The following is a 41,077-nucleotide window of genomic DNA, read 5'->3' as shown; positions in this document are numbered from 1 at the left end:
CGCTGAGGGAGGGCGGCTACCCTCTCTCAGCGTTCCTTTCTGACCCATTCGGCAGCGAAAGTCATAAGACAAGCAATTCCAGGAAGTGTGAAACGGTTTTTCCGTCCGGAATTGCGTCAAAACAAAGAGATAGAGGGATGTCGCGCAAAGGGCTGCCCTCGGGCTTGACCTCAGGGGTGCGCAGCGGCGGGCTTACCTATTTGTAAAGTAGCGGCCATCCTGTCGCAAACTCCGCCGCCTAAGCTCGATCCATCTTCTCTCGAATGAGAGAAATGATCCGGCAAGCCCTACCGCTCCGGATCGTCACCGTTGCCGCTCAGGGCCTAACGGGCCCTTTCGGCATCGCAACGAAACCAAACGGGAAAAACGAACATGAAAAAATCAGTTATCGCAACCGCAATGGTACTGGCCCTTGCATCCTCGACCGGTGCCTTCGCCAAGGCAACCACCGGCACGATCGCAAGCGTCGACAAGAGTGGCGACTCGATCACGCTGTCCGACGGCAAGACGTTCATCTTGCCGGAAGGGATCGAGGCCGAGACGCTCAAGGTCGGTGAAAAGGTCGTTGTCACCTACTCGATCAAGGCCGGCAAGCTGGCGGTTTCGAGCATTCATCAGGCCAAATAAACCAGCAAAACGAGGACCGAGCGCGGGAGCGCGCCTGTGTGGATGCCATAAGAGGCAAGGTGTCCCCACAGCAGGCCCGGTGACGCGTTCGAGGAGCAGCAAAGGAGGAGGGCAGGCTCTTTCCCTGATTAGCAGGTCGGGGGCTCTTCGCGCGAGCCAGTTATCCGATCCCCGCTCAGAAATTCTGCCAAACGTTCCGCCCCTTTACTTCGTACGATCGGAACATTGATTTTTTTGTGGGACCTACAGAATAGCGGCTTGGGTTCTCGCTGAGGTGGGAGGCCTGGTATGAACATTTGGACGAACTGCCGACCCAGCAAAATGACTGCCCACGAGCTTGTTGAAGAGCTGATCTTACAAGCCCGTCGGGGCCAAATCGTCTCCGTCAATGACACTATTGCGGCGGTGCGCCGCGACGGGCCACATCTGGTGGCAAGTGACTGCGAGCTGGTCGCTCTTATTGTTGATGTTGCACCAGCCTTTGGCCTGTTCGTCGCGTTCGATCTTCGGGAATAGCCGCATGGCTCTCCCTGGTTGCCCCCACGTCAGAACCAATACTCCCGACCGGAAGCTGGCCGCATAGCAAGTCCGTCCCTAGGTTCCGCCTATGGCAATCCTTTGGTTCTCACCTCCGGTGTACGTCAAGACGGAGCATGACGGCTTCCGCTACGGGTCCACCACGTTCAGGCTGCGGCCGAGGAACTCGTCTTGTGGACCAAGCGTGGTAAGTGGCAAAAGGCGGAGCGCGCCTGTATGATGCCATCAGCGGCAAGGTGTCTCCACAGCAGGCCCGTGACGCGTTCGAGGAAGCTGCCAAGGAGGAGGGCATGATCTTTCCTGAATAGGAGTTCTCATGGCTCGCCACTGGTTCAACCCTCCGGTCCCCGTCAAGACCGGGCGTCCAGGGGAAATCCGCAACGTCAACAACGCCGAGACAGCCGGCGAGCCATGGAGGAGGGGACATTACTCTCCCAATGACAACTAGCTAACTTGAACTGCGGTAAACGTTCTCTGGCCAACACCGCCTTCGCGAAAGGAGTCCGCCGCCCGTGAGAAAGGCGACGGACCCGAACAGCGGCTGCACATCACGAAGAATCCCGCTGCAACCCCTAAACCCGCGAGGGGCCTACATCGTTCCCTTACAACCTGGGTTGATCGGCAGGCTGGTTCCGCTTTAAGTTTCCTCTATGTCTCGCCATTGGTTCTCCCCTCCGGTCTACGTCAGGACCGACCACCCAGGTGTCCGCGTCGCGATCAGCCGCGTCGAGGGTGCGGCCGAGGAACTCATGAGGTGGACTAACCGGGGACATCGGTGGAACGTTGCGGTACGTATCTGCACGGCCGCGCTGGCCGATAAGGTGTCACCTCAAGTGGCTGGTGAGGCATTCCCGGCTGCTGCAAAAGAGGAGGGGGCGTTACTCCCCCCAATGGCAACCAGCGGACTGTTCTAACCAAGAGGCCCGTCGCCCATGAGAAAGGCGACGGGCCCCAACAGCGGCTGCACATCCAAGAGAAGAACCGAGCGCTGCGAGTTCTAAACCCGCGAGGGCCCACATCGTTCCCTATAACCTGCGTTGGTCGGCAGGCCTGTGCCGCTCTAAGTTCCCCCCATGGCAACCCATTGGTTCTCCCCTCCGGTGTACGTCAGGACCGACGGACCTGGCATCCGGTACGGGGTTAGCCATGTCGAGGGTGCCGCCGAGGAACTCATGAAGTGGACCAAGAGGGGACCGAAGTGGACGCTGGCGGTGCAGTCCTGCAGGAGGCCGCCAAGGAGGAGGGCGTGCTCGTTCTGGAGTAGGAAGCCGCGTGGCACTGTTATCCTCTTCGTAAGGAGGTCGATTGTCCCCGCCGTTCTCGACACTTGCGCCTCTGCGCGTGACACCCCTCATGTGAACTTCATCGCCGAATACGAAAGAGCCTGGGCCGAGAATGTACTCGCTCCATTCATTTCAAATTGTTTCAGAATATTTTTCTAATCGTAAGTGACAATCTTAAAGATAGTTCCGGGTTAGCAATCCACTAACTCTCTGAGCTCGTTATCGCTGAAGTAGCGGGCATTGAAACTGCTACTATGAGGCAAGTATCAAAGGAGAGTGTCATGGCAAATTTCGTCAAGAGTTTCGCCACAGCTTTAGCCGGTGGTGCACTTGTTTTATCTCTATCATTTCCTTCCAGTGCGGCGGGAATTAACGTCGGTGCCGGCGCATCAATTGGCGGCCCAGGCGGCATCAACGCTGGTCTCGGCGCTTCGATCGGCGGTAGTGGCGGCATCAGAGCGGGAGCCGGCGCCTCGATCGGTGGGCGCGGCGGAGTGAATGCCGGCGCTGGTGCTAACATAGGCGGCAGCAGGGGCATTACCGCCGGTGCCGGCGCTAATATTGGCGGCAGGAGTGGTGTCACTGCCGGTGCTGGCGCCAACATAGGTGGCACGAACGGCGTGACCGCTGGGGCAGGCGCTAATATAGGCGGCAGGAGTGGTGTCACTGCCGGCGCAGGCGCAAATGTAGGTGGCGCGGGCGGCGTTACAGCGGGGGTCGGCGCCAACGTTGGTGGCACGGGTGGTGTCGGCGTTGGCGTTGGTGGCGGTGCCGTTCCCGGCACCCCTGGGACTCCCGGAACGCCGGGGACACCTGGAACGCCAGGGACGCCCGGCACCCCGCCGAGCGTTGTTGCTCAGCTGTCCAGCAGCCAGCTGATTCGCATGAAGAAGCGCTGCGCCGACGTGCTCAGCAGCGAAGGCACGTATGACAGCGATCTGCGTCAGCTTTGCATGCTGATCGCGCGCCGCTGAGGAGAGTGCGGCGTTAACGGGAGCGTCGAATCGGCCGTGAGGCTTTGACAACACTCTCCTGGCCTCGCGGCCGGCCCGTCACCCGCAAGGTGGCGGGCTTCTCTTGGTCAGGATCGCAGCGCTGCGGGGCTATCCACCACGCACACCCGTCCATAGATTCGGCACGTTGAGGCGCCGACAGGGTCGTCTTGGGTCATTTCGCAAGACATGGTACCGGGCATGTTCAGTAAGTGATCGTCACCACCACAGTGTGTCGCCTGCGGCGGCACCCGTCCATAGACGGTCAGGTTTTGGGTCGCACCGTCTCCGGTCCCCGGCACCGTGCTTCCCGGGGTCGATGCATCACCCCATGGCTGCAACCGCGCGACATCCTTAAATAGGCCATAGGTGACTGTTTCCGCGCCTTTCGACATTTTGCGCGCTGTTGGCGTGGAGCCGGTGGTGCCTCCATTCAAGGAGACAGTATAGGCGGTAGCCGGCGTGCACGTGACCGACACCTGCCCCGTCGCGTCGACATTTGCGCCTAGCGTTCCCACAGATCCAAAATCGATGTTCTGCATGGCGACCAGGCAGTTGGCCGGTACGATAGCCGTTACGCTAAAGCTTGGCCGCGAGATCGCGCCCGTTCCCGTGCTCACTGGAAGAAGTATACCGGTAGCGAAATTCGACATTGCTACCGGAGAAAGCCGAGAGATAGCTTCCAGGGGCGCCGTTGGTTGGCTGCCAAGGACTGCGCCGTATATGGTTGCGGCCCCTCCGCCGGTTCCAAATGCGTTCAACGTCAACTCAAATGCCGGCGCACCAGCCGGGAACCCCAGAAGTAAGAGCCCCAGACGACACTACGGGCTGAGTCCGAATAAAGCTGATAGTTGAGAACGTTCGAACCACTCAGCAGGCGCTCGAAACTGACCTTGTCGACGGGCGCGCTGGCTCTGAATAAATGACGCGAAAGCTCCTCCACAAGCTGTCTGATCCAACAGGGCTGCCGCGGAACGGCTCTCACCGCGAAGGCAAAAACCGCAAGCTGAAGGACCCGCTCCCCTGACGTTAGCGGCCGTCAGCGATCGAAGAAGGCGCGTCGAAATCTGCGGGCAAGAGTCTTGGGATTCGCTCTCCAGCCACCAGCGCGGTTCGTCTGGACAAGGTCCGATCTACGGAGCGGCGGCGGCGGACCGCCTGAACAGGATAGTTACCTTCGTGCCCTCATTCGGGCTGGAGCTCACATGGAATTGCGCATTGGCGTTTTCGATAAGCGAGCGCGCGATTAGCGCGCCGAGCTTGCCATGCCTGGGCCATGTCTCGCCTGCTGGCAGGCCGATGCCGTCATCGGCAACGACCACACGACACCCGTCACCTTCAACGGTGCTGTGCAGAGTGATCGTGCCGCCTTCGCGTCCTTGAAAAGCATGCTTCAGTGCATTGGTCAGCAGTTCATTCACAACCAGTCCCGCCGGCATGGCGACATTGATCGAAACCGGGTACGAGTCCACGCTCATATCAAGCCGGATACCTTCGGTAGCATGCGACGTCATGACTGCCGAGGCGATCTGACCGAGATAGACGCCGAGATCGACCTCGTCCTTTGGTTCGCCGCCGGAAAGTGCTTGGTAGAGCATCGCGAGGGCATTGACGCGGCCTGCCAGGCGGTCGAAACGCTTTTGGTCAGGCTCTACCGCATTTCGAGCTTCCATTCGGATCAGGGCGGTAATCATTTGCAAATTGTTCTTTACCCTGTGCTGTAGTTCGCGCAGCTGAACGTCTTTTTCACGGATACGCTCCTCGGTCTGGCGGGTGTCAGTCTCGCTGTGGGCCGAAACGTCGACAAGGGCAACGAGGCGAAAACAGACTTTGCCATTGTCTTCCTGAATGAGATTCGAATAGACGTCCACGATAGCGGGCTCATCCTCGCCGCGGTGAAGCCGAAACGTCCCGACGAAATCTGTCTCGTCCGCGAGCGCCTCGGTCAGCGACTGGTCCGCCGGCTCATTGAGACCGCTGGCGGAAAGGACCGCCCAATCCTCCCGAGCAAGCTCTTCCGCCTTTACACCCGACAGCTTCTCGAATTCGGGATTGGCGTAGGCCACACGTTCGTCGCCTCGCAAGTCCGACACTGCGATCGCAATCGGCACTTGATCGAGAAATTTTCTGAACTGTTCGTTTTCCAAAGCATTGGCGAGGTCCGGTACGTCGAGTAGTTGTTCAACGGACTCGGGATTCTCGGGGTCGCTATTCATCGTATGCTGCCGTCCTACAGTCTGGCGAGACAATATCAGCGATGCGGACGCCACGCCATCGCTGAGCGCCGCGTCTCCAAGTAGCGGATGAAATATCTGACGAACGATTGATTGCACGCCCCGCACGCTCGCCTGCGCCGCAGACTTCTGCGCCAGACGCGAGTGAAGCATACCCCGTCCCAAAATCATCCATGGCAATCGTGACACCAAACGACTTTAGCCGACGAAGAACAACGCAGTAGTCGGGTCGCGGATCAGAACCCCTTCAGTGATTTCGAGTTCCAACCGCCCTGGCGAGAGGCCCGTTTCGCCAAACCGGCATCGGCTTCACAATCCTATTTCTGGCCATTCCGGCGCTGACGCCGATCCCGGGGCCGTTCGGCGTGGTTTTCGGCAGCGGGCTCGCGCTGGCCTCGCTCCAGATCGTTGCGGGCAGCCGGAGGGTCGCGCTGCTCCATAGGAGCCGAGCTTGTCGGGGATCATGCGCTTCGGCATCTGGCCCTGCTTCTTCAGTGTCAGCAAGCGGGTCGGGTTGGATGAATTCGCCGGCCGCGCAGACGCTCGCCACGTCTTGCCGAAGTGGACGAGGTGAGGTCGACTGAAGCGCTTTGTCGGGCGCGGCAAATAGAGACGATCAGGGCAAATCGTGACGCATACTGGGTGGATGATACGGAGCCGAGCTGCCCTTGTGCCCGGCTCCTCCGGCTTTGACGGGAACCTACGCAGCGTCACGTGTTAGTTGCCGACGTCGCCGCTCCGGAGCCGCTTCACGCACAAAGCGCGAAGGACCAGAGCCGCATCGGCGTAAGTGATCGCCTTTTCGCCGCCGAAAACCGGTGTATTGCCGACAACCTCTAGGACATCGCCCTCGATGCGCCAAGGAAGAATATCGGTGCGCAGCCGGCCAAAGACTTCTCGTCCGAGCGAGTTCCACGGCCCTCCAAGATCCTGCGCGGTTGCTTGAACTTGATGGTGACCGCTTCGTCGTGCCTGCGGAAAGCCGGCCCTTTGTCAGGAGCATCGCGACAAAGTTCGACAAATATTTCGAAACCGGCAAGGCGGGCGTTCGGTAGCGGTCTGAGCATCGGCTGCAGTCGGATGGGAAGGCTACGTCCCGATCTGAACAGCGCAGATCTTCGACCGTGTCAGGAATCGCTTCTCCCGTCCGTTATCGAGGCAGAACATGCCGCCGCGGCCAGGCACTACGTCGATGATGAGGTCGGTGTGCTTCCAGACCTCGAATTGCGAAGCCCCGATATAGAAGGGCGCGTCGCCGATGTGGCCGAGCAACACATCCTGATCGCCGACGATGAAGCCAGCACGCGGATAGCACATCGGCGAAGACCCGTCGCAGCAGCCGCCGGATTGGTGGAACAGCACTGGTCCGTGCTCGGCAACAATTTCCGCGATCAGTTCAAGGGCTTCCGGCGTCGCCGTAACTTTTTTGCATGCATAGTCTAATCCGGTTTCCAGTCATTATGGGCGCGGCCCCGCGCGGGGCCGCGCCTGTGGGACAAAGATGTGATCAGAAGAAGCCGAGCTTCTTCGGGCTATAGCTGACCAGCATGTTCTTGATCTGCTGATAGTGGTCGAGCATCATCTTGTGTGTCTCGCGGCCGATGCCAGACTGCTTGTAGCCGCCGAAGGCCGCATGCGCGGGATAGGCGTGGTAGCAGTTGGTCCAGACGCGGCCGGCCTGGATCGCACGGCCGAAACGATAGGCACGGTTGCCATCGCGGCTCCAGACCCCGGCCCCGAGGCCGTAAAGCGTATCGTTGGCAATGCTGAGCGCTTCGTCATCGTCCTTGAAGGTCGTGACAGAAACCACCGGCCCGAAGATCTCCTCCTGGAAGATGCGCATTTTGTTGTGTCCCTTGAACACGGTCGGCTTGACGTAATAGCCGCCCGCCAGATCACCAGACAGAACATTGCGGGCGCCACCGGTCAGCACCTCCGCGCCTTCCTGGCGGCCGATGTCGATATAGGACAGGATCTTCTCCAACTGCTCGGACGAGGCCTGGGCGCCAATCATCGTCGCCGGATCGAGCGGATCGCCCTGTACGATCGCCTCGACGCGCTTCAGCGCGCGTTCCATGAACGTATCGTAGATCGATTCATGGATGAGCGCGCGGCTCGGGCAGGTACAGACCTCGCCCTGGTTTAGCGCAAACGTGACGAAGCCTTCGATCGCCTTGTCGAAGAAATCGTCGTCCTCGGCGACAACATCCTTGAAGAAGATGTTTGGCGATTTGCCGCCCAATTCCAGTGTTACGGGGATAAGGTTCTGGCTGGCATATTGCATGATCAGCCGGCCCGTCGTGGTCTCGCCGGTAAAGGCGATCTTGGCAATGCGCGGCGACGACGCGAGTGGCTTGCCCGCCTCGAGACCAAAGCCGTTGACGATGTTGAGCACGCCCGGCGGCAGCAGATCGCCAATACACACAGCGCGCTCTGGGGGCGCGTTCCGGCTATGGCTTTTTTTCCGCGGAAAGGGCCGTTGTGCTTTGTGGCAGGATCTTCACTTCGGTTTCGCGCAAGAGCCCGTCGAGCGTCAGCACCGGCGCGCGCATTGTCATGGCATAGGCGTAGTGAAAGCAATCGAAATTGCTGAGGTAGCGTTGCCAATTCCGTGTTTTTCGGCAACCGCGACGGCATAGGACAGTACTCGCAGCGGCGATCCTGGCTCGCGAAGCGCGATTCTTCTGCTTCCAGCCATTTGACCACGACCGCCTCGGCGGCGCTGTACGGGCAATTCAGCTGGTCCGGCCGGGATAGAACAATAATCGCCTCCCACGCGGCGAGCGTCGATGTGAAGGGGGAGGGCGCTTCCAGCAAGGCGGCTTCATAGCTATCGGCCGTGTCCTCGCCAGCCATCATCGACACGATGGCACAGGCATCCACGAACATTATTCGTCGCCCTGCAGATCGTGATCCAGGTCGTGATAGGCTTCTTGTGGGACCGGCTTTCGATCAGGTTGGAAAGACAGGCCATGTTTTGCCAGAATCTTCTGTGCGGTCTCGCGCGGCCGCTCCTTTTGCATCCGGTTTCGGATTGTCTCACGGAGAGCGGATATCACCGCTTCGGTGATATTGGTGCGGTCGAGGCGGGCAAGCTCCCGCGCCAATTTGTCAGCCTCGTCGTTTCGGATGCTCAAGGTCATATGTGTAGCTCCAATCGCGTATCCATCATTACGCTATCGTGTAGCTTTTTTCAGTGCTCGGTCGCTACGGCGCGGGGCGGCGTAATATTCGACGCTGCGGACATAGTAAATTCGTTTCAGCCGGCGCACCGTCATTGCCTGCCGTTGCTCGGCCGAAGGATGTTCGCAGCTGATGACGACCGTATCTTGTGGCGGCCACGTCTCACCATCGGGCGGTGAGCGATCCCAATCTGTTGGATGCCTTCAACCGCGATGCCGCCGTGCAGAAACGGACCGTGCCTGAAGCTGCAGAGGCAGCGAAAGCTCTGTAGGGAAAGACAGCCGCGACACAATCGCCTGGTGCGCCTTCTCGGCGCATTGCGACGGGCGGACACAGGAGTTCCGATTCTGGTTTCGGATATTCACCGATCTTCAAGCGGGTTCGCCCGATTCCGAAGCGAAAGCAGCGTCGGAGAGAGTTCGTCCAGGCTTTTCCCGATAAGGAAATCATGTTCGACGAGGGAACTGCCTGCTTGTCGAGAGAACGCCGGACCGAAGTCAGCCCGTCAAGGCCAGAGCCGCATCGCTGTGGCGCGTGCTGCGCCAGCCTTGACCGGAAGTTTCCGGCACGGCGGACGCTTGGGACGCAGGCAAACTCCGGTACGAGCGGTACCGCTCTACCCCTCGGGGTACATTACTCCGGCAATTCGTCGCCCTTGATCGGCGCCTTCCCTTTGCCGGCCCGTTTCAGGATATGCAGCGCCTTGGGAAGGTCGGCACGGGCGGCGCGTTCCTGAAAGTAACTTTCCGTGCGCAGCGCCGAAAGCTTTTCAGCGACTGCCACGTTAATGAACTGGTTGAGCGGCACGCCTTCGCTCTCCGCCACCTTGCGCGCCTCATCCAGAAGCGAGAGCTGAAGCCGCAGTGCGAAATTGCTTCTCCTCATGTCTTTCTCTCCAATCGTCTCAGCGCCTCACCCGGCGACAGGACCATGATACCGAAGCGCTCGGCCACCTTGCCGAAGTCGCGTAAGTTGAACGTCACTATAGCATCCGCCCGTCCGTTGACCGCCGCTTCCAGCACCATATCGTCGTTCGGGTCGCGAATGGCCGGTCGCCAGAGGAAGACAAGGCGAACCGGCTCGGCGACGGCCGCCATGGCATCTAGCAACGCGCTCACATCCTCAGCCGACAGGCCGGAAGCCTCAAGGTGCTCGGGCCTTGTCATGACCGCCTGGTACTCGATCATCAACGGCACCGAAGCGATGAGCGTCAGCCGGCGCTCCAAAGCCGCCACCAACAGTTGGCGCGAGGCGCCAGCGTCACTTCGGATCGCCGCCACCATGGTCGCCGTATCGAGAAGCAGTCTCATGCAGGCATATTGGATATCGCGTGCGATATTGCAAGAGGACCGAGCTTTTCGTAAATTGCCTGGCTTGGGAATTCCAAATCGCAGTGCTCAAGTATTTGCACGCCACACTACGACAGCGCGGCAACTGAACTTGTCTTGCTGATCATCACGCCGCTCAATGCCCTCGATACACACAGAAGAGCGGGCATGCCATGCTGAACGAGGCCAAACCTGGGAACGACAAGATTACAGGGCTGACATGTCGGCACGAGATATGGTTGATCGGCGGATGACCTCGACCACGAAGTCCAGATAGGCGGCCTTGTCCATGAGCATTAGCCGATCATTTGGCGCGGGCCCAGAATGCTCCTGTACGCGCTCCCAGAGGCGTTCCCGCATCTCCCGGTTCAAGGTGATAAAGTCGCTCCCGACATAGCGGCCTGTGCCACGCTCGGCCATTAGGGCGAAAGCCGGCTTTCCGGGTTCACGCTCGACGCCGAGCAACTCGTATTCATCGATGCTGTAAGCCTTGGTCTTGAGCCAAGCCGTCGAATTGCCGCTCCGGTATTTGCTGTCCTTGCGCCTCGACACCATGCCTTCGAGCCCCGCCTGGTCTATCAGGTGGGAAGATCGCCTTAGCCTCGCCGGGAAGCGCCTGGCTGAATTGGATACGGCCACCGTCCGGGATCATCTCGGCAAGGATCTCGCGGCGGTCCTCCAGCGCCATGTCGCGCAGGTCGTGACCATTGAGATGCAGAAGATCGAAGGCGACGAACAGAGGTCGTGCTGGCGTCGGGTGATGGCTTTCCGCAAGGCTCCGAAGTCAGACAGGCCAGTCTCGTTCAATACGACGATCTCACCGTCGATGATGGCGCTTTCCACGTCCAGTTCAGCGGCGGCCTTTGCGAGGGCGATGCCGATGGCGAAACTGTCCGAACGCGACACGATCACGATGACTGGCGAGGTGACGCTTGTTCATGATGACGGGACCGGCACGGTTCGGCTTCACGGCTACGACGTTCCGTGACGGCGCGCGGGGAACGCCTCGCAGAAATACCGGACCTCTCCACCGCGTCCGCCCTCGGCAATCGCGACAGCATGCTTGGCTTTCGACACATCGACACCGACGTAAAAAACGTTATCTTGCTCCATGGCTCGTCCTTTCTTCGCTTGGGGCTCGGCTCGGCACTCCCGAGCAACCCCCGTTTGCTTAACAGCTGCAAAGACTAAGGGCGGGCGGCCGCTCAGACCACGGTCATAACGTCTAATAGCCATCGCAACCTTACCCGCCAAATCGTCCTTGTTGCGCCAATATTGACGAGCTTCTTTTCATATACCTTTCGGAATCTCTCGAGTTTGGCCTTTTTATCGAACTCGACCTTTTCCGCGGCCCACGTCTTGCGAGCACCGCCTTCGAGCAAAAACGCCACCGGTAGACACGCCTTGGGCGACGGCGTACTCGTACTCCTCTGGGTGTAGTTCTACCCTTCAACACTGAGCCGTACCGCTCTGCTACGATGAGTACGTAGTAGTCGCTGTCATCGATGCGCCGCTTGATGTAATCCCATTGAGTGTCGTCGCTGGCTTGGAATGCCTCCATCCCACAGGAATATGCCCGAGGTTAAGAACGGACTCGATGACCGACCGTCTTTCGTCCACCAAATCGGCGTAGGTCGAGCTGACGAAGATCTGGTATTTAACGTCCATGCGGCTTCACCCTTCGATCCGCCCTTGTAAGTCTGCAAGCAGGCTGGGGATAACGCCGTGCCCGCATCAAGAAGCCGAGTCATGATTCTTGCAAGGGGTGAAGCGATCAAAGCCCGACCCACGCGCTGGCACGCTAGGTTGCCCGGTTTGCCGGAAGGAATAATCACTTGCGGCCGAGGAGCATGAAACGTGCGGTGCCCCCCGCCGCAGCGACAGCCTTCGCTATTCCTTCTTGTCGACCAGCGCCCGTAGTGCCGAGACGTCATGCAGCAATAACCTGCTGCCGCGCTTTTCGATCAGGCCTCTCTTGGCGAGGTCGCTCATTTCGCGCGAGACCGCTTCCCTGTGCGTGCTCATCGTTGCCGCCAGCTCGGAATGCGTCGGTGCCGGGCTTATGGACACCTCGCCGTCCACGAGTGCGGCTTTCTCCGCCCGATGCAGGAGCTCGACGATCAGCCGTTTTCGCACGACCAGAGTGCTGTATTCGAATACCCGCTCGGTCATGCGCCGGAGCTGGGCAGACAGATGCTCAAGCAGCATCCAGGCAAAAGTCGGGTGGGTCATCACGATATCCCGGAATGCTGTGCCGGACAGCCGTGCAGCGCGAGTTGCCTCCAGCGCGACTACGCTGGCAGAGCGTGCAATCCCGTCAATGCCTCCGAGCTCCCCGAAAATGTCGCCCGGTTCGACATCGCGATACGCTATCTCCCTGCCGTCCGCTGAAACCAGTGTCACGCGAGCCCGTCCTTCCAGCAGGAAGAAGACATCGCGACCAGTGTCGCCGTGGGAAATGATTAGCTCGTTGTGTCGATAGCTGCGCTCGTGCCACCGTTTGGTCAGCGCGGCGAGGTCGGCATCGCAAAGTCTTGAGATGAAGGCCAGAGAGCCTGTCACAACGGTCTCTTGTTCAATCAAGTGTACTTCACCTTACTCCCTATCCAAGGATATTTGATGGCCGCAGGCCCCGCTTTCCGGGATGCAAACTGGGAGCGGATTTCGCCAATGTTTTCCCCGGTGTGGGAATTCCCACAGCCGAGCCTGGTTCGACTGTCATATCCTTGTTGCAACATCAGGCCCGCCGGCTCGTGTGAAAGCCGGCGAAGGGAAAGGGAACAGTCATGAAATTCTTGGCTCCCGTCACAAAACTTGCTGCGGGGTTTCGCAAATTCGTCGCGGCGCGCTACCGCCCGGAGCTTTATTACATGCGTGGCCCGGGGCCAGCCACCGCCCGCCGTATGGGCACGCCGCGGCAAAACCAATCCATCGACCACTACGCCTAATTTGCCTCGCGGACGGCTGACGCTCTCGCCCGGAGTGCCGTTCGCGCCGTTCCGTACCGGTCAATTCAGATCAATGAAGGGACGATCTGATCATGGTTATAATTCATGCTGCCGCCATTGGTCCATTTCGCAGGTGGTTACGCCTCCGCGCCGAGCGAAAAGCTCTCTTGTCGGCAACGGACCAGTTGAGCCGTTTACCCGATGACGTCCTTGGCGACATCGGCATCTCACGTGACGAAATCATGTGCGATTTGCGAAGCCGCGCCATCCGTCATGCGGAGGCAGGCGCGGCCGGCACGACGATCGAGCGCACCAGGATCGCTTCGGCCTCGATCCCGAAACGGTTGGCCGCCGGCAGTGGCTACACCTCGGCCGAGATCCCCTTTGGCTGGTCCACGAGCGCGCGATCGAGCCTTACATCGGCTTCGACAAGCAGCGGCGCGCGGACGGGACCTTCGAACGGCACTACACCTGCGACCCCAAGGACTGAATGTTGACCGACGGGAGCTGGGGAGGATCTCAAAATGATCATGTCAGTTGTTAAGTCCCTCGCGCCTGTGACGCTCGGCACCGTGCTGATCGCAATCAGTCCGGCTTCATTGTCGGCTTCTGACGCTCAGGACCTCGCGTTCGCTCACGCTGACATGCCAATCAAACAGCTGAAAGACGTCTATTTGGATTGCGAGCGGGGAGGCCGCCGGTGCGCTGGGGACGGAAGACGTGATGTACTGTTCGATGCGTGAGTTCCGACTAGGCGCGCGATAGCAGTTTGCGCATAATCAACGATGCATGGCCTTCTGCACCGTGCGACGCGGCCCTGCGATCGACCACTTCGAACATGTTTGGACCGCGCATTTCGCCGATCAGCGCAGTAACCAACCCGCGGAGTTCCGCGAGCGACAGCCTTCAAACGAATCAGTCGGTGGTAGCGTCACGCATAGGGTGAATCACGAACGCGCTCGCCTGCAAACCCCTTCGCCCGGAAATCTGCCCCGGTTACGCGGTTCGCCAGCAGACTGAGAAGGAGCGGCTTCAGCCGATCGCCGATGCTATTTGTTATCTTTGTGCCGAATGGCAGCTTTGCGCCCCGATTTCGGCAGTTCGACTATATCGTTCGAACTGCCGAAAGCTGTCGGGGCTCCGGCCCTCTCAAACCCTCCGCCGCCGTTGTCGCGCATGTGCCGCATGCCACCTGCCGTGCTTTCAGCGAGCGACCTTACCTCCAGTCCGGAACCTAGCAGTCGCCCAACTGGTTCAACCTTCCGCCACGGCTGGGCAGAGGAGGGCGTGCAAAACGGTAGGCGCGACTAAGAAACGGTCGCGGTTCGAGTCGGTAGAGGGATACCGCCGATACAGTGCTGTAACCGAGTTCGTTTGCTGACGGGACTTCTTAATCGGCGCAAATAGGTCCGACTCTAACCTCCGCAACCAGTTCCAGCATAAATCACTAATAGTCACGATCTGATCAAAGCCCCGCCGGAAAAAACGGCAAGGCATTTCCCACGGCAGGTTTGGCGAAGCGCGGAAGGGCACTCTGCCGCCCAGAGTAAGCGGCCTGCACGCGAGAGGGACCCTTTTCCAAGCGCGGTGTTCGAATCCCTCCCTCTCCGCCATACGACATTGTTTACGTTGATAAAAATACAAGAATAGATTGCGCGTCCGCCATAAAGCCCGCCAACCGAAAAAGGCGTATTCGCGGCACGTCAGCTTACGACACAAATATGCGGGGTTGATGCTTCGAGCTGGGAGATGGCAGAGATCAACTTCGGCTTCGCTAAGCGAAGTCGTGGGATTCATGCGACAGCGGAATTAGGATATGCGACGAGCACCCCGTGCCGGGTCAACCTCGCCGTCGGGAAGTACCGATCGGTGCGGAACCGAGCGGATTCACGCTTGTCGGCAGCGGACGGCGGCGGTGGCGGTCAGCATCCGAGCAGGCTCCCAATTAGCGAGACAAACGTCCAGAGCGGAGGGACTTCGCCAGCCTGAACGACCGCTCTCCTCGGCTTAGTCAAGCATACCTACGGAATGATGCGCCTGGCCGGTGACAAATGAATCTCTGCTGGCCTCCGATGATATGGGGAGGCGCTCGCAAATCGCGCCCTACGCGCGGGTTGATCGGTTGATCAACATCAAAGCTTGAATATGAGAAATGCGCTAACTGTGACGGCGGTGGTCACGGTGGCTCGAGTGTCAGCAGATGTGGTAAGGTTGAGTGTCGGCGAGTAGCAGAGGTCCAGAAACAATGACTTTGAGGCGAACCAGAGCTTACGGCGCATCCGGCTTGGTTCTAGCGGTTTGCACTGTGTTTGCTTGGCAGAACGCCACTGCTGCTCACAATTGCGACGCAGCCGCGACGCCTGGCGTCAATTGGCACGAGTGTGACAAGAAGCTTCTCATCCTAGAAGGACAAGACCTGAGCGGGGCGAACCTGTTCGGTGTTGATTTCACTTCGACCGACCTCAGGAACAGCAATCTCCTTGCAACAAATCTTGAGAAGGCAACGCTTGTGCGTGCTTCCCTGGCCGACTCGACCGCCAAAGGCGCCCGGTTCGACAGAATCGAGGCCTACAGGACCGACTTCAGCCGTATGGACGCGCAGGGCGCTGTGTTTGCGAGCGCGGAAATACAGCGCTCGAATTTCCAGGGCGCCAATCTGACCAATGTTGATTTCACAAAGGCAGAATTGGGGCGTGCGCAGTTCCATGACGCCGATATCAGCGGCAGCCGCTTCTCGTTTGCCAATCTCGCACGGGCGGACTTCCGAGGAGCGACGTTCACCGCGCCGATAGACTTTGACCGCGCCTTTTTCTTTCTGACCCGTATCGAGGGCGTCGATCTTTCCAATTCGGCGGGTCTGTCCCAGTGGCAGCTCAACATGGCTTGCGGAGACGCCCGGACCGAGTTGCCTTCTGGCTTGACGAGGCCTGAAGATTGGCCCTGTCAATTCCAGCAGGAATAGTTGTCGGCAAGCGAACTGTGCAATGCTGCACCCGACAGGATTTGAACCTTTAACTTCTGCCTTCGCGAGAGGAACTCGCCATGGCTACCCTGTCGACCGATGCACCAATCTCTCCGCTTCGCCAGCGCATGCAGCACGACATGCTCATGCGTGGCCTGGGCTCCCATACCCAGCAGGACTACGTTCGTCACGTCCGGCGCTTCGCTGTGTTCCTTGGCCGCTCGCCCGACACTGCGACGGCTGAGGACATCCGTCGATTCCAGCTGCATCAGCATGAGAGCGGCGTCGGCTCTGCGACGATCAATGGCGCGGTCTCGGCACTGCCGTTCCTGTCCCTCGTGACGCTGAAGCGTCGGGATCTGGCGCGTGCGCTGGTGATCATGAGGTGTCAGCGCAAGCTGCCCGACGTGCTGAGCGTGGAGGAAGCGGCGCGGCTGCTCGAAGCCGCATCCAGCATCAAGGCATCAAGTACATGGCGGCACTTGGCGTCGCCTATGGCGCGGGCCTGCGCGTGTCCGAAGTCGCGCAACTCAAGATCGACGACATCGACTCGACACGCATGCTTATCTGCGTCGAACAGGGCAAGGGACGCAGTGCCGCGCGACAATCAAGTTGAGAGCGCGTGTTGCCTTGATTGTCGCGCGGCAAAGACGAGAGCCGCGTCCGTAAAGACCTTTCGTGTGCACTGTGTGTGCATTGAGAGATGTGATGTGGCCAAATGGCTTTCGGTCGCGGCGGCGCAATCGTAAAATAGGTTATGTCTGAGTAAGCTCCGTCTGACGAAATACTCAGTCTTTCCGACCGGGCATTGGACGGACTGAAGCAGAAAAAAGATAATGAAATGGATAAGATAGAGCGGCATCTTGCTCTTGCTCCTACGATGGACTGGATGAACGTGGCGATCAACATCTTTCGGATACATTCGTGATTGCGGCGCAGCAGCCGCCAAGGCTCAGATAACAGGACATCTGTTTAGAAAACAAAACATCAGATGTGATATCCGGCAGTCGACGTGCTATGGCTCCAGAGCAGAAGGAACTTGCGCCATGGCACGCTCGACCGCTCAAAGCGCTTTGCGCTATCCACTCACCATTATGCTCGGCACCGACGCAAGCGTGAGATTGCTCCGGGAATTATCCCGGCACGGCGGCTTGCTTTCTTCACCATTGCTTGCGGCTCGTAGCGGGCTTGCGAGGGCAAGCGTGTGGTCTGCTCTCGCAACCTTGGAGGGGATTGGCATCGTATCTTCAGAGGGAACGGGCAGGGCTCGTCTTTATCGGTTGAATGATCGCCATCCACTGGCGACATCACTGGAAGCCCTCTTTGAGCAGGAGGCGCTTAGGTATTCCAACATTCGCGCTTTAGTCACTGAGGCGGTCTCCGCAGTTCGGCCGAACGTACTCGCGGCCTGGATTTACGGCAGCGTGGCGAGGGGCGAGGACCGTCCAGACAGCGATCTCGACATCGCAGCGGTTACGCCATCCGAAAAGCTAGAAAGCGCGCTCCAAGAGATCCGTGAGGCACTGGTGACCCACGGTGAAGAGCTTGGCTTCAATCCCTCGGTGGTGGGACTCACTCCGCAGGATGTAACGAGGCTGTCGAGCACGGGAGACCCTTGGTGGGGCGGCGTCGAAGCAAATGCCCTGCTCGTCTTGGGTCCACGCCCGGACGAACTCGCAACAAAAACTCGCCAGAAGGCGTTGGCATGACCAGAAGAGGTGCGACGAAAGTAGTCGAGACAGGCTTTGGCGAGGAGCGATTGCGCATCGCCCGCTCATATTTGAAGGCTGCCCGTTTGGAGGTGCAATGTCTGAAACGGGTAACATCGGCAATCCGGCTATGTCGCAGATCGTGAATGCGGCAATAGCATACGCCGTGCGCTCACTGCCCGATTTGCAGGAACGATCAACCGCGCGGATCATGCGGCCGTGGTGAAAACCATGCGCGATGCGCTTGGAAATCGCCTTCCTGCAGCGCAGGCCAGCCGGTTGCGGAGCATTCTCCATGAGAAGGACGAAGCTCAATACGGAATCAGGGCAAAATCACTACCCGAAGCCGAGAGCTTGCTCGACAAGTTGGAAAAGTTCGCGGAGTGGGCGGAAAAAGAACTGGAAGTCTGATCAGCAATGGAGGCGGCATGTCGCTTATGGCGACCTGAATGTTACTTCAGCAGTTTGATCAGCACTGTGAAAGCCGCGTCGATGTCAGCGCGAACCGCGGCCCGGACAGCTTCCGCGTTGCGGTCTCGCAGCGCTGCAAACATCTGCTGATGGTGCTGGTTGGCGGTCGAATAGTTTCCAGAATCGTGCAGCATGTTGAAATAGGGACTGATCTGCAGCCACAGGTTCTCGATGATGTTGAGCATGTTTTCCGAACCCGCGGCTCGATAGATGGAGAAATGAAAGGCGTAGTTGGCCCTGAGGTAGGATTTGACGTCGCCGGCGGCATTGGCCTGTTCGAGTGCGTCCAGATGCTGGCGCAGCAGCGCCACGCTGGGATCGTCCATTCGCTCGGCCGCCCATGCGGCGGCGATCGCCTCGATCTCAAACCTGACGTTCCTGAGATCGATGAGTCGCGCGCGGCTTAATGCCGGGATACCGATCGAACGGCCAGAAACCACCATCAATGCGTTGGCGGCGCTCAGACGCCGCAGTGCCTCGCGAACCGGCATCGGGCTGACGCCGAAAGCGTCTGCGAGGCTCTGCACCGTCACCATTTCACCTGGAACGATACTGCCGTCGAGGATCAACTCGGTGACGTGCCGGTAGACCCTGTCCTGCAGGGTTTCCCTGGACAGCGGCGTAATCTCGACGCCCGGCTTCCTGAATGCCGCCCCAGCCATCTGTGCCTACCTTTCCCCAAACGGCGACGCTCTTGTCCTACCCGGCGCCTGTGCCCGGAATGCAAGGTTCGGATTGCCGCGTCAAGCGCCGGCGTATCCGGCTTTTACCCATTAGCATTTCATCATTGATCTTTGATCAAATCATGATACGGTCAGCTGCGTCGAATGACAAGGAGCACGTTTCGTGCCCTTGGGAGGCATTTGGTCGTCTGAATTGGGAGGAGTTTCGAATGGGTATCGGATCGAAAGCCCGGCGGCTCGCGCTGCTTGCCGGCATGGCTGTTTGCGCCTTTGGGATGTCGGCGGCCGAGGCGGCCGGAAAGCACAAAATATTTCTCAGCATGAGCTTCATCGGCAATGATTGGCAGGCCGAGGCCGCCAACATGGTCAAGGCGATGGCGTCGCACAAGAGCATGGCCGACAAGGTCGACCTCCAGGTTCAGGTGGCCGGGCCGAACGCACAGCGCCAGATCCAGCAGATCAACGCGATGGTGCAGGCAGGTGCCGAAGCCATCGTGATCTTCCCGATCTCGCCGACAGCGCTCAACCAGGTGGTGAAGAACGCCTGCGACAAGGGGGTAAAGGTGTTTGCCTACGATGCCGAGATCACAGAGCCCTGCGCCTACAACGTCCATATCGATCAGGAAGAGGCTGGCCGCGTGACGGCGGAGTGGCTGGTCAAGAAGCTCAATGGCAAGGGCAACATCATCGCAGTGACCGGCGTTCCCGGCACCTCGGTCGACGATCTGCGCACCAAGGCCGCAAAGGAGGTGTTTGCCAAGCATCCCGACATCAAGATCGTGGGCGAGGCTGTCGGTATGTGGAGCCAGGCGGTGGCCCGCACCGAACTTTCCAAGATATTGGCGACGCGCAGCTGGGACGACATAAATGGGCTGTGGATGCAGGTCGGCTGCTTCACCGCCAATTCCATGCAGCTCGAGGCCGGCAAGAAGAGCAGCGAACTGCTGCCTTGCGCCGGCGAGGGCTCCAATGGCGGGCGCATCCAGATGCTGCCGGAGGGCACGGAGGTCGAGGGCGCAGCCTCTCCCTATGCGCCGCTCGGCGCGCCGCGTATCTCCTATGCATCGCCGCCCTATTCCGGCGCGCTTGCCCTTAAGCTTGCAGTCGAGGCACTTGACGGCAAGGAGGTTGCCAAGAAGACGATCCTGCCACTGCCGGTCGTCACCAACGACACGATAAAGCTTTGTAACGAAGGCACCTGGGCAGAGATGAAGGCTGGCTGTAACGCCTTCAAACCGTCGCTGGTCTCCAACCCCGGCTGGTTCGCCTCGATCTTCTCCGACCAGACACCTGAAATCGGTCTCGCGGCCGCCCTTGTCGGCCAGCCCGAGGAGTAAGGCTCTCCGAATGGGGCGTGGGGTGCTTTGGAGGCCCTCCCACGCACCCCGTGCAGGCCGGGACTGGGATCATGATGTCAGCGCAATCGACAGCTGTCGGCATAGAGGGCGTCCGCAAGGCGTTTGGTGCGACGGTCGCCCTCGATGGCGTCTCCTTTGAGATCGTTTCGGGCAGCGTGCACGCGCTGCTCGGCGAAAACGGTGCCGGCAAGTCGACGCTCGTCAAGCTGCTGTCGGGACTGGTGCGGCCCGACGAAGGGCAAATCACCGTTCTTGGTGAACCGGCGCCACTCGGTTCGCCGCGCGCCGCGCACGCCAAAGGCGTGCAGACAGCCTTCCAGGAAATGACGCTGGTGCGCGATCTCAGCGTTCTCGACAACATGCTGCTGCCCTACGCGCCTGTCGGCTCGAGCGGCCTGATCAGGCGGGCGAGCGCGCGCAGGGCGGTGCGCCAGCACATTTCAGATCTCGGCTTTTCGGTCGATCTTGATGCCGAGGTCGCAACCCTCGATCTCGCCGTCCGCCAGAAGATCGAAATCGCGCGCGCGCTCTATCGCAAGCCGCGCATCCTCCTGCTCGACGAACCGACCTCGACGCTGTCGGGCGGCGATGTCGAATGGCTGGGCGGCATCATCGCGCGACTTAAGGCCGCCGGCACGACGGTCGTGTTCATCACCCACCGCATGCGAGAGGTGCGGGCCTTCTGCGACACGCTGACCATTCTCAGAAACGGCCGTCACATCGTGACGGCGCCGGTGGCCGACGTCCCGGATGGAGAAGTGATCGAAAAGATCATCGGTCGCAGCATCGCCCAGACCTTTCCGCCGAAACCCGAAAGCGAGGCGGTCTTCGGTCCGCCGGTGCTCGGCGTACGCGATCTCAAGGCCGGCATGAAGCTCGACGGCGTCGGTTTCGACCTCCGCAAGGGCGAGATTCTCGGCATTGCCGGGCTTCAGGGCATGGGCCAACTCGACCTGTTCCTCGCCTGCTTCGGCATGGCCGAGATCGAGCGCGGCCATATCCTGGTCGACGGGCGCGAAGTGTGGCTCGGCTCGCCCGCCGATGCGCTCAAGCCCAATATGGCGATCGGGCTGGTGCCGGAGGACCGCAAGACCGAAGGCCTGTTCCTGAAGCTCTCGGGCCGGCAAAACGTATCGCTGCCGGTCGTCGCGCGTTTTACCCGATTTGGCCTGATCAGCAGGCACGAGGAGGCGCAGGCCGTCCAGTCCGCCTTCTCGGCGGTCGAGGTCGACCACCGCGCCATGTGGACGAGGGCGGGGGCGTTTTCGGGCGGTAACCAGCAGAAGATCGCCATCGCCAAATGGCTGGTCGCCGAGAGCCGCATCCTGCTGCTCTTCGACCCAACCCGCGGCATCGACGTCGGCACCAAGCACGAGCTCTATGTGATGATGCGCGACTTTGTGGCGGCCGGCGGCTCGATCCTTCTGCATTCAACCGAAATTCCCGAGCTGGTCCATCAATGCGACCGAGTGCTCGTCCTCTATGACGGTCACTTGGTGGCGGAGCTTGCCGGCAACCACATCACGGAAGGCGCGATCATGCGACCGGCGCTGGGGCAAGGCGAGTTGGTCCGGGAGGCGGCGGAATGAGCGTGACGAGTTTGCCCGCCGCGGCACCGGCCGCGACATTGACGCGGCTTCTCGCGCGGCACAGCGGCGCGATCATCGCGGCGATCGTCTTTGCGGTGCTCCTGCTTATCGTCGATCTGGTCAGTGCCGGGCGGCTCACCTATTTCGACATTTCGTTTCTCTCCAGCGGCGGCGCCACCTCGGCACTGGCGGCGGTCGGCCAGACGGTGGTCATCCTGTCCGGCGGTTTCGACCTGTCCGCCGGCGCGGTGATCTCGCTGGTCAATGTCGTCCTGGCAAAAGGTATGGATCCGATGGCGACCGGCTCCAGTGTCGCGCTGTGGACCTTGGCCGGAATTGGTGTCGGCATGCTGGTCGGCGCCTTTAACGGCTTCTTCATTGCCGTCCTGCGCATGCAGCCTATCGTCGTCACGCTGTCGACCATGTTCATCCTGCAGGGGGTAACGCTGCTGGTCATGGACAAGCCGGGCGGCTTCGTCTCGCCCGATCTTGGCGCCTTCTATCTCGGTGATGCTATCGCCGGCTGGATACCGATGCCGCTGGTGGTCATCGGCGTCGTCCTGCTCGCCTGGTTCTGGCTCAAAGGCACACGCTTCGGGACCGCGCTTTATGCCGTCGGCAGTGATCCGGACGCGGCCGCTTCGGTCGGCGTGCGCGTCGTTCTCGTGCGCTTCCTGGTCTATGTCATAGCCGGCGGCTGCTACGGGCTCGCCGGCGTCTTCATCAGCGCACAGACGGGCAGCGGCGATCCGCTCGTCGGTAACCCGTTGTTGCTGTCGATGTTCGCGGCGGTCGTCGTCGGCGGTACAAGGCTGGGCGGCGGTCAAGGCGGGCCGGTTGGCACCGTCTTCGGCGCCTACATCCTGATGATGGTCGTCAACATCCTGCTCGTACTCAACGTCTCGGCCTATTATTCGACGATCGCCGAGGGCACGATCCTGATCCTTGCCGTGCTTGCCGGCTCGCTGTCGTATGGCTCCGTGCTCGCCCGCCAACTGCGTGCGCTGCGGGCGCGGTTGGCCGCATGGCGCGCCGGAATGCTGCCCTCGCAGATCGATCGCACCGACCGGCGGCTGAGGATCGCGCGTGGCAGCACCGACGATCAGCAGGCGCCGCAGCCGGCCTTCCATATACGCAATGCCGAGACGCTGCGTTATGCGCTGCCGGCCTATGTCTGCCTGGCCGTCGTCGTGATCGTCACCCAGATCTGGCTCGGACGCGCCATCGTCAACGTCACCTACTGGAACTCGCTTTTCGTGCTGTCGAGCTTCCTCGCCGTCCTCGCGCTTGGGCAAGGCAGCGTAATCCTCACCGGCGGGCTCGACCTGTCGGTGCCGTGGACGATCGGTCTCTCGGGCATCCTGCTTGCCGGCATGGTCAACGGCTCGGATGGTGCACTTGCCTATGCGCTGCCGGCGGTGCTGCTCACAGCTTGCCTGATCGGTTTTGCCAACGGCATCGGCATCGTCTTCCTCGGCATTTCGCCTATCGTGATGACGCTGGCCACCAACGGCATTCTGCAAGGCGTCGCGCTGCTTTACTCGCAGGGTACGCCGGCCGGCTTCTCCTCGCCGATGCTGCGCTGGTTCATGACCGGGAAGGTATTCGTTGTGACGCCGGTGGTGCTGTTCATGATCACCTTCGTCGCGTTTGCTGTGCTGCTGCTTGGCCGCACCCCTTTCGGCCGCCGGGTTTATGGCATCGGCAACAGCCTGCGCGCGGCCCAGCTCTCCGGCATCGCGGTCGGGCGCACGCTCATCCTCGTCTATGTGCTGTCGGCGGTCTGCGCGGGGCTCGTCGGCATCATGCTGACCGGCTTTTCCGGCCAGGCCAGCCTCGGCATGGGCGACGATTATCTGCTGCCCTCGATCGCCGTAGTCGTCGTCGGCGGTGCGCTGATCACCGGCGGGCGCGGCCACTATCTCGGCATGCTGGGGGGCGTGCTGCTTTTGACGGCGTTGCAGATGCTGCTCGCCGGCACGACGCTGCCTTACGCGACGCGGGCGATCCTGTTCGGGCTGGTGGTGCTCGCTGCGGTCATGGCGCTGCGCGAAAGGCGAATTCAATGAAAGGAATGGAATAATGAGCTCCAGCGCACCGGCATCGGCGGACGAATTCCTGACAGGGCTCAAAGGCCAACGCGTGCTGGTCACGGCGGGTGCCGGCGGCATCGGCTTTGCTATTGCCGAGACGCTGTCGGGGCTCGGCGCGCGTGTCGTGATCTGCGACATTTCCGACGAGGCGCTGGCCGCCGCTCCAGAGAGGCTCACACTCGCCGGCGCAGTCAAAGCGGACGTTTCACGCGACGACGATGTCGACCGGCTGTTCGAGACCATAAAGGAGAAGCTCGGCGGGCTCGACGCCCTGATCAACAATGCCGGCATTGCCGGGCCGACCGGCGGGGTCGATGAGATCGATCCGGCAGACTGGCGGCGCTGCATAGATATCTGCCTGACCGGCCAGTTCCTGTGCGCGCGCCGTGCCGTGCCGCTGATCAAGGCGGCGGGCGGCGGCTCGATCGTTTCGATGTCTTCGGCCGCCGGCCGCCATGGCTACGCGTTCCGCACGCCGTACTCGGCTGCCAAGTTCGGCGTTGTCGGCCTGACCCAGAGCCTTGCCAAGGAACTCGGACCGCATGGGATCAGGGTCAATGCCATCTTGCCCGGCATCATCGAAGGGCCGCGCATCGACAAGGTCATTGCCGACCGGGCAAAGCAGCTCGGCGTTTCAAACGAGGAGATGACACAACGCTATCTGCAGAACATCTCGCTGCGCCGCATGACCAGTCCATACGATGTCGCGGCGATGGTGGCCTTCCTGCTTTCCGATGCGGGCATCAACATTTCCGGCCAGTCGCTCGGCGTCGACGGCAACGTCGAGACACTCTGAGGGGGAGATCATGGCGAAGGTAGCAATTGTCGGAAGCGGCTTCATCGGGCGAGCGTGGGCGATCAGCTTCGCTCGTGCCGGCCATGATGTGCGCATGTGGGATCAGGCGCCGGCCGCGGCCAGCGGTGCGCGCGACTATATCGCTGGGGTGCTCGGCGACCTTGCCGCCAACGATCTGCTGCGGGGACAGGCGGTCGATACCGTGCTTGGCCGCATCATCATTGTGGAGGAGCTTGGCGAGGCCTTGGCCGATGCCGTCCATGTCCAGGAGAACACGCCGGAAAACCTCGAGGTGAAGCGTGACGTGTTCTCCCGCATCGACGCACTTTCCGGTCCGCAGGCGGTGATCGCCAGTTCCACCTCGGCGCTGTTGCCGTCGAGATTCACCGATCATCTTGAGGGGCGCCATCGCTGCCTCGTCGTGCACCCGATCAATCCGCCCTATCTCATCCCGGCAGCGGAGGTGGTGCCGGCGCCATGGACCTCCGCCGAAACGGTGGAAAGGACCCGCGCGTTTCTTGTCGAGGCGGGCCATGCGCCACTGGTGATGAAGCGCGAGCTCGACGGCTTCATCATGAACCGCTTGCAAGGCGCGCTGTTGGAGGAGGCGTTTCGGCTCGTCGCCGACGGCTATGCCAGCGTCGAGGACGTCGACACTGGCCTGCGCGACGGGCTGGCGCTGCGCTGGTCGTTCATGGGTCCGTTCGAGACGGTCGACCTCAATGCACCCGGTGGTGTGCGCGACTATGTCGAGCGCTATCAGGCGATCTATTCCAACATCTTCCCTCAGATGCTGCGCCGCGTCGACTGGGCCGGCGAGGTCATGGAAACGGTCGAGGCCGAGCGTCGCAAGCGCCTGCCGCGGGAAGAACTCGGCGAACGGCAGGTCTGGCGCGACCGCCGGCTGATGGCGCTGGCGGCGCACAAGAAAAAGTCGGATCAGGAGTTTGGACAATGACGCAAACAAGCCGCAAGCCCGGCGCCCAGCAACCCAGCGGCAAGGTCATCATCACCTGCGCGGTGACGGGGGCGATCCACACGCCGACTATGTCGCCTTATCTACCGATCACGCCGGACCAGATCGCGCGCGAGGCGATCGCGGCGGCGGAGGCGGGTGCGGCGATCCTGCATCTGCATGCCCGCGACCCCGAGACCGGCAAGCCCGACCAGACGCCAGAGGCGTTCGCGCGTTTCCTGCCGCGCGTCAAGCAAGGCACCAATGCCGCCATCAACATCACCACCGGCGGCAGTCCTTACATGAAGGTGGAGGAGCGTGTGCGCCCCGCCGCCCAATTCAAGCCGGAGGTCGCCTCGCTCAACATGGGCTCGATCAATTTCGGGCTCTATCACCTCGCCGACAAATACGAGACGTTCAAGTTCGATTGGGAAAAGCCGCATCTGGAAACGACGCGTGATCTGGTCTTCCGCAACTCGTTCAAGGACATCGAATACATACTGGCAACCTGCTACGACAATGGGACGCGCTTCGAGTTCGAGTGCTACGACATCGCCCATCTCTATAACCTCTCCCATTTCGCCGATCGCGGGCTGGTGAAGCCGCCGTTCTTCGTGCAGTCGGTGTTCGGCCTGCTCGGCGGCATCGGCACGCACCCGGAAGACGTCGCCCATATGAAGCGCACCGCCGATCGCCTGTTCGGCGACCAGTTCCGCTGGTCGGTGCTGGGTGCGGGCGCCAGCCAGTTGCGCATCGCGGCACAATCGGCAGCGCTTGGCGGCAACATTCGCGTTGGGCTCGAAGACAGTCTTTGGGCCGGTAGGGGCAGGCTTGCCAAGTCGAATGCCGAGCAGGTGGTGCTCGCCCGCAAGATCGTCGAAGGCCTCGGCATGGAAGTGGCAACGCCCGACGAGGCCCGCGAAATCCTGTCATTGAAGGGCGGCGACCAGGTCGCGTTCTGACCGGTTTCTGCAAGGTTCGAACAGAGGAGGACGGCATGAAGATCGAAGTCGTGGTGGACGTGAAGACCACGCTGGGCGAGGGACCGCTGTGGGACGTTGAACAGGAGCGCCTCTACTGGATCGACAGTTTCGACGGGCGTGTGTTTCGGGCAACCGCCGACGGGAGCGAGATCCGTTGCTGGGACGTGCCGATGAAGATCGGTTCGATGGCATTGCGCAAGGACGGAGGTGGCGCGGTGGTATCGCTGCAGCGCGGTTTCCATCTGCTTGATTTCGCCACCGGCGAGGTGACGCCGATTCACGATCCGGAGCCGGACAGGCCGATGAACCGGCTCAATGGCGGCGACGTTGATAGAAAATTCGGGCACGAGCCGATCATAATAGTGGAAAACCGCAGGTCGCCCTGACGATGCTCTTACGATTGAGCCCACGAAAAAGCGCTTCAGAAAACGAAGAGCACCGATGGCGGCAGCACGACAGGCGGTGCGCCGGCTATCACCAGTCCTGTGTTGAGGGCAGGTTGGTTTCCGCTATCAACCGCTTCGTCATCGACCACAAGCTGCAGTCATAGCCCTTCGTCTGGACCGACGATCCCGACAAAATCATCACGGCCGCCGCGCGTGCACCAGGTGCTGGAGTCGATCCATAGCATTGACTATAGCAGTGTGGCGGTCCGCGAATGTCCGCTCTCCCAATAGGCAAGTTCGACCCCAAACAGACGTCCTCGTCAGTCTTTCGCTAGTCGACACGCAGGCCTCGATGGCGACGACGTCCGTGAACGACAGGATTGGAGCTTTCGGTACTGACATACGGTTCTACCTCAGGCAAAGAGCAAATCGTGGACTACGGCGCCCATCAGGACAACGATTGCGAGCAGGGAGACTGCAAAAGCGATCGTGCGCCAAGGCTGCATGGCCTTCAGATAGACTATCGAATGTACGATCCTGGCGACTACAAAAATTGCGAAAATGGGAATTGCAATTGCTGCCTTTCCTCCCGTGAAAACAAAGAGCAGGCCCAGCAGCAGAAATGGATAGATCGTGGCCTCGGCATTGCGGTGTGCGCGCAGGAGCCGCGCGACAGTTGGCGGGTCAATTTCTGACACGGGTACACCATAGCGAGCCCCATCCTCCGGATTGATTGCCACGCCACCCTTCGCGCGGATCGCCCCGCTGGAAGCCCAGAGCATCAGAAGATTAAGGCATAGAACGACGCAGGTGATGGCATACGCCACCAGAGCCGCATCTGCCGCTGTCCAGATTGATTGTTGCATCTAATGTTACTCGCCGCTGCTCGGAGCAGTTGACGGAGAGCTGGATGTCCGTTGTGCCATCGCGCCAATATGTGCGGCAAGGTTGTCCAATGTCTTGGCCGTTCCGGTGTCGATGCCCATTTTCAGATATTGCTCCAACCGTTCCGCCGAGCCGCACTCGATCCTCACCGTCAGAAACGTCTTGCCGCCAGTCTCGTCGAGAATGACACGCCCGATCGCCCCCATTGCTTCGAAGACGAGATGACGCGGCGGTGCGATCTCGCGATAGACGCCAGCGAACTGGTTGGCGCCAGGGGGATGCCGGTTGACGAACCTGAAGGCCCCTCCCGGACGCAGGTCGATCTCGCATTGTGCGAGCGGTTCGCCTGATGGATCCCACCAGCATGCCACATGCTCCGGCTGCGTCCATGCCTCGAAGACCTGTTCACAGGGCGCAGCAAGCACGCGCGTCAGAATGATCGTGTGCTTGTCCCGGTCGAGTATCAGGTCGGTGTTCGCGATCCCTGCCAGCATGCTACTTCTCCTTTTTGCCCATTTTTTCGAGGTGGCGATCCAGATTGTCGAGCCTGTCTTCCCATTGGCTGCGAAACGGCTCTACCCAGTCGGCAATATCCTTGAGAGCCGTTGTCACCAGCTTGCGCGGTCGCCGCTGCGCATCACGTCCGCGTTCGATGAAACCCGCATCCTCCAGCACCTTGAGATGCTTGGAGATCGTGGGTTGACTGAGTTCGAATGGTGCCAGCAGTTCCGACACCGTGGCTTCGCCCGTCGCAAGGCGGGCCAGGATCGCGCGTCGCGTGGGATCGGAGAGGGCCGAGAATGCCTTGCTCAGACGGTCGCCGGTGGGTCCATATATTGCCATATGACTATATAGCCATATGGCGATTAACGAGTCAAGACCTTAGATAAGAGGCCGTCGGCTAGGCACGACGATTGCCTCGGGTGGGCGGGCTTCTTTTGCTTACCCTATCCGAGGAGTCCGAAGGGTATGTCTGGGGAAGCCGCTCCAGATTGCCAATCGTTTTCCTGTTGAGCTGCATACCGATTGCCTATTCGGCACCGGGCGGAAATGTTTCAATGGCCAGGACCTCCAAGCCGTCAATTTCTTGCATCACCTTTCCAGCGATGCCTTGCAAGTCGCCGTACATCCCCGCGGTCGACTCGATTACGCCTTGTATTTGAGCCTCCCGCTTGGCCCACAGGCGTGTTGTGGCCTTGCGTTCCTTGGCCAGGTCCTCCTGCATATCAGAGAACTTTTCGACGATGGCCTCGACGCGATGGCGGAACCGCGGACCGGTCAGATAGCCATAGACCTGCTCCATTTTGGTGGCTTGGCCGTCCTGGGCGAGGCGGGAGTTCGCCAGCTCGATGAGTGATTGTCGCAGCATGATTGCGATCGGCATCGCGCATTTGGGATGGGCGACATAGACCCCGTCCAGAAGATCGAAGGTTTCCACACCGGCAGGCAGAGCTTCCGAGATCATAAGCGCAATGTCCGCCTTTGCGGCCCGCTGATCAGCCCTGAGCTTCCCCAACCAACCCTGGCTCCAGTTCTTGGTGCGTTTCGATTCCCACAAAATGGCGCCGCATGGCTGGCCGGCCGGTCCGACGACGCGGTGCAGGACATCTCCGCCGAACTCACCCTTGGCAACCGGTTCAATGACGTCCATCGGGAACCGGCCGGCAATGAGGGCTTCCAGCTGAAGCTCCAGAACTTCACCCTGCAGCTGCTGGGAACCCTGTTCCGCACGGCGCTTCAGCTCCTCAATCTGACGCTGCATGCCTGCGATCTGTTCTTCCTTTTCCGCGACCTTCATTTTGAGCCCGTCTTCCGCTTCCGACCTCGCCTTGACGCGAACGGCGTCCAGCCCCTCCTGGATCTTCCTTTCGATGGTCAGCGCCATCTCCCGGCTTTCGTCGTCAAGCGCACGCTGCTTTTTCAGGAATTCCGCCTGTTGCTGCTGGGCCTCGGTGAGCTTTTCGTCGCGCGCCTTCAACGTCGCCTCCAGCTCGGCAAGCTTCGTATCCTTGTCCTCCAGGTCTACCGAAAGCAGCAATTTTGCCTTGCGGGCTTCCTCGACCGCGATTCCGGCACGCTCAAGCTTAATTTGCCCAGCCACCTGGTTGGCGATGTCCTCTTTGGCGGCGACGATCTCGGCCTGCTGGCGCTTGAGCTCCTCTTCTCTGGCAGCCATCGATGCCTTGCTCTGCGCCAGGCGCATTTCGTATTCTTCACGCGTGGCGGCAATCAAAGGGGCCGCGAGCGACTCATTGAGCTTGATTTCCGTCTTGCAGCTTGGGCAGCTGATTGTCGGTTCATTGAGAATCCTGTCCCCCTGCAGCATGGTATTGATGGGCTGGACGGTCATCTGCGCGCTGCCTCCCTGAGGAATCAGTTAAAGGACACGCCAGACTATATATCTCGCCACGCGTTTTCGGAAAAGAACAAAAAGTGAACCAATTTTCTGCGGCTCCATGAAGTCCATGTGATCGGCGATGTATCTGCGCGTGCTGACTGAGAAGGCGAGGGCCCGGGAGCCACCATGGTCGCCGTATCGAGAAGCAGTCTCATGCAGGCATATTGGATATCGCGTGCGATATTGCAAGAGGACCGAGCTTTTCGTAAATTGCCTGGCTTGGGAATTCCAAATCGCAGTGCTCAAGTATTTGCACGCCACACTACGACCGCGCGGCAACTGAACTTGTCTTGCCGATCATCACGCCGCTCAATGCCCTCGATCTATACAGAAGAGCGGGCATGCCATGGTGGACGAGGCCAAACCTGGGAACGACAGCGCAAGTCACGATTACAGGGCTGACATGTCGGCACGAGATATGGTTGAACGAGCCGTCCTGTCGATCGCCCGTTTGTTGGGTCGACGGGCTGCTCGGGAGCATTTCGAGGAATTGCAGGCGGCCAACGACAACAATGTCCACCTCTTGAGAAAACACCGTCAGAAGGGGAGGGTGGGGCGCGAGGAGAGGGCGTAGGGCGCCCCGCGCTCCGGTGCTGGCCCGTTCGATGCGGGTAAGGACCGGAGGCCCGCCAAGAAATCAGTACGGCTATTTTCGAACGATGCCGCGCAATCGACGCTGCGCCGCCGTCTCTTTGATCACGCCAGCAATTTTGCGGACAAATGCGGGGCTGAACGCGCCGATCGGCGTCGTCGTCACCAGATCATAGGCTTCATCGACCGGCACCCGGTTAAATTCGTCCAGGATCAGCCATGACGGATAGTCGAGGCCGCCGCGGCGGCATTCGATTTCGCTGATGGCGAGATGCGGGCGCGACCGGTGGGGTTTTTGCGAAGTCAGCGGAAAGAGAAACAAGGCTGGGCGTTGCTAGCGTCCGGACAACGATGCAAACCGGCCTCGCCTTGCGTCCGGATTCCTCGCCGGCGTCTGCTTCCCGCGCCCATAGGTAATAATATCGGAGCAGATCGCCAGCTTTAAGCATCGGGCGTGTCGCCGGAAATTATGGCATCCAGTCCTGTCATGAGTTCATTGTGGACTTCATCCGGTGCGTCCTCGATCGTATAGGCGACCGAATGCGGCTGGCCGACGAGCTGGTGGTACTGAGCAGCGGACAGGATGACGAGCTTTTCCTTGCCGCGCTTGGTCAGGGCCACCGGCTCGATCAATGCCGTTTCGAGGATTTCGCCTGACACGCGATTCATGTCGGAGAATGTGAATTGCTTCATCGCCGTACTTCCTTTTAAAGTACCTACAATAGGTAATTCACGTAAGAAAAGCAAGAATGGTGGCGCCCACGCGCCACCTTTCCTATCAGCATCGACCCGCTCGAAAGAGCGGCATTGTCCGTTCATTGCTGAGTGCGGCGCGGTTGGTCTGGAACGTGTGGCCGTCCCAATCCTTCCATGCCTCCCAGCCTGGGGTCGGAGCAAGAACAGTTCCCAGCGACACGAGGTTGAACGGAGCATGAACGTCATGCGGCGTGGCGTAACCGAGCCGGAAGTCTGAGCGACCGGAAGCTTTCACGCATCTGATGTTCTGTATCCCAGGTATAGATGCCGGTCAGATTAATGTGTTCCCAGCTCAGCGGCGAGACGTGCTTGAGCGGATGATCCGGGATCTCGCGGTGCATTTTGCGCAAGTGGGTGACGGCCCGTTCGATATAGACCGTATTCCAATGCACGATCGCGCTAACGATGAGGTTGAGGCCGGAGGCGCGGAGCGCCGCCGTCGCCGCGCCGGTCGCGCCAGCCATCGATCGTATCGGAGCGGCTGACCGCCGTGACGTGCGCTGGAACGATGTAGACGAGCCTAAGGACCGATTAACCATAGACAGAACTTCTGCTATTGCCGAACAAGCGGATATTCCTCCGGAAGCTCATCATCCATGGCTAAGGCAGCCGGGGCTATAATACCTGCAGCGCATGGCCGAATCTGCTCGCGTTCGCACTATTTCACGGCTTTCACTTCCACGCGCCGGTTGAGAGCGCGCCCCGAATCCGTGGCATTGTCAGCGATCGGCTCCATTAGCCCGCGGCCGTCACCACTATAAACGAGGTTGACAAAACAGATGGCTACACCGGGCTCAACGAGGCTATGTTGGGTCCCGCGGGCATGGTGGCTGATCAGGTACGCCATAGCTGCGAGTAAATGCGGCACCGCGGGCTCGGCCCGACCGGTGCAGGCCGATATTCCCAAAAACCTGCGTATGAAGTTACTCGGTCTTTCCACTTCCGCGCTGCTAACCACGATGAATTCCGCGGCCGCCCTGTCGTACTGCGCGCCAGATGACGAACCTTGTCGGCAATCTACCGATTTTCCGATTCTTATTCTATTCGGAGTTCTGGTTGTGATGGCGATGGTCTCCAAAGTCATCACATATTTCCGGCAGAAACAGGGGCGAAAATAACGGAGTGGGCGGCTGCGCATAACGGGCGGCGCGCTATAAACTTGGAGTCAATGTTTAATCACTGGGCTGCCTATGCAGCGTTTGAGGGCAACTGTGAAGCGGCTTTTTATCGCGGTTCTGGTCGCATCTGTGGTTCTTAGTTCTCAGGCTAGGTCCGCAGTCGATCCAATGATCAAGGCCGAACAGAGCGCGCTAATCAGATGTAATTTGGGGTGGGCCGCAAAACTAGCGGTCCAGCCTGGCGCCCCGAGTACCTTAGCAAGAAAAGCGCAGCAATTGTGCGCGGGAGAAGACGCAACGTACGACCGCGTGGTGCGATTGTCCCTTCGTTACAAGGTGATCGCCGACAGATACATGCGCAAAATACATGCCTCTCAATTGAGGTCTAATGCAGCGATGATTGTTAAAGTCCGCGCTCTGATGAAAAAGAGAAGGCCATAACTCCCCTCGGCTGCTATGCGCAGATCGGCTTGCGGATGATAGTCTCAGTGATCGCTGCGGCCTTACTCAATGCTCTCTGAAGTCCTGCAGCGAAGCGTGACGTAGATCCTCTTCGCCGCGCATATGCTTCACGCGGCCGATTAGCCCCAGCTTGACGGGTCGTGACCTAGGAGAATCCGCTGACTAATTTCTTTGTCCAGCTTGCAATTGCGAGCCCGCAAGCGACGCCGACACAATCGGCAAACCAGTCGAACATATCCATGTCGCGGCCTATCATTTGCATGCCCTGGAGGATCTCGATCGCGGCGCCGGTAAGAGCAAGAAAAATGGTCAGTCTTGCCCTGTGCTCTGGCCAACCGAGACTGCCGATAGCCGTCAACACGACGAAAGCTGCGGCGTGATTGAGCTTGTCATCATGAGAGGTGAAGCCGAAGCCAAAATTCTGCAAAAGCCACTCCGGTGAGAGTGCGAGCACGAGGACACCGGCCAGTGTGACCAGAAAAGCAGTCCTTGCTGCGATGGGAAAAGATCTTGCACGCAAAAAAATGGGGTCACTCCTTTTCCGACGTTACAGGCCGGTACTTCGAACATAGCCGTCCGCACGTAGCGGCACATCGGAACAGAGTCCACTGCCGCGGGAGGGCTAGGCAAAAGCCATTAGCTGGCCTTCCGCGTTCAATGCGGCAGGATCAGGGCGGGCGCCAACTACCCGAGAGCTGAGCCGGTCTTGCTCCAGCATTTTCGGCACGCGCCGTCTGCACCATTTGCGAAGTTCGTCGCGGGAGCCCGAGAGCTGCTCTCGTTGGCGACCGGGTGGGCATCATCGGCGGAATGAACTCGGGACGGCCGGCGCCGGTACTACAATTTTACGCACCCAGTCAATACTAGGCACAAAGCTTATATTAGCCAGAGCGAACGGAGCGTGATTCTGGAAGGGCCGCGATGCTGCGGACCGCGTCCTTCATCTACGACCGCACAAGATTGTCAACAATCTGTAAAAGTTTTGTTGACAGATAATAGATTTGAGCCCTCACTCACAAAACTCCGCGTATCGGTCGAGTTCTGTCGCAACAATGCGCGGCCTCCAAAGGGGAAAGAACAATGATCAATAGACGTTCAATAATCACATTCGCCGCGCTCGGCACCGTCTCTGCGCTGGCAATCATGGCCGGCGGCACAATCACGGTGCACGCCGCCAACAAGGAACTCAAGATCGGCTTTGTCGGCGTGACGAGTGGCGCGGCCGCTGCGTGGGGCACATCCAACGTCCGCTCGATGCAGACGCGCGCCGCCTGGATCAACGAAACCGGCGGTGTGAAGATTGGTGACGAGACCTATGACATCAAAATCGTCACCTTCGACGATCAGAAGGACCCCAAGCGGGCGATCGCCGGCATGGAGAAGATGGCCCAGGAGGGCATCCACTATGTCGTCGGTCCGAATGTTGACGATGGCGCGGCGGCGGTGCGTCCCGTGGCAGAATCCAAGGGCATCATCTATTTTCCCTACGCATTCCCGAAGGAACTCTACACCCCACCGGCGTCCAACGCTGTGCTCGGCATGATCGCCAACTACCAGTCAGCTCCGGCGATCTACAAATATCTCATGGAAAACAGGGGCGTGAGAAAAGTTGCCTTTGTCGCCGCCAACGAATCCGATCCGCTGAGCCAGCGGGATGGCGGTGTTGCCGCGGCAAAGGCGCTCGGACTTGAGGTTGTGGCTGCCACGGACGTCTACCAAAACGATACCCGCGATTTCACACCGGTACTGACGCCGATCGTTCTGCAAAAACCGGACCTGCTGGTGCTTTCGGGTGTCGCGCCCGGCAATGCGCCGCTGCTGATCCGCGCCGCGCGCGAGCTCGGCTACGAAGGTCTGATCTCCACCGAAACGGCGCAGGATGCCAAGGTGCTGGAAGAGGGCGCGGGTGAGTTGGCCAACGGCTTCATCTCAGTCGGCGGCGCATCGACGCCCGAAATCGCGTCCGACATGATGAAGGAGTTCGTCGACCGCTATACGAAAATGTTCGGTGAATACAATGACGAATCCAACACCAAGGTCTACGCGCTCGAATACATCATCGAGACGCTGAAGGCGAACCCGGCCGCGATCGACAATGTCGAGGAGTTCAAGAAGACGATCGACACTTTCTCGGCGCCCAATCCCTATCTGAAGGGCGATGCCAAGCTGACCTATGTCGGAATGACGTCGTTTGGCCAGAAGCGCCAGCTTTCGGTCCCGATGGTGGTCACGGAATACCGCGACGGCAAGTTCGAGACGCTCTTCGTCGCTCAAGTCGATTGACGCAACTGCACTGAAGCGGATTGCCGCAGAGGCTCGTGCATTCGTCTTGAGCCTCTGAATGGCCGGGGAACCATCCTGATGGAACAAGTCATCGCCAACGGGCTCTATCTTGGCGCGCAATACGCCTTGATCGCGCTCGGTCTGACCCTGATCTTCGCGCTGATGAACGTGCTTAACTTTGCCCATGGGCAGATGTACGTTCTCGGCGGCTTCATCACCTACACCGTCTATGGCCAGCTCGGCATGCCTTTCGTCGTCGCGCTCGTTGCGTCCGGGATCACGCTGCTGGTTATTGGAGCGCTGGTCGAGAAATTCCTTTTCAGAACGGTGATCAAGCGAAGCGTGCGGGAGGAAAGTACGATGCTTCTCGCGGCGGCGGTCGCATTCTTCCTCGACGCCGTGATCCTCCTCCTGTTCGGTGAAAAGCAGCGCGGCGTGCCGAAGATCGTCAACGGCGTCTTCGTCTCCGACAGCCTCATAATGCCTTACGACCGGCTGCTGGTCGGCGCACTCGCCATACTGTTCATCGCCTCCTTCGTGCTTTTCATGCAGTACAGCAAACCGGGACGCGCCATGCGGGCGCTGGCGCAGGACCGGGTCGCGGCGCAGCTTATGGGCGTCGAGGTCGACCGCTATTCGATGATCGGCTTTGCGCTCGGCGCCATGCTTGCCGGCATAGTCGGCGGGCTGCTGGTCGCCATCACCGGCGTCAATTCGGGCATCGGCGGCCCGATCTCGATCAAGGCGTTCTTGATGGTGATGATCGGCGGGGCCGGCGTGGTCAGCGGAGCGATCGCCGGCGGCTTCATCCTCGGCATGATGGAATCGGTCGGCCTGACGGTGCTACGCCAATATGGCGACGTCACTTATCTCGTCATCTTCGCCGCGCTGATGGTGTTCCTGAGCATCCGCCCGAACGGGCTCATGGGCAAGCCGTGGGGGTGATCGACATGAAGCGTACACGCAACATCCTCGGCGTCGCTCTCTTCCTGCTGGTCGTACTCATCGGCGTGCCCTGGCTGATCGAGGCGACCGGTCGGCTCGACCTCTACTACACGCTGACTTCGGTCGCGCTGCTCAGCATCGCCAGCGCCGGGGTGTGGGTGACTTTCTACATCGGCCGCATCAATATCGGCCAGGGCGCCTTCGCGCTTATGGGCGGCTATGTTTCGGCCATCCTTGTCGTCCAGCATGGTGTGTCGTTCTGGCTGACACTGCCGCTGGCTGGGCTGTTCTGCGCCGCTGCAAGCGTGCTGATCGGGCTGCCCATCCTCAGGCTTCGCGGCGTCTATTTCGCCATGGTCACGCTGGTTTTGACCGAAGTGGCGCGGCTGCTCGCGCTGGCACTGCCGATCACCAACGGAGCCAAAGGCATGGTCAGCATTCCGCTCCCCGGCGGCATCTCGATCTTCGGGCTGAGCATCCTTCCGGATTTCGCGACGCTCGCCAATCCGCGTCCCGCCTTCTATCTCGTCTCGGTTGCGCTGATGGTGCTGTGCTTTGCCGGGCTTTACCGCCTTGTCCATTCGCGCATCGGCAAACTCTGCCAGTCGTTGCAGCAGAACGAGGAACTGGCCTCCTCGATCGGCGTCAACATCGCCTATTTGCGCGTCATCGCCTATGCCATCTCCTCATTCCTCGGCGGTCTCGGCGGTGCGATGTTCGTCGCCATCTCGCAATCGATCTATCCGTCGAGCTTCACCGTCACCGACTCGGTGAACTTCATGCTGAACTGCTTCCTCGGCGGGCTCGGCCACGTCTTCGGGCCGATGATCGGCACCTTCGTGCTCTATTTCGGCTGGGATTTCCTGTTCGAGACCGGCGAGTTCCAGTTGCTGATCTTCTCTTCGGTGCTGATCGCGCTGATGCTGTTCCTTCCCAACGGCCTGCTCAGCCTCAGGCTGTTCGGCAAGAAGCAGGGCTAGGACCATGACTGAGCTTCTCCAGATCAAGGCAGTGACCAAACGCTTCGGCGGGCTGGTCGCGGTCAACAATGTTTCCTTCGCGGTCCGCGAACGCGAGATCCTTTCCGTCATCGGCCCCAACGGCGCCGGCAAGTCGACGCTGTTCAAGCTGATTTCCTCTTTCCTCAATCCGACCTCGGGCGAAGTGCTGTTCCGGGGAGAGCGGATTTCAGGCCTGGCGCCGCATATCGTCGCCCGGAAGGGCGTGGTGCGCACGTTCCAGGAGACGACGATCTTCAAGGGCATGACGGTGCGCGACAATGTCATAATCGCGCATCACCTGCGTTCCAATGCCAGCCTTGCCGGCTTCTATCTCGGCACGAATACCGCACGGCGCGACGAGGATGAATTCGGCCGCTCGGCCGACGAGATCATCGACTTCCTGGGTCTCGGCGCGCAACGGCATGAGATCGCCAGCACGCTGCCGCACGGCCATCTGCGCGCGCTCGGGATTGCCATCGGGCTCGCCACGAACCCGACCGTGCTTCTGCTCGACGAGCCCTTCGCCGGCATGAACCATGACGAAACCGTGCGCGCGGTGGAGATGGTGCGCGGCGTGCGAAAGCGCGGCGTGACGGTCCTGCTGGTCGAGCACGATATGCCCGCCGTCATGAACATTTCCGACCGCATCGTCGTCCTGAACTTCGGTGTGAAAATCGCCGAGGGAACGCCGAAGGAAATCCAGGAGAACGAAAAGGTCATCGAGGCCTATCTCGGCGCCGAAGATGAGACGATCGGATTTTAGCCATGAGCGAACTGCTGAAAGTCTCGGACGTCGAACTCTACTACGACCATGTCTATGCACTGAAGGGTGTGTCGCTGAGCGTCAACGAGGGCGAGACGGTAGCGCTGATCGGCGCGAACGGCGCGGGCAAATCTTCGATCCTGCGCGCCATCACCGGCCTGAAGAAGGTCCGCAGCGGCGAGATTCATTTCCAGGGCCACCGCATCGACGGAACGCGCCCGGACGAGCTGGTCAGGATGGGCATCGCCATGGTACCTGAGGGTCGGCGCGTCTTTTCCTACATGACGGTGCGCGACAATCTGATGATGGGCGCCTTCACCCGAACCGACAAGGCCGAAATCGCAAGGACGCTGGACATGGTGCTCGGGCGCTTCCCGCGCCTGAAGGAACGCTATTCCCAGACGGCGGGTACGATGAGCGGCGGCGAACAGCAGATGCTGGTGATCGGGCGGGCGCTGATGGCCAAACCGAAGCTTCTGCTGCTCGATGAACCCTCGCTCGGCGTCGCGCCGAAGCTCGTTCAGGACATCGCCCGCTCGATCGTCGCGATCAACCGCGACGAAAAGGTCAGCGTTCTGCTGGTCGAGCAGAATTCGCGCATGGCGCTGCGCATCTCGCAGCGTGCCTACGCACTGACGACCGGAAAGATCGCGCTGGCCGGACATTCGGCTGAGCTGCTTGGCGACGACCGGGTCAAGAAACTCTATCTCGGCGGCGAAATATGAAAGCGCAAATGGACGTACTCGTCGTCAATCCCAACACCACCGCGTCCATGACCGAAAAGATCGGCGAGGCGGCGCGCCGCGCGGCTTCGGCCGGCACCAGGATCATCGCCGTCAATCCGAAGGACGGGCCGCCGAGCGTCGAAGGCTATTTCGACGAGGTCTTCGCCATCCCGGGAATGATCGGCGAGATCCAAAAACATCCGGCGGCGAGCGCCTGCGTCATCGCCTGCTTCGACGACACCGGCCTCGACGCAGTACGCTGCGTCGGCGAGATGCCGGTGGTCGGTATCGGCGAAGCGGCGTTTCACATGGCGAGCCTGATTGCCGGCAAGTTCAGCGTGGTGACGACGCTGTCGCGTTCGGTGCCGGCGATCGAGCACAATCTGGTGCGCTACGGCCTCGCCAGCCGCTGCGCCAGGGTGCGGGCCAGCGACGTTCCCGTTCTGGAGCTCGAAGTGCCCGGCTCCAACGCCCGCCAACGAATTTCGGAGGAGATCGAGCGCGCCATCCGCGACGACCGGGCCGAAGCGATTGTGCTGGGATGCGCCGGCATGGCCGACCTCGCCGCCGCGCTCAGCCGCGAACATAGGCTTCCCGTGCTCGACGGCGTCGCCTGCGCAGTAAAACTCTGTGAGAGCCTCGTCGGCCTTGGCCTGTCGACCTCAAAGCGCGGCGGCTACCAGGTTCCACTCGAAAAATCCTTCGCCGGAATCTTTGCGTCCTTTTCGCCCTCCGGCCGTGTATCCTGATGCGTGCAAAATTGTTGACATTCCCACACAGGATGTTCGATGTCCGGCCGGAAACGCGGTGTTCGCGCCGCTAAGCGATCCGGCCGCCGGGACAATGAGACGATGGACCTGCTTGGGCCAAAGCCACGGGATGGCGACAAGCCGACGATGCGCTGGTTTCCGGTCTATGCCGGCCTGCGCGACGCCATCGTCAGCCACCGCCTCGCACCGGGCACAAAACTACCCGAGGACGAACTCGCCTCGATCTATTCGGTGAGCCGCGCGGTGATACGCGCGGCGCTGCAGGCGCTGTCGCATGACCGCTTGGCTCGGCTCGAGCCGAACCGCGGCGCGTTCGTCGCCCAGCCGACCAAGCAGGAAGCGCGCGAGGTGTTCGAAGCGCGGGCGCTGATCGAGCCCAAGGTCGCCGCGCTTGCCGCCGAAGTGGCAAAGCCGGCCGAGATCGCGCAACTGCGGCTTCATCTCGAAAAAGAGCACGAGGCCCTGCATGCCGGCCGCGACAGCGACGCCATCATGCTGTCGGCAAAATTCCATGTCGGCATCGCCCAAATCGCCGGCCATTCTATCCTGACCGGTTTCGTCAAAGACCTGCTGTCGCGGTCGTCGCTGATCATCGCGCTCTACTGGCGCCGCCGCGACACCACCTGCGAAAGCCACGCCCATCACGCCCTCGTCGATGCCATCGAAAAGCACGACGCACAAAACGCGTCCGACCTGATGCAAAGCCACCTCGTCGAACTTCTGTCGGGCCTTGATCTGTCGCTTGGCGAGAAGAAGCCCGAGAGCCTGTCGGACATCTTGCGCTGATCTGCGCTGTCAAACTCTTCGCCAAGCTTCGCATTGCACATGTCGTCGCGATGCTGGACGAATATCGGATCACCCGCAACCGACACCGGCCAACGAAGCTCGCGCGTAAGTGGCTCTCAAAGCTGGTAAAGCCGAAGTGCCATACTGGATCGCCCCCGATCGGGCGCTCACGGCGACGCCAGGATGCACGTCAACCCGCAATTCTGACCTGGCGCCTACCTCTGAAACGTCCCAATGCGACGTTTCTACTTGCCAGTAACGCGACGTTCGAACTTGGTTGCAACATGATCCCAGGTTGATTGGCGATCCTGCCCCCCGTCCACCCGGTTCCGAAACGGCACCATGCGCCATCTCGGGACGTTCGCCAATGCGGCGGGGAACTTCGCGATCCGACCGATAGTGTTGAAAAAGTCCGGGTTGCAGCAGTCCTGAAGCACTTCTCTATTCGGCATGTTGAGGTCAAGCGCTTTCGAGCTT

At 60.4% G+C, this 41,077-nt stretch carries 46 protein-coding genes and 8 pseudogenes; 29 read left to right on the top strand and 25 right to left on the bottom strand.

Features of this window, described 5'->3' with window-relative positions:
* The first annotated feature begins 372 nt into the window (after positions 1-372).
* From NKH33_RS30620 to NKH33_RS30600, 5 genes are all read left to right on the top strand, one after another.
* Positions 373-627 carry a DUF1344 domain-containing protein gene (locus NKH33_RS30620; RefSeq protein WP_352542757.1) on the top strand — a complete coding sequence of 85 codons (255 nt, stop codon included), beginning with the start codon at positions 373-375 and terminating at the stop codon, positions 625-627.
* A gap of 288 nt (positions 628-915) precedes the next feature.
* On the top strand, positions 916-1,143 hold the full coding sequence (locus tag NKH33_RS30615; protein ID WP_352923086.1) for a hypothetical protein: 228 nt from the start codon (positions 916-918) through the stop codon (positions 1,141-1,143).
* Positions 1,144-1,355: 212 nt separating this feature from the next.
* A complete protein-coding gene (locus tag NKH33_RS30610; RefSeq protein ID WP_352923083.1) occupies positions 1,356-1,472 on the top strand; it encodes a DUF982 domain-containing protein in 117 nt (38 codons plus the stop codon).
* A 342-nt stretch (positions 1,473-1,814) separates the two neighbouring features.
* The gene (locus tag NKH33_RS30605) at positions 1,815-2,078 is read left to right on the top strand and encodes a DUF982 domain-containing protein (RefSeq protein ID WP_352923081.1); all 264 of its coding nucleotides are present in this window, start codon (positions 1,815-1,817) and stop codon (positions 2,076-2,078) included.
* A gap of 650 nt (positions 2,079-2,728) precedes the next feature.
* Positions 2,729-3,421 carry a hypothetical protein gene (locus tag NKH33_RS30600; protein WP_352542754.1) on the top strand — a complete coding sequence of 231 codons (693 nt, stop codon included), beginning with the start codon at positions 2,729-2,731 and terminating at the stop codon, positions 3,419-3,421.
* Between the two features lie 107 nt (positions 3,422-3,528).
* Here the strand turns inward: NKH33_RS30600 and NKH33_RS30595 are convergent, their stop codons facing one another.
* The 4 genes and pseudogenes from NKH33_RS30595 to NKH33_RS30580 form a co-directional block, all read right to left on the bottom strand.
* Positions 3,529-3,981 carry a Csu type fimbrial protein gene (locus tag NKH33_RS30595; RefSeq protein ID WP_352923079.1) on the bottom strand — a complete coding sequence of 151 codons (453 nt, stop codon included), beginning with the start codon at positions 3,979-3,981 and terminating at the stop codon, positions 3,529-3,531.
* A gap of 221 nt (positions 3,982-4,202) precedes the next feature.
* On the bottom strand, positions 4,203-4,382 hold the full coding sequence (locus NKH33_RS30590) for a spore coat protein U domain-containing protein (RefSeq protein ID WP_352923077.1): 180 nt from the start codon (positions 4,380-4,382) through the stop codon (positions 4,203-4,205).
* A gap of 190 nt (positions 4,383-4,572) precedes the next feature.
* A complete protein-coding gene (locus NKH33_RS30585; RefSeq protein ID WP_352923094.1) occupies positions 4,573-5,655 on the bottom strand; it encodes a sensor histidine kinase in 1,083 nt (360 codons plus the stop codon).
* Positions 5,656-5,812: 157 nt separating this feature from the next.
* Positions 5,813-5,964, bottom strand: a pseudogene (locus tag NKH33_RS30580) (EAL domain-containing protein); the annotation flags it as partial.
* Positions 5,965-5,969: 5 nt separating this feature from the next.
* On the opposite strand from NKH33_RS30580, the pseudogene NKH33_RS30575 reads away from it, so the two are divergent.
* Positions 5,970-6,107: pseudogene (locus NKH33_RS30575) on the top strand (exopolysaccharide biosynthesis protein); the annotation flags it as partial.
* Here NKH33_RS30575 and NKH33_RS33335 read toward each other — a convergent pair.
* A pseudogene (locus NKH33_RS33335) lies at positions 6,100-6,183 on the bottom strand (IS6 family transposase); the annotation flags it as partial. The pseudogenes NKH33_RS30575 and NKH33_RS33335 sit on opposite strands and share 8 nt — an antisense overlap.
* Positions 6,184-6,554: 371 nt before the next feature.
* On the opposite strand from NKH33_RS33335, the pseudogene NKH33_RS30570 reads away from it, so the two are divergent.
* Positions 6,555-6,728 (top strand): annotated as a pseudogene (locus NKH33_RS30570) (coproporphyrinogen III oxidase); the annotation flags it as partial.
* Positions 6,729-6,762: 34 nt separating this feature from the next.
* On the opposite strand, the gene NKH33_RS30565 reads toward NKH33_RS30570, so the two are convergent.
* The 4 genes and pseudogenes from NKH33_RS30565 to NKH33_RS30550 all read right to left on the bottom strand — a co-directional run bounded on the left by NKH33_RS30565 (position 6,763) and on the right by NKH33_RS30550 (position 8,816).
* Complete coding sequence (locus NKH33_RS30565; protein ID WP_352923092.1) at positions 6,763-7,128, bottom strand: DUF779 domain-containing protein; 366 nt, start codon at positions 7,126-7,128, stop codon at positions 6,763-6,765.
* A 52-nt stretch (positions 7,129-7,180) separates the two neighbouring features.
* Positions 7,181-8,092, bottom strand: a pseudogene (gene adh / locus NKH33_RS30560) (aldehyde dehydrogenase); the annotation flags it as partial.
* Between the two features lie 368 nt (positions 8,093-8,460).
* Positions 8,461-8,529: pseudogene (locus NKH33_RS30555) on the bottom strand (type II toxin-antitoxin system VapC family toxin); the annotation flags it as partial.
* A gap of 32 nt (positions 8,530-8,561) precedes the next feature.
* Positions 8,562-8,816 (bottom strand): type II toxin-antitoxin system VapB family antitoxin, encoded by a 255-nt coding sequence (locus tag NKH33_RS30550; protein WP_352923076.1) that lies wholly within the window; start codon positions 8,814-8,816, stop codon positions 8,562-8,564.
* Between the two features lie 331 nt (positions 8,817-9,147).
* Between NKH33_RS30550 and NKH33_RS33330 the strand changes: the two genes are divergently transcribed.
* On the top strand, positions 9,148-9,297 hold the full coding sequence (locus NKH33_RS33330; protein WP_502906641.1) for a Y4oE-related protein: 150 nt from the start codon (positions 9,148-9,150) through the stop codon (positions 9,295-9,297).
* A 192-nt stretch (positions 9,298-9,489) separates the two neighbouring features.
* Here the strand turns inward: NKH33_RS33330 and NKH33_RS30545 are convergent, their stop codons facing one another.
* The 6 genes and pseudogenes from NKH33_RS30545 to NKH33_RS30520 all read right to left on the bottom strand — a co-directional run bounded on the left by NKH33_RS30545 (position 9,490) and on the right by NKH33_RS30520 (position 12,746).
* Positions 9,490-9,741 carry a hypothetical protein gene (locus NKH33_RS30545; RefSeq protein WP_023722511.1) on the bottom strand — a complete coding sequence of 84 codons (252 nt, stop codon included), beginning with the start codon at positions 9,739-9,741 and terminating at the stop codon, positions 9,490-9,492.
* On the bottom strand, positions 9,738-10,166 hold the full coding sequence (locus NKH33_RS30540; protein ID WP_352923074.1) for a putative toxin-antitoxin system toxin component, PIN family: 429 nt from the start codon (positions 10,164-10,166) through the stop codon (positions 9,738-9,740). Before NKH33_RS30540 ends, NKH33_RS30545 begins: the two co-directional genes overlap by 4 nt.
* A 225-nt stretch (positions 10,167-10,391) precedes the next feature.
* Positions 10,392-10,739, bottom strand: a complete 348-nt coding sequence (locus tag NKH33_RS30535) for a hypothetical protein (RefSeq protein ID WP_352923096.1) — start codon at positions 10,737-10,739, stop codon at positions 10,392-10,394.
* A complete protein-coding gene (locus tag NKH33_RS30530; RefSeq protein ID WP_352473169.1) occupies positions 10,657-10,872 on the bottom strand; it encodes a hypothetical protein in 216 nt (71 codons plus the stop codon). Before NKH33_RS30530 ends, NKH33_RS30535 begins: the two co-directional genes overlap by 83 nt.
* A 555-nt stretch (positions 10,873-11,427) precedes the next feature.
* Positions 11,428-11,852, bottom strand: a pseudogene (locus NKH33_RS30525) (DUF4062 domain-containing protein).
* 222 nt (positions 11,853-12,074) lie between these two features.
* The gene (locus tag NKH33_RS30520) at positions 12,075-12,746 is read right to left on the bottom strand and encodes a Crp/Fnr family transcriptional regulator (protein WP_029356805.1); all 672 of its coding nucleotides are present in this window, start codon (positions 12,744-12,746) and stop codon (positions 12,075-12,077) included.
* Positions 12,747-12,970: 224 nt separating this feature from the next.
* Between NKH33_RS30520 and NKH33_RS30515 the strand changes: the two genes are divergently transcribed.
* The 7 genes from NKH33_RS30515 to NKH33_RS30480 all read left to right on the top strand — a co-directional run bounded on the left by NKH33_RS30515 (position 12,971) and on the right by NKH33_RS30480 (position 18,214).
* Complete coding sequence (locus NKH33_RS30515; protein ID WP_352923072.1) at positions 12,971-13,132, top strand: hypothetical protein; 162 nt, start codon at positions 12,971-12,973, stop codon at positions 13,130-13,132.
* 244 nt (positions 13,133-13,376) lie between these two features.
* A complete protein-coding gene (locus tag NKH33_RS30510) occupies positions 13,377-13,622 on the top strand; it encodes a hypothetical protein (RefSeq protein WP_352542936.1) in 246 nt (81 codons plus the stop codon).
* A gap of 34 nt (positions 13,623-13,656) precedes the next feature.
* Positions 13,657-13,875 (top strand): hypothetical protein, encoded by a 219-nt coding sequence (locus tag NKH33_RS30505; protein ID WP_352542932.1) that lies wholly within the window; start codon positions 13,657-13,659, stop codon positions 13,873-13,875.
* Between the two features lie 1,502 nt (positions 13,876-15,377).
* A complete protein-coding gene (locus NKH33_RS30500; protein WP_352923069.1) occupies positions 15,378-16,094 on the top strand; it encodes a pentapeptide repeat-containing protein in 717 nt (238 codons plus the stop codon).
* An 80-nt stretch (positions 16,095-16,174) separates the two neighbouring features.
* Entirely contained in the window at positions 16,175-16,843 is a 669-nt protein-coding gene (locus tag NKH33_RS33325) for a phage integrase N-terminal SAM-like domain-containing protein (RefSeq protein WP_502906782.1), read from the top strand.
* Between the two features lie 297 nt (positions 16,844-17,140).
* On the top strand, positions 17,141-17,803 hold the full coding sequence (locus tag NKH33_RS30485) for a nucleotidyltransferase domain-containing protein (RefSeq protein WP_352923067.1): 663 nt from the start codon (positions 17,141-17,143) through the stop codon (positions 17,801-17,803).
* 231 nt (positions 17,804-18,034) lie between these two features.
* On the top strand, positions 18,035-18,214 hold the full coding sequence (locus NKH33_RS30480; RefSeq protein WP_352503780.1) for a hypothetical protein: 180 nt from the start codon (positions 18,035-18,037) through the stop codon (positions 18,212-18,214).
* 41 nt (positions 18,215-18,255) lie between these two features.
* Here the strand turns inward: NKH33_RS30480 and NKH33_RS30475 are convergent, their stop codons facing one another.
* Entirely contained in the window at positions 18,256-18,936 is a 681-nt protein-coding gene (locus tag NKH33_RS30475) for a GntR family transcriptional regulator (RefSeq protein WP_352473177.1), read from the bottom strand.
* 230 nt (positions 18,937-19,166) lie between these two features.
* Here NKH33_RS30475 and NKH33_RS30470 point away from each other — a divergent pair, with 230 nt between their 5' ends.
* From NKH33_RS30470 to NKH33_RS30440, 7 genes are all read left to right on the top strand, one after another.
* Positions 19,167-20,294: a sugar ABC transporter substrate-binding protein gene (locus NKH33_RS30470; protein ID WP_352542536.1), complete on the top strand. Its 1,128-nt coding sequence runs from the start codon at positions 19,167-19,169 to the stop codon at positions 20,292-20,294.
* Positions 20,295-20,365: 71 nt separating this feature from the next.
* Positions 20,366-21,904 (top strand): sugar ABC transporter ATP-binding protein, encoded by a 1,539-nt coding sequence (locus NKH33_RS30465; RefSeq protein ID WP_352923065.1) that lies wholly within the window; start codon positions 20,366-20,368, stop codon positions 21,902-21,904.
* On the top strand, positions 21,901-23,973 hold the full coding sequence (locus NKH33_RS30460) for an ABC transporter permease (protein WP_352923062.1): 2,073 nt from the start codon (positions 21,901-21,903) through the stop codon (positions 23,971-23,973). Before NKH33_RS30465 ends, NKH33_RS30460 begins: the two co-directional genes overlap by 4 nt.
* Positions 23,974-23,986: 13 nt before the next feature.
* On the top strand, positions 23,987-24,793 hold the full coding sequence (locus NKH33_RS30455) for an SDR family oxidoreductase (RefSeq protein ID WP_352923060.1): 807 nt from the start codon (positions 23,987-23,989) through the stop codon (positions 24,791-24,793).
* Between the two features lie 10 nt (positions 24,794-24,803).
* Complete coding sequence (locus NKH33_RS30450; protein WP_352923057.1) at positions 24,804-25,751, top strand: 3-hydroxyacyl-CoA dehydrogenase; 948 nt, start codon at positions 24,804-24,806, stop codon at positions 25,749-25,751.
* On the top strand, positions 25,748-26,710 hold the full coding sequence (gene kce / locus NKH33_RS30445; RefSeq protein WP_352473186.1) for a 3,5-dioxohexanoate:acetyl-CoA acetone transferase: 963 nt from the start codon (positions 25,748-25,750) through the stop codon (positions 26,708-26,710). Before NKH33_RS30450 ends, kce begins: the two co-directional genes overlap by 4 nt.
* A 35-nt stretch (positions 26,711-26,745) precedes the next feature.
* The gene (locus NKH33_RS30440; RefSeq protein WP_352923055.1) at positions 26,746-27,117 is read left to right on the top strand and encodes an SMP-30/gluconolactonase/LRE family protein; all 372 of its coding nucleotides are present in this window, start codon (positions 26,746-26,748) and stop codon (positions 27,115-27,117) included.
* 413 nt (positions 27,118-27,530) lie between these two features.
* Here NKH33_RS30440 and NKH33_RS30435 read toward each other — a convergent pair whose 3' ends face one another.
* The 8 genes and pseudogenes from NKH33_RS30435 to NKH33_RS30400 form a co-directional block, all read right to left on the bottom strand.
* Entirely contained in the window at positions 27,531-27,983 is a 453-nt protein-coding gene (locus NKH33_RS30435) for an MAPEG family protein (RefSeq protein WP_352473188.1), read from the bottom strand.
* A gap of 6 nt (positions 27,984-27,989) precedes the next feature.
* Complete coding sequence (locus NKH33_RS30430; RefSeq protein ID WP_352473189.1) at positions 27,990-28,496, bottom strand: SRPBCC family protein; 507 nt, start codon at positions 28,494-28,496, stop codon at positions 27,990-27,992.
* 1 nt (position 28,497) lies between these two features.
* Complete coding sequence (locus tag NKH33_RS30425) at positions 28,498-28,845, bottom strand: ArsR/SmtB family transcription factor (protein WP_352473191.1); 348 nt, start codon at positions 28,843-28,845, stop codon at positions 28,498-28,500.
* A gap of 187 nt (positions 28,846-29,032) precedes the next feature.
* Positions 29,033-30,352 carry a DUF2130 domain-containing protein gene (locus NKH33_RS30420; RefSeq protein WP_352923053.1) on the bottom strand — a complete coding sequence of 440 codons (1,320 nt, stop codon included), beginning with the start codon at positions 30,350-30,352 and terminating at the stop codon, positions 29,033-29,035.
* Positions 30,353-31,046: 694 nt separating this feature from the next.
* Positions 31,047-31,313: a hypothetical protein gene (locus tag NKH33_RS30415; RefSeq protein WP_352503773.1), complete on the bottom strand. Its 267-nt coding sequence runs from the start codon at positions 31,311-31,313 to the stop codon at positions 31,047-31,049.
* Between the two features lie 119 nt (positions 31,314-31,432).
* Positions 31,433-31,684, bottom strand: coding sequence for a type II toxin-antitoxin system Phd/YefM family antitoxin (locus tag NKH33_RS30410; protein ID WP_352773274.1), 252 nt, complete (start codon positions 31,682-31,684; stop codon positions 31,433-31,435).
* 245 nt (positions 31,685-31,929) lie between these two features.
* Positions 31,930-32,181 (bottom strand): annotated as a pseudogene (locus NKH33_RS30405) (Tn3 family transposase); the annotation flags it as partial.
* 1,291 nt (positions 32,182-33,472) lie between these two features.
* The gene (locus NKH33_RS30400; RefSeq protein ID WP_352503771.1) at positions 33,473-33,754 is read right to left on the bottom strand and encodes a VanZ family protein; all 282 of its coding nucleotides are present in this window, start codon (positions 33,752-33,754) and stop codon (positions 33,473-33,475) included.
* 653 nt (positions 33,755-34,407) lie between these two features.
* Between NKH33_RS30400 and NKH33_RS30395 the strand changes: the two genes are divergently transcribed.
* From NKH33_RS30395 to NKH33_RS30365, 7 genes are all read left to right on the top strand, one after another.
* Positions 34,408-35,610: an ABC transporter substrate-binding protein gene (locus NKH33_RS30395; RefSeq protein WP_352474565.1), complete on the top strand. Its 1,203-nt coding sequence runs from the start codon at positions 34,408-34,410 to the stop codon at positions 35,608-35,610.
* Positions 35,611-35,688: 78 nt separating this feature from the next.
* Entirely contained in the window at positions 35,689-36,555 is an 867-nt protein-coding gene (locus tag NKH33_RS30390) for a branched-chain amino acid ABC transporter permease (protein WP_352452194.1), read from the top strand.
* A gap of 5 nt (positions 36,556-36,560) precedes the next feature.
* Positions 36,561-37,535: a branched-chain amino acid ABC transporter permease gene (locus tag NKH33_RS30385; protein WP_352923050.1), complete on the top strand. Its 975-nt coding sequence runs from the start codon at positions 36,561-36,563 to the stop codon at positions 37,533-37,535.
* Between the two features lie 4 nt (positions 37,536-37,539).
* Positions 37,540-38,319 (top strand): ABC transporter ATP-binding protein, encoded by a 780-nt coding sequence (locus tag NKH33_RS30380; RefSeq protein WP_352474568.1) that lies wholly within the window; start codon positions 37,540-37,542, stop codon positions 38,317-38,319.
* Positions 38,320-38,321: 2 nt separating this feature from the next.
* Positions 38,322-39,044: an ABC transporter ATP-binding protein gene (locus tag NKH33_RS30375; protein ID WP_352503769.1), complete on the top strand. Its 723-nt coding sequence runs from the start codon at positions 38,322-38,324 to the stop codon at positions 39,042-39,044.
* A gap of 8 nt (positions 39,045-39,052) precedes the next feature.
* Positions 39,053-39,793, top strand: a complete 741-nt coding sequence (locus NKH33_RS30370; protein WP_352503768.1) for an aspartate/glutamate racemase family protein — start codon at positions 39,053-39,055, stop codon at positions 39,791-39,793.
* 102 nt (positions 39,794-39,895) lie between these two features.
* Positions 39,896-40,600, top strand: a complete 705-nt coding sequence (locus NKH33_RS30365; protein ID WP_352474573.1) for a GntR family transcriptional regulator — start codon at positions 39,896-39,898, stop codon at positions 40,598-40,600.
* Between the two features lie 245 nt (positions 40,601-40,845).
* On the opposite strand, the gene NKH33_RS30360 is transcribed toward NKH33_RS30365, so the two are convergent.
* On the bottom strand, positions 40,846-41,077 hold a 232-nt coding region (locus NKH33_RS30360), incomplete at its 5' end, for a hypothetical protein (protein ID WP_352923048.1).

This window comes from Mesorhizobium sp. M1182 (assembly GCF_040318335.1).
GTDB lineage: Bacteria > Pseudomonadota > Alphaproteobacteria > Rhizobiales > Rhizobiaceae > Mesorhizobium.
Note: the sequence above shows the minus strand (reverse complement) of the source record. Positions and strands in the feature narration are given on the sequence as shown.

Coding starts and splice junctions, on each gene's coding strand:
- NKH33_RS30425 (WP_352473191.1), bottom strand. CDS start 28,845: ATGGCAATATATGGACCCACCGGCGACCGTCTGAGCAAGGCATTCTCG.
- NKH33_RS30585 (WP_352923094.1), bottom strand. CDS start 5,655: ATGAATAGCGACCCCGAGAATCCCGAGTCCGTTGAACAACTACTCGAC.
- NKH33_RS30595 (WP_352923079.1), bottom strand. CDS start 3,981: ATGCAGAACATCGATTTTGGATCTGTGGGAACGCTAGGCGCAAATGTC.
- NKH33_RS30420 (WP_352923053.1), bottom strand. CDS start 30,352: ATGACCGTCCAGCCCATCAATACCATGCTGCAGGGGGACAGGATTCTC.
- NKH33_RS30390 (WP_352452194.1), top strand. CDS start 35,689: ATGGAACAAGTCATCGCCAACGGGCTCTATCTTGGCGCGCAATACGCC.
- NKH33_RS30370 (WP_352503768.1), top strand. CDS start 39,053: ATGGACGTACTCGTCGTCAATCCCAACACCACCGCGTCCATGACCGAA.
- NKH33_RS30450 (WP_352923057.1), top strand. CDS start 24,804: ATGGCGAAGGTAGCAATTGTCGGAAGCGGCTTCATCGGGCGAGCGTGG.
- NKH33_RS30530 (WP_352473169.1), bottom strand. CDS start 10,872: ATGGCGCTGGAGGACCGCCGCGAGATCCTTGCCGAGATGATCCCGGAC.
- NKH33_RS30620 (WP_352542757.1), top strand. CDS start 373: ATGAAAAAATCAGTTATCGCAACCGCAATGGTACTGGCCCTTGCATCC.
- NKH33_RS30365 (WP_352474573.1), top strand. CDS start 39,896: ATGGACCTGCTTGGGCCAAAGCCACGGGATGGCGACAAGCCGACGATG.
- NKH33_RS30600 (WP_352542754.1), top strand. CDS start 2,729: ATGGCAAATTTCGTCAAGAGTTTCGCCACAGCTTTAGCCGGTGGTGCA.
- kce (WP_352473186.1), top strand. CDS start 25,748: ATGACGCAAACAAGCCGCAAGCCCGGCGCCCAGCAACCCAGCGGCAAG.
- NKH33_RS30440 (WP_352923055.1), top strand. CDS start 26,746: ATGAAGATCGAAGTCGTGGTGGACGTGAAGACCACGCTGGGCGAGGGA.
- NKH33_RS30605 (WP_352923081.1), top strand. CDS start 1,815: ATGTCTCGCCATTGGTTCTCCCCTCCGGTCTACGTCAGGACCGACCAC.
- NKH33_RS30470 (WP_352542536.1), top strand. CDS start 19,167: ATGGGTATCGGATCGAAAGCCCGGCGGCTCGCGCTGCTTGCCGGCATG.
- NKH33_RS30435 (WP_352473188.1), bottom strand. CDS start 27,983: ATGCAACAATCAATCTGGACAGCGGCAGATGCGGCTCTGGTGGCGTAT.
- NKH33_RS30475 (WP_352473177.1), bottom strand. CDS start 18,936: ATGGCTGGGGCGGCATTCAGGAAGCCGGGCGTCGAGATTACGCCGCTG.
- NKH33_RS30615 (WP_352923086.1), top strand. CDS start 916: ATGAACATTTGGACGAACTGCCGACCCAGCAAAATGACTGCCCACGAG.
- NKH33_RS30500 (WP_352923069.1), top strand. CDS start 15,378: ATGACTTTGAGGCGAACCAGAGCTTACGGCGCATCCGGCTTGGTTCTA.
- NKH33_RS30380 (WP_352474568.1), top strand. CDS start 37,540: ATGACTGAGCTTCTCCAGATCAAGGCAGTGACCAAACGCTTCGGCGGG.
- NKH33_RS33325 (WP_502906782.1), top strand. CDS start 16,175: ATGGCTACCCTGTCGACCGATGCACCAATCTCTCCGCTTCGCCAGCGC.
- NKH33_RS30485 (WP_352923067.1), top strand. CDS start 17,141: ATGGCACGCTCGACCGCTCAAAGCGCTTTGCGCTATCCACTCACCATT.
- NKH33_RS30515 (WP_352923072.1), top strand. CDS start 12,971: ATGAAATTCTTGGCTCCCGTCACAAAACTTGCTGCGGGGTTTCGCAAA.
- NKH33_RS30460 (WP_352923062.1), top strand. CDS start 21,901: ATGAGCGTGACGAGTTTGCCCGCCGCGGCACCGGCCGCGACATTGACG.
- NKH33_RS30550 (WP_352923076.1), bottom strand. CDS start 8,816: ATGACCTTGAGCATCCGAAACGACGAGGCTGACAAATTGGCGCGGGAG.
- NKH33_RS30455 (WP_352923060.1), top strand. CDS start 23,987: ATGAGCTCCAGCGCACCGGCATCGGCGGACGAATTCCTGACAGGGCTC.
- NKH33_RS30385 (WP_352923050.1), top strand. CDS start 36,561: ATGAAGCGTACACGCAACATCCTCGGCGTCGCTCTCTTCCTGCTGGTC.
- NKH33_RS30410 (WP_352773274.1), bottom strand. CDS start 31,684: ATGAAGCAATTCACATTCTCCGACATGAATCGCGTGTCAGGCGAAATC.
- NKH33_RS30375 (WP_352503769.1), top strand. CDS start 38,322: ATGAGCGAACTGCTGAAAGTCTCGGACGTCGAACTCTACTACGACCAT.
- NKH33_RS30395 (WP_352474565.1), top strand. CDS start 34,408: ATGATCAATAGACGTTCAATAATCACATTCGCCGCGCTCGGCACCGTC.
- NKH33_RS30535 (WP_352923096.1), bottom strand. CDS start 10,739: ATGGTGTCGAGGCGCAAGGACAGCAAATACCGGAGCGGCAATTCGACG.
- NKH33_RS30505 (WP_352542932.1), top strand. CDS start 13,657: ATGATCATGTCAGTTGTTAAGTCCCTCGCGCCTGTGACGCTCGGCACC.
- NKH33_RS30540 (WP_352923074.1), bottom strand. CDS start 10,166: ATGAGACTGCTTCTCGATACGGCGACCATGGTGGCGGCGATCCGAAGT.
- NKH33_RS30465 (WP_352923065.1), top strand. CDS start 20,366: ATGATGTCAGCGCAATCGACAGCTGTCGGCATAGAGGGCGTCCGCAAG.
- NKH33_RS30430 (WP_352473189.1), bottom strand. CDS start 28,496: ATGCTGGCAGGGATCGCGAACACCGACCTGATACTCGACCGGGACAAG.
- NKH33_RS30545 (WP_023722511.1), bottom strand. CDS start 9,741: ATGAGGAGAAGCAATTTCGCACTGCGGCTTCAGCTCTCGCTTCTGGAT.
- NKH33_RS30480 (WP_352503780.1), top strand. CDS start 18,035: ATGCGCGATGCGCTTGGAAATCGCCTTCCTGCAGCGCAGGCCAGCCGG.